The organism is Diplocloster agilis (assembly GCF_019042275.1).
In the GTDB taxonomy this organism is placed as follows: Bacteria; Bacillota; Clostridia; order Lachnospirales; family Lachnospiraceae; genus Diplocloster; species Diplocloster agilis.
Genome location: NZ_JAHQCW010000048.1, coordinates 1 through 42,923, shown reverse-complemented (window position 1 = coordinate 42,923; position 42,923 = coordinate 1). Strand labels below are relative to the sequence as shown.

Genomic DNA, 42,923 nt, shown 5'->3' with positions numbered 1-42,923 from the left:
TCACGTCCGACGGGCAAGAGCCTCTGAACCGGGAACACATCACGTGTTCCTGGTGAATAGGCTCGGTTCCTGAACCCGGCTTTCCGATTTCACTTAGCGTATTCCAGCGCAAGCCCTCCGCGCTCCCAGGGAGATACAAAAGAACCCGGCCGTCCGGAGTGTCCCCATATACCGCCCGCGGTTCCAAGCCGTAAGCAGCGGACATCCGAAGCCCCCAGGGAGATACAAAAGTCCCGGCCGCCCGGAGCGTCCCACACACCGCCGCCTCACTCCGCTACTTGATCTGGCTAAAGTATTCGTCGATTACTTCCTTCCAGTCCCCCTTGCAGATAATATGATGATTGCTGATCGGACGGCTGGAGAAATATCCGGTTCCGTCTGTGAGATGCAGACGCATCTGCGAGCGGCACAGATCGCTTTTGTGCATGGTCTCAAGTAATTCGGCGCGTCCGGCGTAATATCTGTGCAGCGTATCGTCACATTTGAATACGGTCATGGGCTGGGGCGCAATATCGCAAGTCACCGCCACGCCTATTCCCGATTCAAAATGCGTGGTCAGACCGTAGGAGTCGGGCATATCCATAGGAAGCGTGCAGTGAGCAAAGATAATCTCGCTCCTGCCCGGGTCCATGCAGCTAGGGTTTGCCATAAATCCGGACTCACCTGTCAATGCATGAAGCACCGCCATACTCACCAGGCTCTTCTGATCACCCTCACAGGCGGCCGGTATACCCTCTGCGTTTAGTATAGCCAGAGCAAGACATCCCGTTGTATGGATCATATCTAAAAGGTCAAAGCATTTTACGGTAACTCCCTGTAAATCATACTTCTCAATCAGACGTTTGAGCGCTCCATAGACATTCAGCGCCTTCTCCATTTCCTCCGCGCGGTATCCTTTTTTCTTCAACTCTTCTGTGTATGTATTTTCGGGATATCCGCCTTTTTCATATTCTGCTACCAGCTCATCCAGCTCAAAGAGAATGAGCTCCATGCCGCTTACTTTTTTCAGCGCACCGAAATCTGCATCGCTGGCAATCAGGCCTCCCGGAGTTCCAAAGCATCCAAGCTTCATATGACTTAATGTTTCCTTTGCATCCGCCACTCTTTTCAGAACCTTTAAGCGCGCCGCTATCTCTTCTGCAGAGCCGTGGAGAATTTCACCCTTTAAACCGTGTTCCTGAAGGAATCCCAGGATTTCCATAGATGCAGCCAGGGAATTATATCCCGGCGTAGTCAATAAGATGTAAGGCTCCGCTGTCTCTTTGTACAATGCCTTAAATCCCTGCTCCGCTCCGCCGGAAGCAATAAAATAAACCGGAAGCGGCTGGGCTTTTACCTCATCCATCTCAGCGCATTTCACCTCCACGTCCATGGCTTTACTAAGCCCCTGTAAAAATTCCTGACTGTAGGTGGGAATATAACGATCATTGCATTCCGCCGGTCCCATTAAAAACTTCACTTTTAATTCTCCCATGGCTTTTTCCTCCTTATCAGACGGACGGATGATTTCATCCGCCCGTTCTATTTACCGTATGGTTACTGTATCTTCAGTGTTCTGTAGATGTAATCTTTATATTTGTCCGCATGCAGTTTACTGCAGATATATACATTCGGTTCTTTTCCCGAAAAGTGATTGACATCTACCAGTACAGCCCCGTAGCTCGGACCATTGGTAACATCTACTTCACAGTAGTATTTTTCACACTTATCGATACATTCCGGATATAACGCCGCCGCCATAGCGGACGGGTCCGCCATATCCAGATAGTCATCTCCGAACCGTTCCCGGTTCATTTGCAGCAGCTTTTTATTACAGTCAATGGCAAATTTGCCAAGTTCGCTGCCGTTACGTATTTTTTTAATCTCCTGGGGATTCAGCATGCTATCCCCGAGGCAGGCATCCCACCCTACATAGATAATTTCACCAAGGCCGGATTCCGTGACGATCTTGGCCGCTTCCGCGTCCTGCCAGATGTTAAACTCCGCTACAGGGCTCACATTGCCTGCGCCAAGTCCGGCTGTCCCCATGATGACGATGCGGCCGGCTTTTTTCATAGCTTCATAATCGAGTCTGATTGCCAATGCCAGATTGGTGAGAGGTCCTAATGCCACGATGTCAATCTCACCCGCCTCGCTTTCCCTGAGCGTATCCAGCATTTTTAAAATACCGTTTTCGCTTTGTACCTTCAGGCGCTTTGGCGCAAGTCCGATATCTCCCATCCCGTCATTGCCGTGGGTCTCATGGGCAAATACCAGCTCCCGCAGAAGCATTTTTTCCGCCCCTATATATACCGGAGGCTCGTAAGTCCCTGCATATTCAATGGTAGTCAGTGTATTGGCTGCGGCCTGCTTTACGTCCACATTTCCCGAGACCGTTGTAATCAGTACAATCTCATATGCCGGATCATTAAGCGCCATCGCAATCGCCATCGCATCATCGGAACCGCAGTCGGTGTCAATGATTATTTTTTTCTTACTTGTCGTATTCATTACTACTCCTCTGCCATAGTAAATTTTGTGGGGAAAATGTGGTCCAGCGGCCACGTCGTCATATTGTGATACATGTCCTGCCATTGCAGAATCTCATAATTACAGCTGACAGCGAAAATCTCCAGAAGCTTTGCCTGTTCTCTTTCCGTTTTATTCCGGCAGAGCCTGTTCACCATTCGGATTTCATTATCTGTTTTATTCAGATATGCCTCGCTGACATAAAATGCAAGCCATTGGTAGTACATATTATCCTCCGGCAGCGTACACCCGGGCAGCAGATCCTCCCCGAAATAACGGTATAATATGTTACAGGGGAATAACGCCATCATGCATTCGGCCAGACCTCCCTGCTCTGCGCACATCAATTGAAACGCCGTGTAGGAACGCTTTGCCGGAGCTTCGATAACGGCATCCATCTCTTCCAGGTCCACCCCCACCTGCTCCGCCCAGAAATCCCGGTTCACCATTACCGTTCCTTCCATGGTGTTTTTCACGATCTGATACCATTCTTCCATCTCGGCAAAGCAGCTGCATTTTGAAAAACCGACAGCCCAGCACCTTGTATAATCCATCAAATACTGATAATTCTGTTTTATCTGAAACCGAAATTTTTCATAGGGCATGGTTCCCTTCACGATATCCTGCATGTGCGGCGTCTCTTCTATTACTCCGCATACCTCACGGATAACAGGGACCAGCTTTTCTTCATAGAATCCCATACCTGCCAGCTCCTTTTTGCACCATGTGTCGGTCTTTTACTTTTTATCTCTTTCTATCAGAATCCTGACCGCATCACAGGCAAGCTCAATGGTGTGGTCGTTCATACTGCCGTATGCCATAATCGCACCGGCTCTTACGCCTCTGATGGAGGATACGATAAACAGCGCCGCCGTCTCCATCTCCGACGCCATTACCCCGCTCTTCTCCCATGCCTCCCAGCGCTGATGAAGTCTGCCGCTGTTAGGCATGCTGTCCGGGTCATGCTGTCCGTAAAACGAATCCTTGGACTGGGCGATTCCCTCTGCAAAGTTATAGCCCTTATCCCGGCATGCCTTTGCCAGCGCGTCGGTCACATGGCGGTCTGCAATGGCCGGATATTCAATCGGAACATAATGAACGGTGGTTCCCTCATCTCTGACTGCTCCGGTGATGATCACGCCTTCCAGGCTTTCATCATAGCTCTCCGGGCACACCCTGCCGCAGGTTCCCACCCGGATAAAGGTATCGGCGCCGCAATGAATAAGTTCTTCCAGCGCGATGGCCGTCGACGGGCATCCCATACCTGTACTGCTGACGGTTACCCTCTCTCCGTTTAGTGTACCCGTCCAGGTCTTATGCTCTCTATTATGCGCCACAAGTTTCGGATCTTGCAGATGCCGGGCAATCATGTCTGTACGGAACGGGTCACCCGGAAGCAGCACATATCTGCCTATATCTTCCTTTCTGCAGCAGATATGGTATTGCTGCCCCTTGTCATTGATTACTTCTTTACTCTGTATCGACATACTTTTATACCTCCTGCTGTTTTTCGCTTGTATTTAATCGTAGAACCGCCGCAGCCACGATACATACCGCTATCATAATCATTGCATATTTAAAAGAAAAACCCACACCCAGCCGCCCTACGAGAAACCCTGTTACAACAGGCGTAAGAATATCCGACAGGCCGCTGGCAGTGGCTACCAAAGAGCTGGCTACACTGATGCGCTCATAGCCGATTCTGGTCGCAACCGCAACGATAACGCTGAACAATACTCCCAGGAAAAATCCGGCTGTAAACATTCCTATAAAATAAGCCGCCACCGTATTGATAGCAAGTGCTGCCCCAATTGCTGCCAAGGCGCATATATTGTTGACCAGCAGGACAATCTGTGCTTTTATTTTTTTCAGAACAATTACAAATACGAAGGAACCGATTACACATCCCACATTATAGACAGTCAGCATAAATGCAGATGTGGACTGCGCTATCCCTATATTTTCGGCAAAGCTTGAGAGGTAGAGTCCCAGCGTATTCACCACCGCACTGTAAGCCGCGCATATAATCAGGATGGCCCCGTAGGCCAGCAGCTTGTGTTTCACATGGATCGGTTTTACATTCTGTTCCTGATTCTGTACATGCTCCTTCATATCCAGCTTTACAAACGGCATACAGATCAGCATCACTGCAGGTACAATCAATAATATGTAGTAGGCATAGTAGAAGAACCTGCCGTTTGCCAACAATACCCCCACCAAAAACGGGGTGGCAAAGCTCCCGAGGCCAAACAAGGCCTGCCCCGCGCTCAGCGAACCGGCATAATTCTTCCGGAAAGCCACACTTAAGAGTACCGGACATACGGTATCCTGCGCCCCCATCCCAATGCCTCCGAGGGCGGCAAAGAAAAGCCCTGCATAGTAATTCGCAATGGTCGGAAGTCCGAACAGAAAAACTGCTATCAGGGTAACACCCCCCGCCAGCACTTTAACCGGCCCCAATTTTTCCACAAGTCTTCCTGTTGTGTAGACGGTAAGTACACGCCCGAACGCATAGGCCGACCCTAAAAGCACCACCTGATCCAGCTGCATATCATACATTTTCACCAGATGGGGAAGGCCGCTTCCTACCACGATACAGGCCGCTCCCGTTAAAAAATACATGGCAAATGCCAAAAACGCTATAAGACTATCATTTTTCCGCATGTTTTACCTACTTATGATTTCTTCTATGGCATCCTCGATACGGATACTCCCGCCTTTAAAACCCAAAGCCCTGCACACTCTGCTTACATAAGGCTGTTTCAGCATCGCTTTCTCCAGTGTTTCAAAATCCCAAAATATCTCTTCCGGCGTTCCGCTGCGGACAATTTTTTTCTTGGCCATAACGATCATCTTTTTAAAATTTTCTGCTACGAACTCCATATCATGGGATATCGTAATTACTGTTTTCCCCTTCTCATGAAGAGTCTTAAGAATATCGCTCAGTCTCTTGTTGCCTTCAATATCCTGTCCCGCTGTCGGTTCATCGAAGATCAGAATATCTGTCTCCATGGCAATTACCGCCGCAATGGTCACAAATTTACGCGTAGACAGCGGCAGGTTATAGGGATTTTCATCTTTATAACAATCCATCCCTGTCATTTTCAGCGCCGTCTCCACTCTCCGGTTTTCCTCCTCCAAAGAAAGCTTCATCATCTTGGGACCGAATCTCACCTCGCTCTCTACCGACGAGTGGAAAATCTGGTCGTCCGGATTCTGGAATACATATCCCACCACTTTGGATATCTGTGCGGTGGTATAATCTTTGGTATTCATTTCGCCTATCAGGACCTGACCTTCTGTGGGCCGCAGAAGGCCGTTCATCATCTTTACCGTAGTTGTCTTTCCGGCTCCGTTCTGTCCTACTATGGCTACATTTTCACCGGCCTTGATTTCCATGTTGATATGATCCACCGCCAGAAAACCGCCCGGATATGAAAAACTTACGTCTTTTAGTACTAAATCCGTCATTTCTTATCCCTTTCTTTGAGTGCCCCGGCAATGACCTCTATCGCCTGTTTTTCTGTTACGGGTATCCTGGAAACGGGCAGTCCCCTTTCTCTTAACCTGCTCCCTAAAATCGCCACCTGCGGAAGCGCCGCCCCCTGCTCCAAAAGGGAAAGATCCGACAACAGCTCCTGTTTATCCCCTGAAGCAATCAAGCGGCCTTCTTTGAACACAAGGACCTCATCCGCATATTCCGCGATCAGGTCGATCTTGTGCTCAACCAAAATGATCGTCTTATGTTTTTCCTTCAGTGTTTTAATAATCGCAAAGACACTCTCGGTGCCTTCCGGGTCCAGCTGGCTGGTAGGTTCATCGATGATGAGGATATCGGGTTCCAGAACGATGACGGAAGCCAATGCCACTCTCTGCATTTGTCCCCCTGATAAATCAAAAGGATTTTTCTCAGCCAGCGATTCAATGTCTGTCATTTGCATGACATCCACCACGCGCCTTTCGATCTCTTCCACCGGTACGCCGAAATTCTCCAGTCCATAAGCCACTTCCTCAAATACCGTCTCTTTTACGCCGCTTATCTGGGTGAAAGGATTCTGGAATACATATCCGATTTTGGCAGATAACTCCCCGCCGTAATCCGTTGTCTTTTTTCCTTCCACAAGGACTTCACCCTGAAGCTCCCCCTTATAAAAATCCGGTATAAATCCTCTAAGAAGCGCGCAGAATGTGGTTTTTCCAGAGCCATTCTCTCCGATCACTCCATAGAATTTTCCCCGCTCAATGGACACATTCAAGTCCCGGATAGCCGGTATCTCTGCCAATGGATAGGAATACGTGACATTTTTACATTCGATTATATAATCCATAAAGCGATCCTCCCCGCCAATACCAGGACCGTGATGACAATAGCGGCGGCAGCCGTTTTCCTTTCACATCCCGACTTTTCAAGATTAAATAAATGTGTCTTTTCTCCCTGTATAGAGAATCCTCTCGCCTCCAGGGTAAGCACCCGCTCTTCCGAGCTGATGACTGCCCCCAGAATCAAAGGAACAAGGGATGGAAAGAACGCTTTCGCTCTCACGAAAATATTCCCCTCTGTCTCTACCCCCCTTGCCTTTTGCGCATTCATGATGGTTTTACTGTTTTTACTCAAAATTTCTATCATCTGCAAAGTGGACGTAAATACATAGGCCGCCTTATAGTTCATCCCTGAAGCTTCCATAGCCCTTGCGATCTCTCTGTTTTCTGTTGTCTGGAAAAGCCATACGAAGATCCCTGCGATATTCATAATCATAAAGGATAAGGATACGGCAGTTTTCAACCCTTTTTCATAAATCGTGATAAATCCGAATCTCATCAGGAGTTCTCCGCCCGGAACCAGAAATGTCTGTACCACAATGATAATAGCCGCAACAACGGCAACTGCTTTCAGTGCTTTGATACACTTTCTGAAAGCACCGCTTGCTATGCACAAGACAGGTACTGCAATAAACCATGGGATCAGAAGCAGGGATAATCCCACACTCGTCACATGGACGGTTCCGATAATAAAGGTACATACAATATATAAGCAGACTACCAGCAGCTTCGTTGACGGATAGAGCGCTGCCAGTTTATTATCTTTGTGTATTTGTATTTTTTCCGTATAAGATTTTTCCATATATGACCTCTTTTACTATAAGGTTATCGTTTGATTCTCTGAAGAGCTGCCGGAGGGCGTTTGCATTACTTCTTTTCTTTAATATAATTACTTCCGCATCCGAATTTAACTAAAGTGCGTTCCGGGATGACCTTGATCACAAGCCAGCAGATGACAAACGAAATCACACGGTCAAGTACCGTGAAGATACCTTCTGTCCCGAAAAATGCCGCCCAGATATTTGCGCCTGCGGCCATTGCTGCCGCAGTAATGATGGATGTGCCCCCGCCTGTCACTCCTCCGTATACAAGAACAACGATCGGTGCGGATGAAATGATAGATACGGCCGCCATAATAAGCATGGAAAGTATCCATTTCCACCAAACGCCGAACATCTGCTTTCTCGCAAGAAAACCGGTTACCAGGCCGGCGATCACATTAACCGGAATAAATGCGAAATTGACCGGGTTGGCGATTCCCGTAACAATGTTAGTCAGGCCGCCTGTCACTGCGCCTACCCATGGTCCGCAAAGCATAGCGGCAAAGATCGTCCCGATTGTATCAAGGTACATCGGCAGTTTCAAAAGTGATGCCAACTGTCCCCCCACAAAGTTAACCGCCACACCTACAGGAATTACCAGAATTGCCAGCATCGAAAAATCTTCCTTGATTGAATATTTCTTTTTCCCCATATCTCATTTCCTCCTTCATAAACATTCTGCTGTTATTTTTTTACCCTCCAGGCATCTCCAACTCAGCAGTGTTGTATCTATTGTTGCTTTTGTCAAAGTACGATAAATCATCTTCCAAGCTTGACTTTACATTAGCATACATGTAAAATATGGAAAATGACATTTGTCAGTTTTTATTGTTATTTTTCACAACCGAAAGGGGGATTTTAAAGATTTTATGTATAATAACACCATCAGGGCATTAGAAATCATCTTTAAAGGCGAATACGATCTCAAAAACCCTGCCGCCGCGCTGCGGGGAATCGCTGCAAAGAATCAATTGATTACCGCTGAAAGAAATGATACGATCATCAACCAAAAAGACCCTGTCAAATATTTCTATCTTCTGTTAAAGGGGCGCGCCTGTGTCCTGAACCACATTACCTGGAACAATGACAATGTAGTAGATTTTCTGGAACCTCTCGATATCTTAGGCATGGTCGAATACCTGAACAACGTCGACGCCTACACTGCCTTTGTGATGGCTGCCACAGATTGTGTTCTGTTCCGCATTCCTGTGGAGATCTTTATCCATATTATCCAGGAAAATGCCTTTCTCTGCTATCAGACATTGCTGGTGCTTGGAAAGGTTCTGGAATCCAATATGAACCGGGCCGAGACGAATTCGCTGTTCCACCCCAAAGATATACTGGGACATTATCTATATCTTCAGGCGGAGCATGTTCTTCCCTATGTCTGTCAGATGACACGGCAGGTACTGGCTGAAAAATTACATATCAATCTGCGTACCCTTTACCGGCATATCGATTCTATGAAAGAAAATGGCTATCTCACACTGCGGAAAGGAAAAATCGTCATCGAGGCCGAACATTTTGAACGCCTGAAAGTGCGATACGGGGATATTGTCCTCTGACTAACTCAGCTTTACTTTTCCGAATGCCTGTGCTACATTTTTCTTATCATCGTCCGGCGGGGCATATGCCGGCGAGAGTACGGTTATACTCAGGAGGAATTAAGATATGCAAAAGATTGTATTTACAGCTCACTGTATTCTTAATACCGCTTCCAAAGTTGTTCTCTACAATCAGGAAGAGATAGATGCAGAGGAGGCGCTTCGCAAAAAGTTTATGAGACAGGTGATCGACCATGAGATTCAGGTGATTCAGCTTCCATGTCCGGAGTTTACTTTGTATGGCGCAAAACGCTGGGGACATGTGAGCGATCAGTTTGACAATGTATTCTTCCGCAATCATTGCCGGAAGATACTTACTCCGGTTCTGGACCAGCTGAAGGAGTACCTGGCCAACGGCCGGCGCTTTGAGATTTTGGGATTTGTTGGGGTTGACGGAAGCCCCAGCTGCGGGGTTGATTACACCTGCCGGGCTGACTGGTACGGCTCCTTCGACTGCCGCACGGACCTGCAGGAGACTCTTCGTGAATGCCGGCTGGAACGCGGACCCGGAGTATTCATGAGTGTATTAAAAGATATGCTGAAAGAGGAAGGTCTGGAAAATGAGATCGTGATCACCTCACTATTTGCACCGGAACCCGATAAATGCTTAAATTTAGTGAAATAGCTATTTTTATACAGGCCCCTCCGGCCGATAACCGCCGGGGGGCCTGTTGCTGTTAATCAGCAGATCTTCACAACTGATTTTACAATCGTAGCCTTTTCTTTCACACTGGCGTCCATCGCGTGCTGGATATCATCGAAATCAAAGACATTCGTCACGATTCCCTTCAGGTTCACTTTTCCGCGGGCTACCGCGTCGATTGCCATCGGATAGATATGGCGGTAGCGGAAAATGGTCTTAAAGGTAAGCTCTTTATCCAGGGCCAGGCCGCTTGGCATCATGAGCATTCCGTCGGAGCTGTAGCCTACCAGCACGATATTGGAACCCTTTCTCGAGGCCCGGATCAGCTGTTCCGTGGTTATGTTCGTACCGGCGGTTTCAAAGGAAATATCACAGCCTCTGCCGCCGGTCAGACGCAGGATCTCCTGAACCGTGTCCTGCTCTTTTCCGTTAATAACTGCGGTTGCCCCAAGCTCCAGCGCTTTCTCCAGACGGTTCTGCATGATATCCACCACGATGATATTGGTTAGACCCATGGCTTTTAGCGCCAGCAGCGTCACCAGGCCGATGCAGCCGGCCCCTGTGATTACCGCGGTCTGTCCGATACGCGCGCCGCCCTCTATGGCCGCGTGGAAGCCCACCGCCAGCGGTTCGATCAACGCACCTTCCATGGTGTCCACGTTGTCGGGGAGTTTAAAGCACAGCCCGGCTTCGTGGGCCGCATACTCCTGAAACACTCCGTTAACCGGAGGGGTGGCGAAGAAGATCACATCCGGGCACAGATTATATTTCCCCTGCCTGCAGAATTCACAGTGGCCGCAGGTCTTGCCCGGCTCCAGGGCCACCCGGTCCCCGGGTTTCAGGTGGGTGACATTTTTTCCGGTCTCTACCACTACGCCGGCCGGCTCATGGCCCAGCACGAAGGGAGGTTCCACGATGCAGTCCCCCATTCTGCCCGTTTCATAATAATGCAGGTCCGAACCGCAGATGCCCACATACTCTAACTTTACCAATACCTCGTCATCCTCCGGTACGGGGATGTCCCGCTCCAGATACCCCATCTTGCCGATTCCTTCCATTACCGCTACTTTCATTTTACCTTCCATGTTAAAATCCCCTTTCCTTTTTTGCCGTGTTTTTCACACAGATGCATTCCCTTCGGGCGCTGTTGGTTCTGTTTTCAGAAAATTTGTTAAATTATTTAACATATTATTGACAAAGAAAAACCGTCATTCTAAAATACTCTTGATAAAACGTTTTATCATTCTCAAATAAGATTATACACGATTTCAACATTTTTGTAAATGAAATAGTAATTAAAAAATAAATCGTTTTATCAAGTCATTTAGCGATTTTAAAAAGGAGGAGCGAAATGAAAGCATTAGTTTACGACAAGCCCGGAAGACAGTACTCCGGCATCCGTGAGGTGCCCTATCCGGTCTGCGGCAGCGATGACGTTATCATTAAAGTAATGTCCGCCAGTATCTGTAAGGGTGTGGAACACGACCATGATCAGGAAGGCGTGGGCACCGACCTGGCTGTCTACCCGGTTACGCCAGGCCACGAATTTTCCGGCTATGTCGAAGAGGTGGGAAGCAACGTGACCCGGTTTAAAAAAGGGGACCGGGTTTGCGCGGATAATACGGAGTATTGCGGGGACTGTTATTACTGCAGGAAGGAAGAATCCAACTACTGCCCGACGTTTGGTTCCCTGGGCCATAACATCAACGGCGGTTTCGCGGAATATGTCCGGGTGAAAAAGGAGAAGGTATTTCCGATCCCCGACTCCCTGTCCTTTAACTCAGCCGCTCTGGGCGAACCCGTGGCCTGCTGCCTGCACGCGGTGGACCGCTGTGAGATCAAATACGGCGATACCGTGGTGGTATTCGGCGCCGGTCCCATGGGCCTTATCCTGGCACAGCTGCTGAACCATTCCAACGCAAGCGAAGTGATCCTGATCGCCTCCACCCAGAGCAAACTGGATCTGGCGGAAAAGATGGGCGTCAAGACCATCCTAATGGACCGGAACGATTATTCCGTACATACCGAAAAATTCCGGGCTGAACATCCCTACGGAGCGGACGTGGTGGTGGACGCCACCGGAAGCGTGCGTGTGATTCAGCATGGCATGACCCTGTTAAAAAAAGGCGGCCGTCTGGTGCAGTACGCGTTAGTACACAGCGACGAACAGCTGACCCTGGATCCCCGGCTGATGTTCAACAATGAACTGACCTATACCTGCAGCTTCTGCCAGTCCCACAACTTCGGCCGGGCCGTGGAAGCCCTGTCCGACGGCCGGGTGGACGGCGATCTGCTGGTTACCCACGAATATACGCTGGACCAGTTCTACGAAGCGCTGGATGAAAATGTAAACAATCATGATTCGATAAAAGTAGTGATCCATCCGAACCAGGAGTAAACCGGCAGTTGTCAGAATAGACAGGCAGCGGTCGGGCCGCCTGTTGGTGGGAGGTTATGAATGAATGGGAGAACATACGGACTATATAGTGGAAATGAAAAACTGCAGGAAAGTGTTTCCCGGAGTTGTTGCCGTCAATGACGTTTCCTTAAGCCTGAGACGGGGAGAAGTACATGCCCTGATCGGAGAAAACGGCGCCGGTAAATCCACAATTATGAAAATACTGGCAGGCATCCTGCCTCTGGACGGGGGAGAGATCTTATACGAGGGGGAACCTTTCTCCCCCAAGAATCCTCTCCAGGTGCTGGAGAAAGGAATCTCCATGATCCCGCAGGAACTGGATCTGGTTCCCGATATGTCTGTTTGGGAAAATATCTACTGCGGTCAGGAAAAAACAACAAAACTCGGCGTTATCAATAAAAAAGTAATGATCGCCGAGACCCAAAAAATATTTGACGAGCTGGGAATCCAGATCAGCCCGCTTTCAAAAATCTACAAATTAAGCGTTGCCCAGATGCAGATGGTCACCATCGTCAAGGCTATCGCATTCGACGCGGATGTCATTATCATGGATGAGCCCACGTCAGCCATCACCGACCGGGAGGTCGCCCATCTGTTTGAGGTCATTGCCAAGTTAAAGAACCAGCAGAAAGCGATCGTATACATATCCCATAAAATGGACGAAATTTTCCAGATCGCCGATATGATCACCGTCATGCGGGACGGCTGCCATATCGTTACGAAAAAAGCTTCCGAACTGACCCGGGAAGAAGTGATTCACCATATGGTCGGCCGCGACCTGTCCAATATGTACACCAAGGACGGCGCGCGGACAGAGGAATTCGACCCGGAGGAAGTCCTGCTGGAAGTAAACGGGCTGTCAAAAGAGGGCCAGTTCGAAGATATCAGTTTTGACCTGAAGCGGGGGGAGATCCTGGGCGTCTCCGGCCTGATGGGGGCCGGCCGGACCGAGGTGATGGAGACCATCTTCGGTCTTCGCAAGGCGGACAAAGGCACCATCCGCATCAAAGGCCGGGACGTCCGGGTGAAAAACCCCGGTATCGCCATAAGAAGAGGCCTGGCCTTTGTCTCTGAGGACAGGAAGCTATACGGCCTGAACTTAAGCGGTACGATTAAAACCAATATCACGATGGCCTATCTGTCCCAGATTCTGCTTGGCGGGCTGATCATTCAATTCAAGAAAGAACGGTCCGTGGTGGATGACCTGATGGGACAGTTAAAGGTAAAGGCCACGTCCCGCGAAACCGTCGTAAACAACTTAAGCGGCGGGAATCAGCAGAAGGTGATTATCGCCAAATGGCTCATGGGCGAGCCTGACATCTTCATCATGGATGAGCCCACCCGGGGCATCGATATCGGCGCTAAGGCCGAGATCTATAAGATCATGGATACCCTGGCGAAACGGGGGAAATCCATCATCATGATTTCTTCGGAAATGCCGGAATTATTAGGGATGAGCGACCGGGTCATCGTCATGCACGAGGGCCGGATTACCGGTAAATTTACGAGAGAAGAGTGTAACCAGGAAATATTAATGACTTGTTCGGTTGGAGGAAATGTGGATGGAAACTAGCAAAATAAGTATTGGAAGGATTTTAAGCAAATATGGCATGTATATTGCCTTTGGGGTCTTGTTTATCGCATTGTCCGTATTTTCTCCGGTATTTTTGACGGCGACCAACATCATTAATATTCTGCGTCAGATTTCCGTCATCGGAATTATGGCGGTGGGCATGACTTTCGTAATTGCCACCGGAGGAATCGACTTATCTGTCGGGGCGGTCATGGCGCTCTCGGGCGTTATCAGCACCAGCCTGGTAAGGGGGGATTCCGCGGTCCCGCTGATCGCATCCCTACTGGCGGGCATCGCTGTGGGTATCGCCTGCGGCGCGTTCAGCGGCATCTTTATTTCCAAGTTAAACGTGCCGGAATTTATCGCTACCCTGGCCACTATGACCATGACCCGCGGGATCTGCTACGTGTATACAGACGGGCGGCCCATCACCGGTTTCCGCGACGATTATAAATTCATCGGCACCGGCTCCCTGGGCGTGATTCCGATTCCGATTATTATCTATCTTTGTATTGTATTATTGGGTATCTTCTTCCTGAATTTTACCAAGTTCGGCAGACACGTGCTGGCTGTTGGGGGAAATGAAAAAGCCTCGATCGTGTCCGGTATCAATTCAGCGAGAATCAAATTTGTCTGTTATGTGATTTCAGGCTTTACCAGCGCCATCGCCGGCATCGTGCTGGCGGCCAGAACCCAGACCGGGCAGCCGGTGGCGGGGGAAGGGTATGAGCTGGATGCCATCACGGCCGTAGTCATCGGCGGCGCCAGCTTATCCGGCGGTTCCGGCAGCGTGCTGGGCGCTGTGGTCGGTATGCTGATTATCGGTGTCATGACCAACGGCCTGGATCTGTTAAATGTTTCTTCTTATTACCAGAAGGTGATCAAGGGTATTATCATCCTGGTCGCCGTATTATCCGACCGGGCTAAGAAAAAGTAAGCGGCGCGAATCGCTGCCGGTACTTAGATCAGCCATTTTACTGTGTGCGGTAAGGGACGATCCGTCCGTTAAAGCAAAAACTATAAACCAAGGTATTTAAAAGGAGGAAAAAGAATGAAGAAACTACTCAGTGTGCTTTTATGCACGGCAATGACGGCAACTCTGTTAATCGGATGCGGAAGCAAAGCGGAAGAACCCGCAGCAGAACCTGCTGACGCGCAGCCCGCTGCCACCGCTGCTCCGGAGGCGACACCGGCCCCTGCTGCGGACGCCGCAGACAAGGGTTCCGGCGACAAGATCGTGATCGGCTGGACCGATGCCAACTTATCCAATGAGTCCAACGCCATCTGTGCAAACTCCGCCATCGAGTACGCGAAACAGTTCGACAATGTGGAACTGATCGTCAATGACGGAGAGGGAACCGCCGACAAGCAGATCGCCCAGTGCGAATCCTTCGTATCCCAGGGTGTGGACTGTGTCATCATCAGTCCTTACGACTTCGACGCATGCGTAACCGCCGCCAAAGTCTGTGTGGACGCCGGAATCCCGGTATTCGTGGCAAAAGGCCTGATCGCCGATATGTCCGTAGTGGAAACCTATGTAGGCTCCAACGACTTCAACGCCGGTGTGATGGAAATGGAATACATCGCCGATAAGCTGGACGGCAAAGGCAATATCGTAATCATCGAAGGACCTACCGGCGTCACCGGGGCCGTTCTGAGAAACGACGGCATCAACTCCGTGCTGGAGCAATATCCCGACATCAAAGTATTATACAGCAAACCCGCCGACTGGTACCGGGACAAAGCTATGGAGCTGATGGAAAACTGGCTGCAGCTGGGAACCGATATCGACGCTGTCGTATCCCACAACGATGAAATGGCGCTGGGCGCTTATGACGCTCTGGAAGCGGCCGGCATAACCGATATTCCCGTTATCGGTATCGATGGAATCGAAGCGGCTGTGGTATCCGTAGGCGAAGGCAAACTTTCCGCCTCTATCCTTCAGGATTCCAAGACCATCGGTGAAAAAGCCATTGATGTGGCCATCGACCTGGCCAACGGCAAAACGGTGGAAAAAGAATATGACATCCCTTATCAGCTGATCCTGCAGGATAACTATAAGGATTTCTTAAACGAGTAGTATTTGTAATTCTACGGGGGCGGGAGGTTTGTCCTCCCGTCCCCCTTTTTGGGTAAAGCTGCCGGGCAGCTTTTGATGTATATGGATACATATGGATATCATAGATAAAGGAGAACTGGATTATGGCGCTTGTTTCGATGAAAGAAATGCTGGCTAAAGCAAATGAAGGACATTACGCGGTTGGAAATTTTGATGTGTTTAACATAGAGATGGTGACAGGGGTAATCGATGCGGCGGAGGAGACCCGCTCGCCCATTATACTGGCCTTTGGGGGAGAGTTTGAGAAATTGGCGGATATCGGCGATATCGGCGCTTATATACGAAGCGCGGCAGGAAGAGCCTCCGTACCGGTTACTCTGCATCTGGATCATGCCACGGAATTTTCTCTGGTCATGCGGGCATTGAAGGCGGGATTTACTTCGGTGATGGTGGATGCTTCCTTTAAGAGCCTGGAGGATAATATCGCCACGACGCAGGAGATCGTCAAAATCTGCCGGGAATACGGCGTGTCCGTGGAAGCGGAGCTTGGGCATGTGGGCGGATTAGGGTTTTATGATGAGGATCAGGATACGGAATGCTATACGGTGGTGGAGGAAGCGGCCCGTTTCGTGAAAGAGACGGGGATTGACGCGCTGGCCGTGGCCATCGGAACCGTGCACGGGGTCTATAAAAGGGAGCCGAAGCTGAATATCAACCGGCTTCATGAGCTCAAAGAAGCGCTGCAGATGCCGCTGGTGCTCCACGGTGGGTCCGGGCTTTCCGATGAGGATCTGACCAGATGTGTTGCCAACGGGATCAACAAAATTAATATTTTTACGGATCTGACTCTGGCCGCCATGGACCAGATGAAGGCGGATGCGGATACCGGTTTGAACTATCTGGGAAAATGTACGAATGTACGGGACGCCGTTCACAAAGTGGCGCGGGACCGGATGCAGGTGCTGCGTTCCGCCGGAAAAGCTTAACGCAATTTTAAATTCCAAACGGGGGTATCGCTATGCAATATGATGTAGTTTGTGTTGGTTTTGTCAATCAGGACATCGTGCTTAAGGGAATCGACAAAGGCGCCCTGGAACGGGATTCCACCCATGCGGAGTCGACGCTGACGGCGGTGGGGGGAGACGCGGCCAACCAGGCGGTGGTTCTGTCGAAACTGGGTAACCGGGTGGCGCTGATCGCCAACATGGGAAAAGATCCCATCGGCGAACAGATCTTCCGTTCTCTGGAACAGGACGGGGTGGATATGCGTTACGCCATCCGGGACGGTATCCTGCGCTCGAATCTGTCCGTCGCCGTTATCAAGCCCGACGGCGAGCGCAGCTTCCTGTTCGGGAAGGGCGAGGGGGATTTGGATGTGTCTATGAATACCATAGATCTGTCCGTTCTTGACCATACCAGGGCGGTCAGCCTGGGAAGCCTGTATTTACTAAAGGAAATGGACCAGGGCGGCGCGGCTTCCCTGTTCCGGCTGGCCCGGGAAAAGAAGGTGCTGACCTTCGCCGATATGACCGCGGATGCCTACGGGATCGGGCCGGAGGGGATCGCTTCTGTCTATCCGTATACGGACTACCTGATGCCCAGCTACGAGGAAGCTCTCTATACCTGCGGCAAGGAAGACGTGGATGATATCGCGGACTATTTTCTGGCAAGAGGGGTAAAGAATGTGGTTCTGAAACTGGGCTCCGACGGCTGCTTCGTAAAAAACAGCGTGGACCGCTTTTATATGGACCCTTATCCGGTCCGGGCGGTGGATACAACCGGCTGCGGCGACAACTTCTGCGGCGGCTTTATCTGCGGTATCCTGTCGGGAATGTCCCTGCAGGACAGCGCCCGTTTCGCCTGTGCCGCCGGCGCCATCAACGCCTGCTGCCTGGGTGCCCATGAAGCCGTAAAAAGCCGGGAACAGGTAACGGAATTTATGAAAACCGCGCCCCAAAGCCGCCTGAACCGGTAAATCAAAAAAGAGTTTCGCTTGCGAAACTCTTTGCCTGCAACGGGCCGCGTAAGCGGCATCTTCCTTCCCGCCGCTCTTTGTTCCGATGCATAAACGCAGTAAAATTGCCGCTTTATGTACATCCGATTAATTGACGAAAAATCTAAAATGCTTTAAAATTAGTAAATAAAATAAGCGTAAAATTTTTATACTTTTACCGGAATAATTAGATGAGGAACGAAGTATATGAAAGCGACAATTAAGAGTATCGCACAGGAGTGCAATCTATCCACTACCGCCGTGTCCCTGGTGTTGAACGGAAAGCCCAACCGGATCTCCGAAGACTCAAGGGCGCTGATTCTGGAGACTGCCAAGCGGCTGAATTACAGCCCGAATCAGATTGCCGTCGGACTGGTTAAGGGGAAGACCCGTACCATCGGCCTGATTCTGTCGGATATCAGCAACGTTTTTCTGGCTGAGATCGCTAAAATCATTGAAGAAGAAATTAAAAAGTATAACTATACGGTGATCTTTGGCAATACGGGGGATGACGGTCACAGAGAACTGGAATATATCAGAGAATTTCTCGGTAAAAATGTGGATGGGATTATCTTACTGCATTCCTCTGATACCACCGAAGAGGAACAGCAGACGATCAAGGAGGTCATAAGAAAGAGCGACGTGCCCTTTGTAATGCTGGATAATGACCTGGAGGAACTGGATATCGCCAGATGTATCCTGAACAATCAGGAGGGGGGCTACATCGCCGTTACCCATCTGCTGGAGCTGGGCCACCGGAGGATCGGAAGCCTGCTGGGCCCCATGGGGCAGTGCAGTGTGCGGGACCGTCTGCAAGGGTATAAGCAGGCCCTGTCGGACTGGGATATCCCCTTTGATGAGGATCTGCTGTACCAGGGGGATTTCACCATACAGTCCGGCATCGCGGCTATGCCCTATTTTATGGAAAGAAACGTACACGCCATTTTCAGCTACAACGATATGATGGCCTATGGCCTTTATACCTATGCCAGGGAACATAACATCAAAATCGGCCGGGACGTGTCCCTGGTGGGCTATGACGACGGTTTTATCAATAATCTTCTGGACGTGCCGCTCACTTCCATCAAACAGCCGCGGGGGGATATGGCGAAAAAAGCCACGGCCTGCCTGTTGAAAATGATAGCAAACGGGACGAAACACATGGACCCTATCGTGTATCATCCCGAGCTGATTATACGCAAAAGCACCTGTCCAAGAGTGTGACCCGCAAAAGCCTCAGGAATCCAGGTGGGCGGTAAATACAATATTGGCGGCGGATATGATATCGTAGTTTTCCCGGGTATCGGAGGCCATGACCGCCAGCGGGCCCAGATCTTTCAGAAGGGTACGCTGCGGCAGCTTTTCTCTGAGCGCGCACTCCATGAGCGGAAAATGGCTGAGAATATCTCCCGCCAGTACGACGGTATCGATATAGAACAGATTGACAACGCTGGTGATACCCGCCGCCAGATATCCGGCTTCCGTGTCCAGTATTCTGCACGCCTCTTTTTCACCGCTTTGGGCCGCCTGCATGACGGCGTCCCAGGAGGGATAGGCTCCGCCAAAGTCGGCCAGCAGATTGGGGATAGCCGCGTACATCTCCAGGCATCCGATATTCCCGCAACTGCAGGGTTTTCCCGTATGCCGGATCGTAATGTGGCCGATCTCCGGGGACATTCCGAACACACCGCGGTGCAGTTTTCCGTTTGAAATAATTCCGGAACCGATGCCGCTGTCCACCAGAAGCAGCATAAAATCCGAATTTTTTATCATGCGGCCATAGCGCATGTTATAGATCGCCAGAGCGTCTGCATTGTCCGACATATAGATGGGATAACGCAGCCTCTTTTTTAATTCCTCGCAGATCGCCACCTGGTGCCATTGGCTAAAGTTCGGCGGATTCACGATTCTGCCGCTTTGTACGCTGACAGGCCCCGGCACGCTGACGCCGATGCCCAGCAACTCCTTTTCCGCAGCCGGATGGTTACGCAGTATCCCGCGGACCTGGCCGGCCGCCTCATTAAGAACCTCCCGCACCGGTTCGTCGGGATATATGGGCACGGTCCGGGTTTCCAGGCATTTTCCGTAGATATCCACCAGACCGATCCGGCAGCTTTGGCGGTTCAGATAGATTCCGGCCGAACAGAAACGATCCGGGTTTAAGGACAGGGGAGCCGGACTGCGCCCTCTCTTCTGGGCCACCGCTTCATGTTCCATCAGGATCTGGTATCCGAGCAGCTCGTCCGTAATAATAGAAATTGCGGATCTGGTCAATCCCGTCCTTCTGGCCAGTTCCGCCCGGGACAGGCTTTCCCGGCTCAGCAGGCTTAGGATTTTCTTACGGTTATACTGTTTGATATATTCGGCGTTGCGGGCGGTTTTATTCATTTTTTCCTCCAGTGGCGCTTTCCCTACGTAATCATTTTTCCCTTTTGCCTATCACGACATGCCCCAGTTTTTCCCATTTTAGCATTGAAAAATAACATATGCAAGGCATTCTTACCTGATATCCTTACCGGATAAAAACGCGCTTTTTGAATTCTGTAAATACCGGATTTTTATCTATCATCTTATACTAAATGCGGAGGTTTGATTATGAAATCAATTGGCATAGATATTGGCACCACTACCATATGCGGCATTGTCCTGGACGGGCAAACCGGCCGTGTGCTGCAAAGCAAAACCATCCCAAACAAAACATCCGTATCCGGCTCCCGCCCCTATGAGCGGCTCCAGGATCCGGAGCTTATCATAGGCGCAGTATTAAAGCTCTATGACAGCTTTACCGCCGACTACCAGGACATCGTAAGCCTGGGTCTGACCGGACAGATGCACGGGATCGTCTATACCGGCGAGGACGGTCAGGCTGTCAGCCCCCTGTATACCTGGCTGGATGAGCGGGGTAACCAAACTATGGAGGATGGACAGACCTATGCGCAGTCCTTAAGCGAAAAGACCGGTTATCCCTTGGCCACCGGCTTCGGCATGGTGACCCATTATTGGCATACGCTTCATCACAGCATACCCTCCAACGCGGTATCGTTCTGTACGATACAGGATTACGCCGCTATGCGGCTGACTTCCTCCACAGTCCCCCTGATCCACGCATCGGATGCGGCCAGCCTTGGCTGTTACCAAATGGACCGGCAGGGCTTTGACACCCGGGGCCTCCAGGCGGCCGGTATCGACACCGGCCTGCTTCCCTCAGTCACCGCGGATATGCGCGTCATAGGCGTCACCGCCGACCAGATCCCGGTCAGCGCTGCGATCGGGGATAATCAGGCCAGCTTCATCGGTTCCGTTCAGGACATGGAACACACCATCCTGGTCAATGTGGGCACCGGCAGCCAGATATCCCTGGGCACGGATAAGATCACTCCCTGCAGCGGCATCGAACTGCGCCCCTGCGCTGAGGACACCTATCTGTTCGCCGGCTCCTGCCTGTGCGGCGGAAGGGCCTATGCCGCTTTGGAGCAATTCTTCAAAGAGTGCGCCGAAATGATAACCGGCTGCCCTACCGAAAGCTTATATCCCCATATGGACCGGCTGCTCCGCGAGCAGAGGCCGTCCGGAAAGCTTAAGGTAGACACCCGGTTCGCCGGAACAAGAGAAGCGCCGTATCTGACCGGCAGCGTCTCCCACATGACACTGGAGACTTTTCATCCGGCGGATTTTATCTACGGCGTGCTGGACGGCATCGCCGGAGAACTCTTTGATTATTATCAGCTCATCTGCAAGACCAAGGGTTCGCCCGCGCAAAAGATGGTGGGAAGCGGCAACGGCATCCGCATGAACGGGAACCTGCAGCAAATCCTGCGGGAAAAATTCCAGATGGAACTTTCAATCCCCTGCCACCAGGAAGAGGCCTCCTACGGCGCCGCTCTGTTTTCTATGGTAAGCGCCGGATATTACCCTTCGCTTACGGATGCCCAGCAGATTATAAAGTATACCGATGTTAATTTTTAGTTACAATTTTCATTCCCCCTTGTTTCGTCTTCTCCCAGCAAGTATAATCAACTATAGGAACTAACAAAAATAATGGAGAAGACTGCATGAATCCTTTGAGAAACAACAAATTTGAATCCAACAAAAAATACTTTACGATCTGCATTTACGCGCTTTTTGTAATCCTGATCGGAGCCCTGATCGTCAAAATTGTCATGGACTGGGATAAAGCCAAAGCCCTGTTCAACAATTTTGTAGTAATCCTGTCCCCGTTCCTGATAGGCGCATTTATGGCTTACCTTCTGAATCCTCTGGTAAAGCGCCTGGACGGCCTGTTAAAAAAGCTGTTTAAAGAAAAAACGCCACGCGTACGCAAATTTTTATCCATACTAATTTCCTATATTATCGTCATAGGAATCATCATCATCGCGCTGTTCCGGATACTGCCCCAGATCGTCACCAGCCTGACCGATCTGATCGCCCTGATCCCCAGCACCTACACACGCCTGCTGACTTTCATGGAAAACTTCGAGGAGAGCTACCCGGATTTTGACTTCCGGTTTATCAACCAGATACTGGAAAGCCTGGGCCCGGATCTGCTGAATTACCTGAAAAACCTGGTGACCAATGTAATCCCGGTGATCTACACCACGTCCGTATCGGTCATCAAATGGATCATCAATATCCTGATCGCCGTCATCGTCTCCGCCTACATGCTATCCGATCAGGGAACGCTCAAACTGAATTTTAAGCGCCTGCTCTACGCGTACATCCCAAAGGGACGGGTGGACGGTTTCCTGGAAACGCTGAAACACTGCAACAGTATCTTTGGCGGCTTCATCATAGGCAAAACCATAGATTCCATGATAATCGGCATCCTATGTTTTCTCCTTATGACCCTTTTAAGGCTCCCCTACGCGCTGCTGATCAGCGTCATCGTAGGCGTGACGAACATGATCCCCTATTTCGGCCCCTTTATCGGCGCAGTTCCGGGCCTGTTCATCCTGCTGCTGATCGATCCCATCAAAGCGCTGGTCTTCGGCGTGCTGATCCTGGCCCTCCAGCAGTTCGACGGACTCATTTTAGGCCCAAAGATCCTGGGCGATTCCACCGGCCTGAAACCGCTGTGGATCATCTTCGCCATCACGATAGGCGGCTACATCTGGGGACCTCTTGGCATGTTCTTCGGGGTACCTGTCGTCGCCGTCATCGCTTACCTGTCTAAGAGAGCGATCGATCACCGGCTGAAGGATAAGGATCTGCATATTGATTAAATCGACCTCACGCCGGGGTCTTCCTCGGGTTTTGGTATGCCCGCTGCTCAGGGCCGGGATGCTCCGGACAGCCCAACGTCAAAACTTCAAGCAAACGCCTAGCCATAAAAGGGATCCGTAAGGCCGCCAGTCCCGGCTGGGAGGATGCGGATTGCGGGTTGCAGACGGCTGGGCTGTGGTTGAGGACTGCTTCTCTTCCGGCGGCCGGCCCGCTGTATTGGTTTGGTTAGACATAAGAAACCGTTATTAGTTACATTTACGGAGGGGTATGGAAATCCCCATTTTTCAGGGCACTGTTCGAGCCGTACTTTGGCGAGTTTGCCCTGAAAAATGTAATAAGGGATTTCCATACCCCGTAGTTAATGTAACTTATAACGGTTTCTTTGTCTAACCAAACCAATACAGCGGGCCGGCCGCCGGAAGAGAAGCAGTCCTCAACCACAGCTCAGCCGTCTGCAACCCGCAATCCGCATCCTCCCAGCCGGGACTGGCGGCCTTACGGATCCCGCCCTCTCTAAAGTGCGTTCAATTTTGACTCAATCATCTCTTTCGGCACTGCGCCCTGGATGGTATCCACCGCCTGCCCGTCCTTGAAGATAATAAAGGTGGGGATGGACATTACCCGGTATTTTCCGGCTACCTCCATACTGTTATCCACATTCAGCTTCCCGACCTTCACCTTGCCCGCATACGCGTCCGCCAGCTTCTCCACTACCGGTCCCATCATCTTGCAGGGGCCGCACCAGTCCGCGTAAAAATCCACCAGTACCGGAATCTCCGATTTTAATACTTCCTGTTCAAAATTTTCATCATTAAATGTAAGTGCCATCTTCTGATCATCCTTTCTTCTTTTTCTTTGTAATTTTTGCAGTTTTGTCTAAAATCTTGTTTACCTCATTCATGGAATTTCTCATATCGCGCAGCGACCGGTCAAGGCCTGGCTTATCATAGAGCATTTGGCTGACACGGTCCGACATGTTCCGTTTTGCTGCCATAGACATCCCTTTACTTCTTTTTTTTAGCTTATGTGTTTCTGCCGTCTTTTATACAGGCAGCTTGCGGACTGCTGTTAATTTATGAATCGGATTGCCCAGAGAGGAAAATTTTTCCTCATATTCCGTCATGACATTCCCTTCCGCTAATACCGGGTCATGATGCAAATCGAAGGTGGATGCCTGTAAGCTCCATCCGGCTTCCTTCACTTCCTCCAGTGAAAATTCAAATAAAACCCGGTTGTCCGTTTTGAACTCGACCCGGCCCTCCGGCGACAGAATCTGGTCATAGCGGGCGAAAAACTCCCGGCTGGTCAGCCTGCGTTTGGCATGTCTGTCTTTTGGCCACGGATCGGAAAAATTTAGATAGATGCGCGCCACCTCATCCTTTGCAAACACATCGGGAAGATATTCCGCTTCCATACGGATAAATTTTACGTTGGGCAATTGCTCCTCCTGCTGCTTTTCCAAAGCCCGGAGCAATACGCTGGAATATTTCTCTATACCTATATAATTGATTTCCGGGTGCTGTTTCGCCAGGGCCATAAGGAACTGCCCTTTCCCCATCCCGATCTCTATGTGGATCTGATTCCGGTTCCCGAATACTTCGTGCCACTTCCCCTTTACACTCGTCTCATCGTGAACCACATATGGACTTTTTTGGATAATTTCTCTGGAACCTTTTATATTTCGCAATCTCAAATCTTAACACTTCCTTTATTCTTTACGTTATTTTACACTATTCTACTAAAAATTGAAAGACGTTTTTTGTTATATTCGCTAATGTCAAAATATAAAAAAAGGAGTATGATAATAATGTTTATTAGATACTTACAAAGCATAGGTTTTACCTATTTTAGAAGGAGGCTGCTACATGGAGCTGATCATCAATCAATTGTCTGAGATCGAAGCCGCATCGGTTAAAATCATCGAACATGCCACAGAACAGAAGAAGGAAGTTGCTGAGCACTTCAAACAGTTGACACGGGATTTTGACGAGCAGGTGGAGCTGGACACACAGAAGCGGCTGTCGGATCTGAATATAAAGTTGACAAAGGAAAAGGAAGAGGAACTGGCCAAGTTGCGGGATGATACGGAGAAGCTGATGAGCGCTTTAGACAAAGCCTACGAAGATCATCACACCGAGCTGGCCAAATATGTAGTGGACCAAATCATAAAGGAGTAACACTATGGGCAATCTATTAACCTACGGCGGAATCGCAACAAAGATCCGCGCCATGCAGAAAAATTTAATAAAACCCGAAGATTACCGGGAACTGGTTCTGCTTGGCAGTGTGCCCGAGGCTGTCAATTATCTCCGGACCAAGCGCGCCTACCAGCATCTGTTAGAATCCATCGATGAGGCGCATCTGCACCGGGGAGACGTGGAGGCCGTCCTGGTACGTTCCCTCTACAAGGACTTTTCCAAGCTCTACCGCTTTTCCGGACTGAAGCAGCGCCGGTTTCTGGATATGTATTTTCGGCAGTATGATATCATTCTCATGAAATTCTTTCTCCGGACGATTTTTAATCCTACGGATGAGGCGTGGAATCCGCAGATGGCGGGAGAATTCTTCCGTAAGCATTCCACCCTGGATTTGGAGAAGCTGATTACGGCAAAGACGGTCGATGAGTTTGTCAGCGATCTTTCGGGAACCGAGTATCATAAGCCGCTGATGCACCTGTCACAGATGGAGCACCCCACTTTGTTCGACTATGAAATGACACTGGATTTGTTCTATTTCTCCTATCTCTGGAAGACATATCATAAGATGTTCAAAGGAAAGGAGTTAACGACGCTTCGGGAAACTTATGGAAGCATGATCGATTTGTTGAATATCCAATGGATTTACCGAGCAAAGAAATATTACCGGATATCCAACGCCGATATCTACGCTCTGCTCATACCGATCCGTTTCAAACTGAAACAGGTTCAGATTGCACAGCTGGTGGAGGCGGCGGACATGAATGAATTCGACCATGTCCTGCAGACTACTTATTACGCGAAACGGGCGGATGAATTAAACGGGACGCAGCTGGAATCTTTATATAATAATCTGATCTATAAAATGCACCAGCTGGCGAAACGCCGGAATCCCTATTCCATCGCCTGTATCAACTCCTATCTCTTTGAAAAGGGACAGGAAATCGACAATCTGACCACAATACTGGAATCTATCCGCTATGGCTTACAGCCGGCTGATATTATGAAGTACATTATCATTTAAGTAAGAGGAGGTAACACCGGTGATAGTGAAAATGAAATTCATCACCATTACGGGCCCAAGAGCTTCCATCGACAGGGTCACGGACGAATACCTGGCCAAGTATGAAGTCCAACTGGAAAATGCCCTTTCGGAGTTGAAGACTGTTAAGGATCTGGGTCCTTACGTCGAGGTGAACCCCTACAAGGACCTGATGAAAAAATCGGAAGAATATTTAAGTCTCATCGACACCAAAAATCTGCAGCCCGATCCTTCTATGAGTCTGGATGAAGCGCAGAAAGTGATCTATGACATTGATGAGAAAATTACAGATCTGCAGGCCAGGCGGAATGCCGCATCAGAGAACTGGAAAAATCTGCATACCTCGCTGGATTTGATCGAGCCTTTTCGGGAGCTGACGTATAACGTACACCAGCTGCTGAATTTCCGGTTTGTAAAATACCGGTTCGGTAAGATTTCGCAGGAATATTTCCATAAATTTGAAAAATACGTATATGAGAGCCTGGATACCATATTTTACAAATGCCATGTGGATCAGGACTATGTGTGGGGCGTGTACTTTGTGCCGGCCAAGATCAAGGAAAAGGTCGACGCCGTCTATTCCTCCCTTCACTTTGAACGGCTGTATCTGCCGGATGATTATCAGGGCACGCCGGAAGAAGCTTATCAGGATATCCTAAGAAAGATCGCCGACTGTGAAAAAGAGGTGGTCGATATCAATGAGCAGATCAGCGCAGAGCTTAACAAATCCAGGCAGGAACTGGTCAGCGCGGCTAACAAGATCGCTCACGTATCCAAAAACTTTGATATCCGTAAACTGGCCGCCTGTACCAGTGAGAAGGGGCAGGTTTTCTTTATCCTCTGCGGCTGGATGTCGGAGAAAGACGCCTATGATTTTATCAAAGACGTGGAAAAGGACGAGGAGCTCTTCGTGCTGATCGAGGACGATCACAACGAGACTTTCAGCAAGCCTCCCACGAAGCTTAAGAATCCGAAAGTCTTCCGTCCTTTTGAAATGTTTATTAAAATGTATGGCCTCCCTGTCTACGATGAGTTTGATCCCACCGTATTCTTAGCCATAACCTACACGTTTATCTTCGGGTGTATGTTCGGCGACGCGGGGCAGGGCATCCTGCTGGTGATCGGAGGGTTCCTGCTTTACAAATTCAAAAAATCGAACCTGGCCGCGATCATCGGCACCGCCGGAATCTTCTCTACGATCTTCGGCGTCCTGTATGGCAGTTTCTTTGGTTTTGAGGATGTGATACCGGCTCTTTGGTTAAAGCCCATGGAACAGGTGATCACGCTTCCGATTGTGGGAACACTCAATACCGTATTAGTATTGGCTGTCGCATTTGGTATGGCAATGATACTGATTGCCATGCTGATTAACATATATAACGGCATTAAGCAGCACAATGTCGGCAAAATATTTTTTGACAGCAACGGACTATCCGGATTCATTTTCTACGGCGCTCTGGTGTTGACCGTAGTGCTTCTGATGACCGGAAACACATTACCCGCAGCAATCCTGCTGATCGTCATGTTTGTTCTGCCGCTGGTACTGATTCTTTTCAAGGAGCCCCTGACGGCTCTGGTTACCAGACACGCGGAACTCATGCCGAAGGAAAAAGGAATGTTCCTCGTTCAGTCCTTTTTCGAACTGTTTGAAGTGGTCTTAAGTTATCTGACCAATACCATTTCCTTTGTCCGTATCGGCGCCTTTGCTTTAAGCCACGCCGGTATGATGCAGGTTGTGCTGATGTTAGCAAACGCGGAAAATGGGGGAAGTCCCAACTGGCCCGTAGTCGTGATCGGCAATCTGTTTGTCATGGGTATGGAAGGCCTGATCGTAGGAATCCATGTTCTGCGTCTGGAATACTACGAGATGTTCAGCCGTTTCTTCTCAGGAAGCGGCAGGGAATTTGTTCCCTACACGGAAGTGAAATCTAAAAAATAATTAATTGAGGAGGAAATGTATCATGTCATTATTATTGAAGGTTGTTATTATTGCGGCATTGTTATTGAGTATTATTATCCCTTTCGGAGCATTCTTGCTTGGAGAAAAAAATAAGGGACGCTTCAAAAAATCCCTCGGCGTCAACGTATTTTTCTTCTTTGGTACGATCATCTGTGTCAGCATCGCCATGTTCGGCGGCCAGGCCTACGCGGCGGACGGCGCGGCGGCGGCCTCTACCGCTTCCGGACTGGGTTATCTGGCCGCTGCGTTAGCCACGGGCCTTTCCTGTATCGGCGCCGGTATCGCCGTTGCATCTTCCGCAAGCGCAGCACTGGGTGCGATCAGCGAAGATTCCAGTATCCTTGGTAAATCCCTGATCTTCGTTGCTCTGGCAGAAGGAGTTGCCCTGTACGGCCTGATCGTATCTATCATGATCTTAGGAAAGCTGTAAACCGCCATGAAGATGTTTCTGATCAGTGATAATGTGGACACCCAGACAGGTATGCGGCTGGCAGGGGTGGATGGTGTCGTAGTTCATGAAAGGGCCGAATTAAAGGCGGCTCTGGAAGGCGTCTTAAAGGACAAAGAAATCGGCATTCTCCTGCTGACCGAAAAGTTCGGCCGGGAATTTCCGGAGATCGTCGACGATATCAAGTTGAACCGGAAGCTCCCGCTTATCGTGGAAATACCTGACCGGCACGGAACCGGCCGTAAGCCAGACTTTATCACTGCCTATGTAAATGAAGCCATTGGGCTTAAATTGTAAGGAAAAGAAGGTGGGTCCTATGACAACAGAAGAAAAGCTTCAGCACTTTCAGGCTTCGGCCTTGGAAGATGCGAGACAACAAAGCCGACAGATGCTGGATGATTACACGAAAGCCCTGGAAAAAGAGCTGGATGAACATAAGCAGGACAAAATACGGCAGGCGAAGCTTCAGATAGAGATGCAGACAGCTGATCTGGAACGAAATAAGAATAAAGAACTTTCCCGGGAGCAGCTTCATATTAAGAGAAAGTTGACTAAGCAACAAACTGCGTTGACCGATAAGCTCTTCGTGGAGATCGGCGATATGCTGACCAACTTCACCTCAACGCATGAATATAACGATATGCTGATTCGGCAGATCCGGGAGGCAAAGGAATTCGCGAAAGAGGATGAGATCATTATCTATATCGATCCGTCCGATACTTCCCGCCTGGCAGGCCTTGAGATGGCTACGGGAGTCGGTCTTACCATCAGCCAGTATTCCTTCTTGGGCGGAACCCGCGCGGTTATCCCCTCTAAGAATATTCTGATCGACAATTCCTTCCAGACCAAGCTTGCGGAAGCCAAAGAAGCATTCACATGGAGGTAAAGACAGGTGACAAGTAAAGGTGTTATATACGGAATCAACGGCCCGGTCGTCTATGTGAAAGGCCGGACAGAATTTAAAATGGCTGAGATGGTTTACGTCGGGAACGAGAGGCTTGTCGGTGAAGTAATCCGTCTTTCCTCCGAGAGGACCACGATCCAGGTATATGAGGAGACCACCGGCGTCAAACCCGGCGAGCCCGTAGTTGGAACCGGGGCGCCCATCTCCGTTACACTGGCGCCAGGCATCCTGGACAATATTTTTGACGGCATCGAGCGTCCGCTGGCCAAAATAGCGGAACAGTCCGGCGCATACATCTCCCGCGGTATCAGCGTGGATTCCCTGGACGGGGAAAAGCTGTGGGATGCCCACATTACCGTCCACGAGGGCCAGGAGGTCCTGGGCGGGACCATTATCTGTGAAGTCCAGGAGACCCATGCCATTGTACACAAGTGTATGGTTCCTCCCAATATGGAGGGAACGATAATCAGCGCCGTAACAGACGGCAAATATACCATTCATGATACCATCGCCGTTCTTCAGCTGGAGGATGGCACAGAAGTCAATCTAACCATGGTCCAGAAATGGCCGATCCGTGTGCCCAGGCCGGTACATAAGCGTTTTCCGGCTTCCCGGCCCCTGATCACCGGCCAGCGTATCCTGGACACTCTCTTCCCCATAGCCAAGGGCGGAACCGCTGCCGTACCCGGAGGGTTCGGTACCGGAAAAACCATGACCCAGCACCAGATCGCCAAATGGTCTGACGCCGACATTATTATCTACATCGGCTGCGGAGAGCGTGGAAATGAAATGACTCAGGTACTGGAGGATTTCTCCAAACTGGTGGATCCCCGTACCGGCAATAAACTGATGGCGCGTACCACCCTGATCGCCAACACATCCAACATGCCCGTGGCGGCCCGTGAAGCCAGTATCTACACCGGCATCACCCTGGCCGAATACTACCGGGATATGGGTTATGACGTGGCTATCATGGCGGACTCCACTTCCCGTTGGGCGGAGGCTCTGCGTGAGCTGTCCGGCCGTCTGGAGGAAATGCCCGCCGAGGAAGGTTTCCCCGCCTACTTAGCTTCCCGGCTCTCCGAGTTCTACGAGCGGGCCGGTATGATGCACAATACGAACGGAACGGAAGGCAGCGTCTCCATTATCGGCGCGGTATCGCCCCAGGGCGGTGACTTCTCCGAGCCGGTTACCCAGAATACGAAGCGTTTCGTCCGCTGTTTCTGGGGTCTTGATAAATCCCTGGCCTATGCCAGACATTTCCCTGCCATCCACTGGCTCACCAGCTACAGTGAATACCTGCAGGATCTGGCTCCCTGGTACAAAGACAATGTATCCCCCAACTTTGTGGACTACCGGAACCAGCTGATGGCGATCCTGAACCAGGAAAGCTCCCTTATGGAGATCGTGAAGCTGATCGGCAGCGACGTCCTGCCCGACGACCAGAAACTGGTGTTAGAGATCGCCAGGGTCATCCGCCTGGGCTTCCTGCAGCAGAATGCCTTCCATCAGGAGGATACCTGCGTACCCATGGATAAGCAGTTCCGGATGATGGAGATCATCCTCTACCTCTACCGCAAGTGCCGTTCGCTGATCACGATGGGAATGCCCATCTCCGTACTGCGGGAGGAAAATATATTTGAAAAAATCATCTCCGTCAAATATGATATCGCCAATGACGAGATGTATAAATTTGATGAATACGAAAAAGATATCGATGCTTTCTATAACCGTGTTATGGAAAAGAATGCGTAAGGAGGCCTGAAGCGGCATGTCTATCGAATATTTAGGATTAAGTGAGATCAATGGCCCTCTGATCGCTCTGGAAGGCGTAAAAAACGCCGCCTACGAGGAAATTGTAGAATTAACGGTTGAGGGCAAAGAAAAAAAATTAGGGCGTATTGTGGAAGTCTACGACGACAAAGCCGTGATCCAGGTATTCGCCGGCTCTGAAAATATGTCCTTACACAATACCCATACGAAGCTAACCGGGCATCCCATGGAAATTTCCCTTTCCCCCAAAATGCTGGGACGTACTTTTGACGGCCTGGGCCGCCCCATAGACCGGCTGGGCCGGATCGTCTCCGATATTAAGCGGAATGTCAACGGCCTGCCCCTGAATCCGGTAACCCGTGAATACCCCAGGAACTATATCCGCACCGGGATATCCGCCATCGACGGCCTGACCACTCTGATCCGCGGCCAGAAGCTGCCGATCTTCTCCGGGAACGGCCTTCCCCACAATGAACTGGCGGCCCAGATCGTGCGCCAGGCTTCCCTGGGAGACGCGGAGGCGGACAAAAACTTTGCCATTGTATTCGCCGCCATGGGCGTCAAGTACGATGTGGCCGATTTCTTCCGCAGGACCTTCCAGGAAAGCGGAGCGTCGGACCACGTAGTCATGTTCTTAAACCTGGCCAACGACCCGGTGGTGGAGCGTCTGATTACGCCCAAGGTAGCCTTGACGGTGGCCGAATATCTGGCCTTTGACTGCAACATGCACGTGCTGGTCATCTTAACGGATATGACCTCCTTCGCGGAGGCTATGCGTGAGGTCTCCTCCTCCAAAGGAGAGATCCCTTCCAGAAAGGGTTACCCCGGCTATCTGTACAGCGAACTGGCCACCATCTATGAGCGCGCGCCGGCATCGTGGAGGGCGTAAACGGGTCGGTCACTCAGATTCCGATCCTGACCATGCCAAACGACGACATCACGCACCCGATCCCCGACCTGACCGGTTACATCACCGAAGGCCAGATCGTGCTGGACCGGAACCTGCACGGCCAGTCCGTGTATCCGCCGATCAACATCCTGCCTTCCCTGTCCCGTCTGATGAAGGACGGCATCGGCGAAGGCTTCACCAGAACCGATCACCAGGATGTGGCCAATCAGCTGTTCTCCTGTTACGCGAAAGTGGGAGATGCCAGAGCCCTGGCTTCGGTTATCGGTGAAGATGAACTGTCCCCTCTGGATAAAAAGTATCTGGAGTTCGGGAAAGCTTTCGAGTTAGAATTCCTTGGCCAGCGGGCCGACGAGAACCGGACCATCGAGACCACACTGGACATCGGCTGGCGTCTGCTGCGCATGCTGCCGAGAGAAGAACTGGACCGTATCGATACGAAGGTTCTGGATGTATATTATAATAAAGATAATCAAGACCAATCCAATGCAGAATAAGAGGTGATTCCATGGATCCCAGAACATTTCCCACCAAAGGAAATCTGATGTTAGCGAAAAACTCCCTGGTGCTCTCCAGGCAGGGTTTCGATCTGATGGACAAAAAGCGGAATATCCTGATACGGGAAATCATGAATCTGATCGATCAGGCAAAGGAAATCCAGACCCAGATCGATTCCACCTTCACAGCGGCTTATATCGCCCTACAGAAGGCCAATATCGAGATGGGGATCCATTATGTCTACGATCTGGCCGGGACCATTCCCATCGAGTCCTCCATTCAGATCAAGTCCCGAAGCGTCATGGGAACGGAGATTCCCCTGGTCCGTTACGAGAGCCAGACCAACGCTCCGGCCTATGATTTTATGTCCACCAAGGAGTCATTGGATAAAGCCAAAACCTGTTTTGAAAAAGTGAAGGACCTGACGATTCAGCTGGCTATGATCGAAAACGCCGCCTACCGGCTGGCAGCCAATATCAAGAAAACCCAGAAACGCGCCAACGCGCTTAAGAATATTACGATTCCACACTATACGGAGCTGGTTACCTCGATTACCAACGCCCTGGAAGAAAAAGAGCGGGAAGAATTCACCCGGCTGAAGGTTATAAAACGAATGCAGACCAAGTAAACCATAAAAAAACGCCATCTGAAAGCGATATCGCTTCATATGGCGTTTTTTCTGCGTTTACGTTAATTCCCACCCTCAACACCCAAAGCGCCTGCTAAGCCCTCATCAACGCCCGCACAGGCTCGGTTCCTGAACCCGGCTTTCCGATTCCACTTAGCGGCGGCAGACGTAAGCCTCCCCGGATACCGTCTTTGTCCCCAGTCTTAAGCAGCGGGCATCCTCTGTTATTATCATACAATAAGCCCGCTTAGAGAGCCGTTATCAGACAATTTTCGACATTTCGGACCATCGTTCAGACGATAAGAAAGTCAATACTTTTTTCAACATATTTTTTAAAAAACGTCGATTTATGAGGATTAAACAAAACTTCTGTTCGTTTTTTATCCACTCAAATACGCTCGAATTATGTGATTTAATGTGGATAATGTGCATAACTTAGTGTATAACTCGATTTCATCTACTTTTTTCGAGTTTTCAATGTGGATAACTTTTTCCATAATGACCCGTTTTTATGTTAAGCACTATCGACGAAATTTGACATTTTTGTGCAAAATGCATACTCTCCGCTTTGTCAATACCTGAGCCCCATGTACGCCAATAAATACAATTTTATTATTGGCTCATATGCCCGTGGGGATGCCCTGCCTGAAAGTGATATTGATTTGCGCATTGACGGCGGGCGGATACGGAGTATGTTCGGACTCGGCGGACTATATAACGATTTGAAGGAAGCACTGAAAAAGCCGGTGGATTTAGTTACCACGGAGGCGCTGAATCACCATGTCAACGCAGAACGCACAGAAAGTTTCAAAAAACACATCAAGGAGGATGAGAAGCTGATTTATGAAGCAGAAAGCGTCTGATATTTTAGAGCATATCCGCCATTATTGTATTGATGTGCAGGAAACGCTGAAACGGTGATTGAAATGCATCGTATGATGGAGCCGGAAGCCGTGCAGCCGGAGCCGTACGAGGAATGGGAACGCTAAGAAATCAATAACTGATGATGAAAAGTATCTTGTGAAATCAAAGGGCACTGAAAAACTATCGTTTTTCAGTGCCCTCGCATCGCATAAGTCCTAATTTTACTAATTCAGATAGCTGACTGCTTTAACCGGTGACCGGTAATTGTAATTCGATACCTTAATGCCTCCCTGAGGGGTGCTGGCATGTACTACCTGGCCGTTTCCGATGTACAGGGCCACATGGTTAATGCTGCCGCCATTGGAGTAGAATAACAGGTCTCCGGGCTGTACGGAATCCATAGAGATTTCTCTTCCGCCTGCCGCCTGGGATCTGGAGTCTCTCGGAATCCCTACCCCGTTATTCGCAAATACCGCCATGGTGAATCCGGAACAATCCGCTCCGTTTGTCAGGCTGGTGCCGCCGGCCACATAGGGATTACCCACTACGCTGAGAGCCGTATTGATGATCGCCGCTCTGCTGCCGGATGCTTCTCCGCCGGAGGTAGGTACTGCGCTATCCCCTGACTTGGAACTCTTCGACTTGGAATTAGCGTCCGCCTGTCTCGCAGCGTTTTGTGCCGCCTGCTTGGCCGCCTCTTCTTTTGCCAGTCTGGCCTGCTCTTCTTCTATCGATTCCGCCTGTACAAAATCGGTTCTGATATCTACATATTCGCTGGATACGAATCCGACTACATCGGCATCCAGGGATACCTTCACCCAGCCGTCCAGCTCTTCCACTACATCCAGTTCTTCGTCGATGGGCACCAGCGTGAGGATCGTGGATTCCGTGTTCATTTCCTGGCGCACATACAGGGTCGTCGTGTTTACCTTCGCTACCCTGTGGCCAACCTGCTTAGCCAGTTCTTCCCCAGCCTCACCGGTGACTACATATTCCCCTTTTACATACCCGGTTACGGAACCTGAGGTGATCTGGTACCAGTCTCCCTCTGAGCCCTGAACGGTAGCCGCCGAGTTATTATATAATTTACCGAGAATCTGGCCTTCTTCACTGGCACTGTCTCTGATGTTCACGTAATTATCAACCTGCGCTATGGCAATGTCCGAATATTCGGACTTGACGGTGGGGACCAGATATTCCTTAATCTGAGCGTCCACGTTTGGATTCGCGGTTTCTGCTTCTGTAAGTACTGCGCCGATTCCTGCTGTGACTCCAGCCGTTCCTGCAGCCGCGCTCATGGTCATTCCGCTAAATGTGATCGCTCCGACCAGGCAGCCTGTTGCAATTCTCAGATACTTGCTATTCATGTGAATCCTCCGAACTATTATTTATTTCAGATATGTTATTAATTATTACAATTTTGTTACAAACCGTAAATCCAGTATACTGCAAGCATAGAGCCTTGTCAATACACTGGATAAATTTAACATATTGTTCAGAATTCACATTTTGTTAATATTTAAAGGACTTAAGGTTTATTTTAAAGTCAGTAAATACTTCTGCACCGAAGTTACCGCGTTAGCCCCATCGGATACCGCCGTAACAATCTGCCGCAGCATTTTTGTTCTCACATCCCCGGCCGCAAATACACCCGGAATATTGGTAAGACCTTCTTCTCCGGCTATCAGGTATTTACTTTCATCCATCTCAACGGGATGTTCAAATTCATCCGAATTCGGAAGGATTCCCACCGCAATGAAAATGCCGTCTACCGCCAGTTCGCCGGCTTCTCCGGTTTTCTTATTATGAATCTTGAGTTTCTCTACCTGCTGCTCTCCGGCGATCTCATCCACCACCGTATCCCAGACCATCTCCACATTGTCCAGTTCGAATAAATTTTGCTGCAGTATGTTTGCCGCGCGCAGTTCATCCCTGCGGTGGATCACATATACTTTTTTGCAGATTCTGGCCAGAAAGATCGCGTCCTCCACGGCTACGTCCCCGCCGCCGGCCACCGCTACCGTCTTTCCGCGGAAAAACGCGCCGTCGCAGGTCGCGCAGTAGGAAACGCCCATACCCGACAGTTCTTCTTCTCCCGGCACTCCCAGCTTTCTGTGGCGGGCGCCGGTAGCGATTATGACCGCTTTTGCTTCGTAGGTTTCCTGATCCGTGATTACCTTCTTAACCGCGCCTTCATCCACCAGACTGCGCACTTCTGCCTCGGCAAATACCGCGCCCAGTTCATCCGCATGCTCCCGGAACTTGGTTCCCATGTCAAAACCATTGATCCCTTTTAAGCCGGGATAGTTATCCACTTCGTAGGTATTCAGAACCTGGCCGCCGCTGGCATAGTTTTTCTCCACTACCAGCGTATCCAGTTTAGCCCGCTGGGCATAGATGGCAGCCGACAGTCCGGCCGGTCCGCTTCCTATTATAATAAGATCATATATATGTCCCATATCACTGTACTCCTTCGCTTTTATTTATCTGAGAGACCGGTACTCCCTGTTTTAGTTTAGCAGTTCTATACCAAATCTATTCCGCTTACCAATTAGTATTCCCCTGTTTAAGAAAAAATCCGCCGATCCATGGAAACCTCGACGGATTTTTATTCTTTATCATTTTATTATTATACTTTTATTATTGAAATAAACCGCGCTCTTAGTAATTCTCAACTTTTCTTTCGAAATATGCGCGGGGATGGGAACATACCGGGCAGATCTCGGGAGCTTCCTCAGCCATATGTACATAACCGCAGTTTCTGCACTTCCATCCCAGAGGAGCATCCGTCTTGAATGTCTTGTCGGCCTTATAGCTGTCTAACAGCTTCAGGTAACGTTTCTCATGAGCAGCCTCCACACGGGCAACGCCTTCAAACTTAACAGCAAGCTCTTCAAAGCCCTCTTCCCTGGCTTCCCTTGCCATTCTGGCGTACATATCGGTCCACTCGTAGTTTTCTCCCTCTGCCGCGCTTAAAAGGTTCTCATCCACGCTGCCGATACCGTAGAGCTCTTTGAACCACATTTTTGCATGTTCTTTTTCCTGATCCGCTGTCTCCAGGTACAGAGCCGCCATCTGCTCAAAACCCGCCTTCTTTGCTGCGGAAGCAAAATATGTGTACTTGTTTCTTGCCATAGATTCTCCGGCAAATGCGTCCGCCAGATTTTGTGCTGTCTTTGTTCCATCGTATTTTGACATGATTATCCTCCTTCGTTTCCAACCCGGCCGTTATATGCCTGTTGAATAAGTAAGGGCAGGCAATTTCTCTCTGCCTGCCCCGTTAATATGCCTATGTTTTATTATCCTATTATGCGAAGTATCTGTCAAGTAAACCTTTGAAAGCTTTTCCGTGACGGGCTTCGTCTCTGGCCATCTCATGAACGGTATCATGGATCGCATCCAGGTTCGCTGCTTTCGCGCGTTTTGCCAGATCGAATTTGCCGGCGGTAGCGCCGTTCTCAGCCTCTACACGCATCTCCAGGTTTTTCTTGGTGCTGGTGGTAACCACTTCACCTAAAAGCTCTGCAAATTTTGCAGCGTGCTCTGCCTCTTCGTAAGCAGCCTTTTCATAGTAAAGGCCTACTTCCGGATAACCTTCTCTGTGAGCTACTCTAGCCATAGCCAGATACATTCCTACTTCTGAACATTCGCCTTCGAAGTTCATTCTCAGATCTTTGATAATATCTTCGCTGACACCCTGAGCTACTCCTACCACATGCTCAGCTGCCCACTGCATCTCGCCGGACTGCTCAATAAATTTCTCAGCAGGTGCTTTACAGATCGGACAGAACTCCGGTGCAGAATCTCCCTCATGAACATAACCACATACAGAACATACAAATTTTTTCATCTTACTTATCTCCTTTTCTTTTTTATATTTTATTTTTTAATAGTAGTAACGATTACTGATATTAATTTACCACAAGTTTCCTTTTTCGTCAATAGGTTTTTAAAAATTTTTTTAAGATTTTTTTGTACAATCACCACAGACTCCATAGAAATATGTCATATGCCCCTTGATCTCACCGTCAAAATTCTGACCGGCAATCACATTAATATGATCGATGCTTTCCATTTTAAGATCAAGGACGTTCTGGCACTCTGTGCAAATAAAGTGATAATGCGGATCCGTATTCCCATCGAAGCGGTCCGGGCCATCCCCTACCGAAAGCTTCAATACTTCTCCCATATCCACCAGCAGAGACAAATTCCTGTACACCGTTCCAAGACTGATGTTCGGATACAGGGCTCTCATATTCGCATATATCATATCCGCAGTTGGGTGATCGTAGCGATTGGCCAGAAATTCTTTAATAGATTCCCTCTGACGGCTGTATTTTAGAGCAGACAAAAGCATTCTCCTTTCTTAAATAATAATAATTATTACTGTTTTTATTATAATAAGTTCGGACGCCTATGTCAATAAGTTTTTTAAAATATTTTTATTTCTGTTGCTTTTTTCCTAAAATACGTGTAGTATATGAATATCGCATTATATAGTAATCAAAACTATATGATAAATTAATTATAACACCATCTGGAGGTATCGCTATGAAGTTAAAAATAAAAGATCCCGGCAGTGCGATCACGCATTTTATCGGAGTCCTGTTCGCGCTCATCGGGGCCATCCCCCTTCTGCTGAAGGCCTCCCAACGCCCTGGCAATGTCTATCTGATTTCAATGTCTATTTTTATGTTAAGCATGGTACTGCTGTATGCCGCCAGTACCACCTACCACTCCCTGGATCTGTCGGAACGCGCCAACCGGATTCTGCGGAAAATAGATCATATGATGATCTTCGTGCTCATCGCCGGGACTTATACCCCCATCTGCCTGATCGTCCTTCAGGGCACCACGGGTTACCGGCTTCTGGCTGTGGTCTGGGGTATCGCTCTGGGCGGGATCATCATTAAGGCCTGCTGGATCACCTGTCCGAAATGGTTTTCTTCTATATTATATATAGCCATGGGCTGGGTCTGCGTCCTGGCCTTTACGAAAATTGTCCGCGCCCTGCCCTTGCCGGCCTTTATCTGGCTTCTGGCGGGAGGTATCATATACACGGTGGGAGGTATTATCTACGCGTTAAAATTAAACATCTTTAATTCGCGGCATAAAAATTTTGGTTCCCATGAGATTTTCCACCTCTTCGTTATGGCCGGCAGCGTCTGCCACTACATTGTCATGTATTATGTACTGGGGCTTTAAAGGTATCATACCGGGTTGATTTCCATATGTTGAATAGAATATAAGACCTTTGAATCTAAAATCGCGGCTTGCGCTTCCTGATTCAAAGGTCTTCTTTCATCCCGGCCGCTTCCACCGCAGGCCGTTTGGATGACTCGATCAAATCCATCTTTTTTTTACGGTTCATTCTTTTGATCCGGGCCTCTCTGGACATGGCCTCTTCTTTTGTGTCGAAAATCTCCAGGTGGACCAGGCTGACAGGCCCCCGGCTTCTGGTATATTTGGCTCCCTTTCCGCTGTTATGGTCCGCAATTCTTTTTTCGATGTTATTCGTCCAGCCTGTGTACAGGCTGCCGTCCTTACATTCCACGATATACGTATAATTCATAAACACTCCATATGTAAAGCGCACATACTATAATGAAAGTATGCACGCCGTCTATTTTAAGCAATCGACCAAACAGTATATTACCCATAATAGAACGAGAAACGGAAAGTAAAGTATTCGATTGCGTGATGTGCTGCTCGTTCCGTAATCCGTCGATTAATATATTATACTCCACTTTCCGGTTTTTGTGTATGGATTTTTCAATTACTCAAGATAGTTCATAGGATCTACAGGCGCGCCATCCTTACGCATTTCAAAAAAGAGATTGCTTCCTTCTACGCTGTAATACTTCGTAGGCTCGCTGATATAGCCGATGATCTCTCCTTCTTTTACATTGCTGCCCTCTTCTACCGGCACCTCTTTTAGCTGTCCGTAGATAGCTTCGAATCCGTTACCCAGATCTACGGTCACAGTGGTTCCGGTTTCCTCACTGACCACTACGGAGGTCACGGTTCCGGGTGCAGCGGAAAATACCTGCGAATTCACATCGCCCTGTATAATCAGCGCCGGATTATATTTATACTGATCCAGTGTGGAAAAATAAATACTTTTATCCATGCTGTAGTCCATCAGTACATTTCCGGTCACCGGCCACGCGATCTTATCTTCCTCGTTAAAGCTGGGACTGGGTTTCACTTTTGCATTTGTCTGCGCCGCAGGTTCTTCTTCCTCCGGCTCAGTTTCCGGCTCCTCTACTTCGGCTACCGTTTCTTCCGCCTCCGGAGTGGGAGTCGGCGCAGCCTCAGGTGTTACTTCTTCATTAACAACGTGGTTGGTTGCCGCTTCAGCGGTATCCGGCGCCGGTGTCTGTTGTGCCAGCTGTTCCTCTGCCGTATCACTTAAATCAACCAGATCCTGTGTATTATCTTTTGATCTGTTCCCGGCCCAATACATACCAACTAATGCAACGGCAGCTACGAAACACAGACTCAAGGTTACGACCGTCGCCCGTGATTTCAGAAAATTTACTGCCTTCTTTCTCCTCATAATCATCACCTCGCATATATCTTTGCCGGATTATAGGAAAGATATACTTATATAGGCAGATTCCTGAGGGAATTCCTGGCTGATTTCCCTTATTTTTTCAAAATAATTTTTGTCTTATTTGGCGCCCTCATAGGCCCTGACTTCAATCCCCGGATAGAAGAAGGCCAATATTTCCTGACAGCCTTTGCCTTCTTTGGCCAGCTCGTTGGCCTGGTACTGGCTGACTCCCAGTCCGTGTCCCAATCCTTTGGTGGTAATCCGGATTTCATCACCCGTCATGCCAAAGGACAGGCAGCTGGAATTCAGATCAAACAGCGCGCGGAATTCTTCGCCGGACGTGGTTACATTTCCTATCTGAATTTGGTTTACATATTCCGCGCTGTCGGCGCTCACGATCTGAATCTGCGTCAACAGATCATCCTGTGTGACTTCCAGCTGCGGATATTTTTCCCGTATCCGCTCCAGAAATTCGTCCGGCCGGTATGTACGGATCTCTAAGAACTGCTTGGATTCCAGATCCTTCGGACATTCCACGCCGGCCAGATAGGGGAACTGATCACTGCCCAGAGCCTCCGCGGCGCTCCGGGTCTTACCGGCGCTGACCGCGTGAAAGGAAGCTTCGATCAGACCGCCCTGCCAGGTGGCTACCTGTCCTGCCGTGGACTGTACCAGCATTTTCAACCGGTCGTAATTTTCAGAGAATTTTTCAAATCCCCACAGCTTTTCCAGATCTTCCGTACCGTCCGCATCCGACGGGTCTTTTCCCGCTTCGATCTGTTTGTAAGCTTCTGTCCTGGCTATGATGGCCTGGGTTTTTATGGCCTCGTCCTCGTATGTCATGGGTATCTGTTTTGCTACGATATGCATGACCCGGTCTTCCATGTCGATCCGGATGCTGCCGTCGCCTGCCGGTATCTCCGTCAGACTCTGCGTCTGGGACTGCCGGTCCGCCGGCGTTTTTTCCTCCTTCCCGGAGATAAACAGGGTCAATACATAAGGCAGGAGCAATATCACAACCGCCACTGCCGCAATATTTTTTATTTTTTCCATTCGGGATCACCGCATATACTTTGTCCTTATCACTATATGCAGCAATTTCGGTTTCCATTCTCTTTCTGGCTCCTATGTGCTTCCCGGGAGACACAAAAGACCCCTGTCAATTATAGCGCAGTCCCTTTTGCCGGGACCGTCATATGGGCTACATTTACGCCTTCCTTCTCAAGCAGCCACACTTTCTTATCCACGCCTCCGGCATATCCGGTCAGGCTGCCGTTTGCGCCGATCACGCGGTGGCAGGGAATAATAATGGATATCGGGTTGTGGCCCACCGCTCCGCCTACCGCCTGCGCGGACATACCGGTCTTATTATGCTTCGCCGCTATCTTTTTTGCTATTTCCCCGTAGGTCGTGGTCTCCCCATACGGGATCTCACAAAGAATCTGAAAGACTTCCTGGCGGAATTCGCTGCCCGCAGGCGCGAGAGGCAGCTCGCGGATCCCTGGCCTCTTTCCGGAAAAATACCGGTCCAGCCATTCTTTGGCCGCATGAAACACCGGTATATCGTCCTGTTCTTTCCTTTCTTCCTTCCCCGCGCCTCCGAAATACTTTTGTCCCTCCAGCCATAGTCCGGTTAAGGATGTCCCGTCACATGCCAGGGTCAGCCGGCCTACCGGTGATTCGTATATTGTTTGGAATAACATACTCTGTCCTCCTATATAAAAACAGCAGGATCAAACACACTGTGTCCTCCTTGCTGTTTCATTGATTCATTTATAACCGGGCTTTTTCGCCTCTATTCCGGGGTTCTTCCTCGGGTTTGGGTATGCCCGCTGCTCAGGGCCGGGGTGCATGTCGGTGTCCCGGGATGCTCCGGGCAGCCGGATTCCTTTGTGTCTCCCCGGGAGCGCATAGGGCGGCTGTGCTCCCGCTTAGTGGAATCGGAAAGCCGGGTTCAGGATGACCGGCGGACTTCACGTCCGACGGGC

The 42,923-nt window shown here is 49.6% G+C and carries 44 protein-coding genes and 1 pseudogene; 22 read left to right on the top strand and 23 right to left on the bottom strand.

Features of this window, described 5'->3' with window-relative positions:
• Positions 1-274: 274 nt before the first annotated feature.
• From KTH89_RS21255 to KTH89_RS21215, 9 genes are all read right to left on the bottom strand, one after another.
• Positions 275-1,474 carry an L-arabinose isomerase family protein gene (locus KTH89_RS21255; RefSeq protein ID WP_238723006.1) on the bottom strand — a complete coding sequence of 400 codons (1,200 nt, stop codon included), beginning with the start codon at positions 1,472-1,474 and terminating at the stop codon, positions 275-277.
• A 62-nt stretch (positions 1,475-1,536) separates the two neighbouring features.
• Positions 1,537-2,490, bottom strand: coding sequence for a nucleoside hydrolase (locus tag KTH89_RS21250; protein ID WP_158347165.1), 954 nt, complete (start codon positions 2,488-2,490; stop codon positions 1,537-1,539).
• Between the two features lie 2 nt (positions 2,491-2,492).
• Positions 2,493-3,209: a TenA family protein gene (locus KTH89_RS21245; protein ID WP_238723005.1), complete on the bottom strand. Its 717-nt coding sequence runs from the start codon at positions 3,207-3,209 to the stop codon at positions 2,493-2,495.
• 36 nt (positions 3,210-3,245) lie between these two features.
• A complete protein-coding gene (locus KTH89_RS21240) occupies positions 3,246-3,995 on the bottom strand; it encodes a nucleoside phosphorylase (RefSeq protein ID WP_158347163.1) in 750 nt (249 codons plus the stop codon).
• A gap of 4 nt (positions 3,996-3,999) precedes the next feature.
• Positions 4,000-5,172 carry an MFS transporter gene (locus KTH89_RS21235; protein WP_238723004.1) on the bottom strand — a complete coding sequence of 391 codons (1,173 nt, stop codon included), beginning with the start codon at positions 5,170-5,172 and terminating at the stop codon, positions 4,000-4,002.
• Positions 5,173-5,175: 3 nt separating this feature from the next.
• Positions 5,176-5,979 (bottom strand): energy-coupling factor ABC transporter ATP-binding protein, encoded by an 804-nt coding sequence (locus tag KTH89_RS21230; protein ID WP_238723003.1) that lies wholly within the window; start codon positions 5,977-5,979, stop codon positions 5,176-5,178.
• Positions 5,976-6,836: an energy-coupling factor ABC transporter ATP-binding protein gene (locus KTH89_RS21225; RefSeq protein ID WP_238723002.1), complete on the bottom strand. Its 861-nt coding sequence runs from the start codon at positions 6,834-6,836 to the stop codon at positions 5,976-5,978. The genes KTH89_RS21230 and KTH89_RS21225 overlap by 4 nt, the downstream gene beginning before the upstream one ends.
• Positions 6,824-7,630 carry an energy-coupling factor transporter transmembrane component T gene (locus tag KTH89_RS21220; protein ID WP_158347159.1) on the bottom strand — a complete coding sequence of 269 codons (807 nt, stop codon included), beginning with the start codon at positions 7,628-7,630 and terminating at the stop codon, positions 6,824-6,826. The genes KTH89_RS21225 and KTH89_RS21220 overlap by 13 nt, the downstream gene beginning before the upstream one ends.
• Positions 7,631-7,695: 65 nt before the next feature.
• Entirely contained in the window at positions 7,696-8,301 is a 606-nt protein-coding gene (locus KTH89_RS21215; protein ID WP_158347158.1) for an ECF transporter S component, read from the bottom strand.
• A gap of 217 nt (positions 8,302-8,518) precedes the next feature.
• Here KTH89_RS21215 and KTH89_RS21210 point away from each other — a divergent pair, with 217 nt between their 5' ends.
• Together KTH89_RS21210 and KTH89_RS21205 are read left to right on the top strand one after the other, a co-directional pair.
• Complete coding sequence (locus KTH89_RS21210; RefSeq protein ID WP_238723001.1) at positions 8,519-9,214, top strand: Crp/Fnr family transcriptional regulator; 696 nt, start codon at positions 8,519-8,521, stop codon at positions 9,212-9,214.
• A 106-nt stretch (positions 9,215-9,320) separates the two neighbouring features.
• Entirely contained in the window at positions 9,321-9,878 is a 558-nt protein-coding gene (locus KTH89_RS21205) for a CD3072 family TudS-related putative desulfidase (protein WP_238723000.1), read from the top strand.
• 56 nt (positions 9,879-9,934) lie between these two features.
• Here KTH89_RS21205 and KTH89_RS21200 read toward each other — a convergent pair whose 3' ends face one another.
• Positions 9,935-10,981 (bottom strand): NAD(P)-dependent alcohol dehydrogenase, encoded by a 1,047-nt coding sequence (locus tag KTH89_RS21200; RefSeq protein ID WP_238722999.1) that lies wholly within the window; start codon positions 10,979-10,981, stop codon positions 9,935-9,937.
• A gap of 266 nt (positions 10,982-11,247) precedes the next feature.
• On the opposite strand from KTH89_RS21200, the gene KTH89_RS21195 reads away from it, so the two are divergent.
• The 7 genes from KTH89_RS21195 (at position 11,248) to KTH89_RS21165 (ending at position 19,164) form a co-directional block, all read left to right on the top strand.
• Positions 11,248-12,294 carry a zinc-dependent alcohol dehydrogenase family protein gene (locus KTH89_RS21195; protein WP_238722998.1) on the top strand — a complete coding sequence of 349 codons (1,047 nt, stop codon included), beginning with the start codon at positions 11,248-11,250 and terminating at the stop codon, positions 12,292-12,294.
• A gap of 64 nt (positions 12,295-12,358) precedes the next feature.
• Positions 12,359-13,888, top strand: coding sequence for a sugar ABC transporter ATP-binding protein (locus KTH89_RS21190; RefSeq protein ID WP_238722997.1), 1,530 nt, complete (start codon positions 12,359-12,361; stop codon positions 13,886-13,888).
• Positions 13,878-14,825 (top strand): ABC transporter permease, encoded by a 948-nt coding sequence (locus KTH89_RS21185; protein WP_158347152.1) that lies wholly within the window; start codon positions 13,878-13,880, stop codon positions 14,823-14,825. The genes KTH89_RS21190 and KTH89_RS21185 overlap by 11 nt, the downstream gene beginning before the upstream one ends.
• 114 nt (positions 14,826-14,939) lie before the next feature.
• Positions 14,940-15,968: a substrate-binding domain-containing protein gene (locus KTH89_RS21180; protein ID WP_158347151.1), complete on the top strand. Its 1,029-nt coding sequence runs from the start codon at positions 14,940-14,942 to the stop codon at positions 15,966-15,968.
• A 122-nt stretch (positions 15,969-16,090) separates the two neighbouring features.
• Positions 16,091-16,933: a class II fructose-bisphosphate aldolase gene (locus tag KTH89_RS21175; protein WP_238722996.1), complete on the top strand. Its 843-nt coding sequence runs from the start codon at positions 16,091-16,093 to the stop codon at positions 16,931-16,933.
• A 32-nt stretch (positions 16,934-16,965) separates the two neighbouring features.
• On the top strand, positions 16,966-17,922 hold the full coding sequence (locus tag KTH89_RS21170; RefSeq protein ID WP_238722995.1) for a carbohydrate kinase family protein: 957 nt from the start codon (positions 16,966-16,968) through the stop codon (positions 17,920-17,922).
• 225 nt (positions 17,923-18,147) lie between these two features.
• The gene (locus KTH89_RS21165; protein ID WP_158347148.1) at positions 18,148-19,164 is read left to right on the top strand and encodes a LacI family DNA-binding transcriptional regulator; all 1,017 of its coding nucleotides are present in this window, start codon (positions 18,148-18,150) and stop codon (positions 19,162-19,164) included.
• A gap of 12 nt (positions 19,165-19,176) precedes the next feature.
• On the opposite strand, the gene KTH89_RS21160 is transcribed toward KTH89_RS21165, so the two are convergent.
• Positions 19,177-20,328: an ROK family protein gene (locus KTH89_RS21160; protein WP_238722994.1), complete on the bottom strand. Its 1,152-nt coding sequence runs from the start codon at positions 20,326-20,328 to the stop codon at positions 19,177-19,179.
• Between the two features lie 207 nt (positions 20,329-20,535).
• On the opposite strand from KTH89_RS21160, the gene KTH89_RS21155 reads away from it, so the two are divergent.
• Positions 20,536-21,906, top strand: a complete 1,371-nt coding sequence (locus KTH89_RS21155; protein ID WP_238722993.1) for a sedoheptulokinase — start codon at positions 20,536-20,538, stop codon at positions 21,904-21,906.
• Between the two features lie 86 nt (positions 21,907-21,992).
• A complete protein-coding gene (locus KTH89_RS21150) occupies positions 21,993-23,159 on the top strand; it encodes an AI-2E family transporter (RefSeq protein ID WP_238722992.1) in 1,167 nt (388 codons plus the stop codon).
• Positions 23,160-23,673: 514 nt separating this feature from the next.
• Here the strand turns inward: KTH89_RS21150 and trxA are convergent.
• The 3 genes from trxA to trmB are packed head-to-tail and all read right to left on the bottom strand — an operon-like array spanning position 23,674 to position 24,853.
• The gene (gene trxA / locus KTH89_RS21145) at positions 23,674-23,988 is read right to left on the bottom strand and encodes a thioredoxin (protein ID WP_158347143.1); all 315 of its coding nucleotides are present in this window, start codon (positions 23,986-23,988) and stop codon (positions 23,674-23,676) included.
• A gap of 7 nt (positions 23,989-23,995) precedes the next feature.
• Positions 23,996-24,154, bottom strand: a complete 159-nt coding sequence (locus tag KTH89_RS21140) for a hypothetical protein (protein ID WP_238722991.1) — start codon at positions 24,152-24,154, stop codon at positions 23,996-23,998.
• Positions 24,155-24,202: 48 nt separating this feature from the next.
• Positions 24,203-24,853: a tRNA (guanosine(46)-N7)-methyltransferase TrmB gene (trmB, locus tag KTH89_RS21135; RefSeq protein ID WP_238722990.1), complete on the bottom strand. Its 651-nt coding sequence runs from the start codon at positions 24,851-24,853 to the stop codon at positions 24,203-24,205.
• Between the two features lie 172 nt (positions 24,854-25,025).
• Here trmB and KTH89_RS21130 point away from each other — a divergent pair, with 172 nt between their 5' ends.
• The 10 genes and pseudogenes from KTH89_RS21130 (at position 25,026) to KTH89_RS21085 (ending at position 34,378) form a co-directional block, all read left to right on the top strand.
• Positions 25,026-25,337, top strand: coding sequence for a hypothetical protein (locus KTH89_RS21130; RefSeq protein WP_158347141.1), 312 nt, complete (start codon positions 25,026-25,028; stop codon positions 25,335-25,337).
• Positions 25,338-25,341: 4 nt separating this feature from the next.
• The gene (locus tag KTH89_RS21125; RefSeq protein ID WP_238722989.1) at positions 25,342-26,379 is read left to right on the top strand and encodes a V0D/AC39 family V-type ATPase subunit; all 1,038 of its coding nucleotides are present in this window, start codon (positions 25,342-25,344) and stop codon (positions 26,377-26,379) included.
• 19 nt (positions 26,380-26,398) lie between these two features.
• Entirely contained in the window at positions 26,399-28,336 is a 1,938-nt protein-coding gene (locus tag KTH89_RS21120; protein ID WP_158347139.1) for a V-type ATP synthase subunit I, read from the top strand.
• 22 nt (positions 28,337-28,358) lie between these two features.
• Complete coding sequence (locus tag KTH89_RS21115; protein WP_238722988.1) at positions 28,359-28,787, top strand: ATP synthase subunit C; 429 nt, start codon at positions 28,359-28,361, stop codon at positions 28,785-28,787.
• A gap of 6 nt (positions 28,788-28,793) precedes the next feature.
• The gene (locus KTH89_RS21110; protein ID WP_158347137.1) at positions 28,794-29,102 is read left to right on the top strand and encodes a V-type ATP synthase subunit F; all 309 of its coding nucleotides are present in this window, start codon (positions 28,794-28,796) and stop codon (positions 29,100-29,102) included.
• A 19-nt stretch (positions 29,103-29,121) separates the two neighbouring features.
• Complete coding sequence (locus tag KTH89_RS21105; protein ID WP_238722987.1) at positions 29,122-29,691, top strand: V-type ATP synthase subunit E; 570 nt, start codon at positions 29,122-29,124, stop codon at positions 29,689-29,691.
• 6 nt (positions 29,692-29,697) lie between these two features.
• A complete protein-coding gene (locus KTH89_RS21100) occupies positions 29,698-31,464 on the top strand; it encodes a V-type ATP synthase subunit A (RefSeq protein WP_158347135.1) in 1,767 nt (588 codons plus the stop codon).
• Between the two features lie 16 nt (positions 31,465-31,480).
• A pseudogene (locus tag KTH89_RS25150) lies at positions 31,481-32,886 on the top strand (V-type ATP synthase subunit B).
• 11 nt (positions 32,887-32,897) lie between these two features.
• A complete protein-coding gene (locus tag KTH89_RS21090; protein WP_158347133.1) occupies positions 32,898-33,515 on the top strand; it encodes a V-type ATP synthase subunit D in 618 nt (205 codons plus the stop codon).
• A 587-nt stretch (positions 33,516-34,102) separates the two neighbouring features.
• Positions 34,103-34,378: a nucleotidyltransferase family protein gene (locus tag KTH89_RS21085; RefSeq protein WP_238722986.1), complete on the top strand. Its 276-nt coding sequence runs from the start codon at positions 34,103-34,105 to the stop codon at positions 34,376-34,378.
• A 225-nt stretch (positions 34,379-34,603) separates the two neighbouring features.
• Here the strand turns inward: KTH89_RS21085 and KTH89_RS21080 are convergent, their stop codons facing one another.
• The 5 genes from KTH89_RS21080 to KTH89_RS21060 all read right to left on the bottom strand — a co-directional run bounded on the left by KTH89_RS21080 (position 34,604) and on the right by KTH89_RS21060 (position 38,736).
• On the bottom strand, positions 34,604-35,746 hold the full coding sequence (locus KTH89_RS21080) for a C40 family peptidase (RefSeq protein ID WP_158347125.1): 1,143 nt from the start codon (positions 35,744-35,746) through the stop codon (positions 34,604-34,606).
• A gap of 168 nt (positions 35,747-35,914) precedes the next feature.
• Entirely contained in the window at positions 35,915-36,838 is a 924-nt protein-coding gene (gene trxB / locus KTH89_RS21075; protein WP_158347124.1) for a thioredoxin-disulfide reductase, read from the bottom strand.
• Positions 36,839-37,040: 202 nt separating this feature from the next.
• Positions 37,041-37,577, bottom strand: a complete 537-nt coding sequence (gene rbr / locus KTH89_RS21070) for a rubrerythrin (RefSeq protein ID WP_158347123.1) — start codon at positions 37,575-37,577, stop codon at positions 37,041-37,043.
• A gap of 109 nt (positions 37,578-37,686) precedes the next feature.
• Positions 37,687-38,229 carry an NADH peroxidase gene (locus tag KTH89_RS21065; RefSeq protein WP_158347122.1) on the bottom strand — a complete coding sequence of 181 codons (543 nt, stop codon included), beginning with the start codon at positions 38,227-38,229 and terminating at the stop codon, positions 37,687-37,689.
• Positions 38,230-38,340: 111 nt separating this feature from the next.
• Positions 38,341-38,736: a Fur family transcriptional regulator gene (locus tag KTH89_RS21060; protein WP_158347121.1), complete on the bottom strand. Its 396-nt coding sequence runs from the start codon at positions 38,734-38,736 to the stop codon at positions 38,341-38,343.
• A gap of 194 nt (positions 38,737-38,930) precedes the next feature.
• Between KTH89_RS21060 and trhA the strand changes: the two genes are divergently transcribed.
• A complete protein-coding gene (gene trhA, locus KTH89_RS21055) occupies positions 38,931-39,584 on the top strand; it encodes a PAQR family membrane homeostasis protein TrhA (RefSeq protein ID WP_238722985.1) in 654 nt (217 codons plus the stop codon).
• Between the two features lie 82 nt (positions 39,585-39,666).
• On the opposite strand, the gene KTH89_RS21050 is transcribed toward trhA, so the two are convergent.
• From KTH89_RS21050 to KTH89_RS21035, 4 genes are all read right to left on the bottom strand, one after another.
• A complete protein-coding gene (locus tag KTH89_RS21050) occupies positions 39,667-39,951 on the bottom strand; it encodes a GIY-YIG nuclease family protein (RefSeq protein ID WP_238722984.1) in 285 nt (94 codons plus the stop codon).
• 204 nt (positions 39,952-40,155) lie between these two features.
• Positions 40,156-40,938 (bottom strand): M23 family metallopeptidase, encoded by a 783-nt coding sequence (locus KTH89_RS21045; protein WP_158347118.1) that lies wholly within the window; start codon positions 40,936-40,938, stop codon positions 40,156-40,158.
• A gap of 114 nt (positions 40,939-41,052) precedes the next feature.
• On the bottom strand, positions 41,053-41,988 hold the full coding sequence (locus KTH89_RS21040; RefSeq protein ID WP_158347117.1) for a SpoIID/LytB domain-containing protein: 936 nt from the start codon (positions 41,986-41,988) through the stop codon (positions 41,053-41,055).
• 110 nt (positions 41,989-42,098) lie between these two features.
• A complete protein-coding gene (locus tag KTH89_RS21035; RefSeq protein WP_238722983.1) occupies positions 42,099-42,638 on the bottom strand; it encodes a methylated-DNA--[protein]-cysteine S-methyltransferase in 540 nt (179 codons plus the stop codon).
• Between the last annotated feature and the right edge of the window lie 285 nt (positions 42,639-42,923).

Bases quoted from the DNA above. Each gene is read 5' to 3' on its own strand.
- KTH89_RS21190 (WP_238722997.1), top strand. From the start codon at position 12,359: ATGGGAGAACATACGGACTATATAGTGGAAATGAAAAACTGCAGGAAA.
- KTH89_RS21115 (WP_238722988.1), top strand. From the start codon at position 28,359: ATGTCATTATTATTGAAGGTTGTTATTATTGCGGCATTGTTATTGAGT.
- trxB (WP_158347124.1), bottom strand. From the start codon at position 36,838: ATGGGACATATATATGATCTTATTATAATAGGAAGCGGACCGGCCGGA.
- KTH89_RS21235 (WP_238723004.1), bottom strand. From the start codon at position 5,172: ATGCGGAAAAATGATAGTCTTATAGCGTTTTTGGCATTTGCCATGTAT.
- KTH89_RS21195 (WP_238722998.1), top strand. From the start codon at position 11,248: ATGAAAGCATTAGTTTACGACAAGCCCGGAAGACAGTACTCCGGCATC.
- KTH89_RS21050 (WP_238722984.1), bottom strand. From the start codon at position 39,951: ATGAATTATACGTATATCGTGGAATGTAAGGACGGCAGCCTGTACACA.
- KTH89_RS21210 (WP_238723001.1), top strand. From the start codon at position 8,519: ATGTATAATAACACCATCAGGGCATTAGAAATCATCTTTAAAGGCGAA.
- KTH89_RS21110 (WP_158347137.1), top strand. From the start codon at position 28,794: ATGAAGATGTTTCTGATCAGTGATAATGTGGACACCCAGACAGGTATG.
- KTH89_RS21065 (WP_158347122.1), bottom strand. From the start codon at position 38,229: ATGAAAAAATTTGTATGTTCTGTATGTGGTTATGTTCATGAGGGAGAT.
- KTH89_RS21080 (WP_158347125.1), bottom strand. From the start codon at position 35,746: ATGAATAGCAAGTATCTGAGAATTGCAACAGGCTGCCTGGTCGGAGCG.
- KTH89_RS21150 (WP_238722992.1), top strand. From the start codon at position 21,993: ATGAATCCTTTGAGAAACAACAAATTTGAATCCAACAAAAAATACTTT.
- KTH89_RS21185 (WP_158347152.1), top strand. From the start codon at position 13,878: ATGGAAACTAGCAAAATAAGTATTGGAAGGATTTTAAGCAAATATGGC.
- KTH89_RS21130 (WP_158347141.1), top strand. From the start codon at position 25,026: ATGGAGCTGATCATCAATCAATTGTCTGAGATCGAAGCCGCATCGGTT.
- KTH89_RS21225 (WP_238723002.1), bottom strand. From the start codon at position 6,836: ATGGATTATATAATCGAATGTAAAAATGTCACGTATTCCTATCCATTG.
- trxA (WP_158347143.1), bottom strand. From the start codon at position 23,988: ATGGCACTTACATTTAATGATGAAAATTTTGAACAGGAAGTATTAAAA.
- KTH89_RS21255 (WP_238723006.1), bottom strand. From the start codon at position 1,474: ATGGGAGAATTAAAAGTGAAGTTTTTAATGGGACCGGCGGAATGCAAT.
- KTH89_RS21170 (WP_238722995.1), top strand. From the start codon at position 16,966: ATGCAATATGATGTAGTTTGTGTTGGTTTTGTCAATCAGGACATCGTG.
- KTH89_RS21035 (WP_238722983.1), bottom strand. From the start codon at position 42,638: ATGTTATTCCAAACAATATACGAATCACCGGTAGGCCGGCTGACCCTG.
- KTH89_RS21175 (WP_238722996.1), top strand. From the start codon at position 16,091: ATGGCGCTTGTTTCGATGAAAGAAATGCTGGCTAAAGCAAATGAAGGA.
- KTH89_RS21215 (WP_158347158.1), bottom strand. From the start codon at position 8,301: ATGGGGAAAAAGAAATATTCAATCAAGGAAGATTTTTCGATGCTGGCA.
- KTH89_RS21165 (WP_158347148.1), top strand. From the start codon at position 18,148: ATGAAAGCGACAATTAAGAGTATCGCACAGGAGTGCAATCTATCCACT.
- trhA (WP_238722985.1), top strand. From the start codon at position 38,931: ATGAAGTTAAAAATAAAAGATCCCGGCAGTGCGATCACGCATTTTATC.
- KTH89_RS21245 (WP_238723005.1), bottom strand. From the start codon at position 3,209: ATGGGATTCTATGAAGAAAAGCTGGTCCCTGTTATCCGTGAGGTATGC.
- rbr (WP_158347123.1), bottom strand. From the start codon at position 37,577: ATGTCAAAATACGATGGAACAAAGACAGCACAAAATCTGGCGGACGCA.
- KTH89_RS21220 (WP_158347159.1), bottom strand. From the start codon at position 7,630: ATGGAAAAATCTTATACGGAAAAAATACAAATACACAAAGATAATAAA.
- KTH89_RS21045 (WP_158347118.1), bottom strand. From the start codon at position 40,938: ATGAGGAGAAAGAAGGCAGTAAATTTTCTGAAATCACGGGCGACGGTC.
- KTH89_RS21200 (WP_238722999.1), bottom strand. From the start codon at position 10,981: ATGGAAGGTAAAATGAAAGTAGCGGTAATGGAAGGAATCGGCAAGATG.
- KTH89_RS21240 (WP_158347163.1), bottom strand. From the start codon at position 3,995: ATGTCGATACAGAGTAAAGAAGTAATCAATGACAAGGGGCAGCAATAC.
- KTH89_RS21125 (WP_238722989.1), top strand. From the start codon at position 25,342: ATGGGCAATCTATTAACCTACGGCGGAATCGCAACAAAGATCCGCGCC.
- KTH89_RS21140 (WP_238722991.1), bottom strand. From the start codon at position 24,154: ATGGCAGCAAAACGGAACATGTCGGACCGTGTCAGCCAAATGCTCTAT.
- KTH89_RS21250 (WP_158347165.1), bottom strand. From the start codon at position 2,490: ATGAATACGACAAGTAAGAAAAAAATAATCATTGACACCGACTGCGGT.
- KTH89_RS21090 (WP_158347133.1), top strand. From the start codon at position 32,898: ATGGATCCCAGAACATTTCCCACCAAAGGAAATCTGATGTTAGCGAAA.
- KTH89_RS21105 (WP_238722987.1), top strand. From the start codon at position 29,122: ATGACAACAGAAGAAAAGCTTCAGCACTTTCAGGCTTCGGCCTTGGAA.
- KTH89_RS21040 (WP_158347117.1), bottom strand. From the start codon at position 41,988: ATGGAAAAAATAAAAAATATTGCGGCAGTGGCGGTTGTGATATTGCTC.
- KTH89_RS21230 (WP_238723003.1), bottom strand. From the start codon at position 5,979: ATGACGGATTTAGTACTAAAAGACGTAAGTTTTTCATATCCGGGCGGT.
- KTH89_RS21205 (WP_238723000.1), top strand. From the start codon at position 9,321: ATGCAAAAGATTGTATTTACAGCTCACTGTATTCTTAATACCGCTTCC.
- KTH89_RS21060 (WP_158347121.1), bottom strand. From the start codon at position 38,736: ATGCTTTTGTCTGCTCTAAAATACAGCCGTCAGAGGGAATCTATTAAA.
- KTH89_RS21160 (WP_238722994.1), bottom strand. From the start codon at position 20,328: ATGAATAAAACCGCCCGCAACGCCGAATATATCAAACAGTATAACCGT.
- KTH89_RS21155 (WP_238722993.1), top strand. From the start codon at position 20,536: ATGAAATCAATTGGCATAGATATTGGCACCACTACCATATGCGGCATT.
- KTH89_RS21180 (WP_158347151.1), top strand. From the start codon at position 14,940: ATGAAGAAACTACTCAGTGTGCTTTTATGCACGGCAATGACGGCAACT.
- KTH89_RS21085 (WP_238722986.1), top strand. From the start codon at position 34,103: ATGTACGCCAATAAATACAATTTTATTATTGGCTCATATGCCCGTGGG.